This window comes from Acrocarpospora pleiomorpha, assembly GCF_009687885.1.
GTDB lineage: Bacteria > Actinomycetota > Actinomycetes > Streptosporangiales > Streptosporangiaceae > Acrocarpospora > Acrocarpospora pleiomorpha.
On record NZ_BLAF01000013.1, the window covers coordinates 318,924 to 364,021 of the forward strand.

The window sequence follows — 45,098 nt, forward strand, 5'->3', positions numbered from 1 at the left end:
TTCTGGGGGCGATTGGGGCGGTTGTCGCGGTGGGAGTGGCGTTTGTCGGTGATTCAGGTGCCGGGCTGGCCTGGGCGCGCTGATCTGAGAGGGGCTGCGGCGCTGGAGGGTGTGCCGTACCTGTGGGGGAGCCGCTGGGAGCAGGGCCTGCGGGTGGGCGGGGCGTGCCGCCGGTTGGGCCTGAGCCGACCACCACGTCGACGCGCCAGCTGCCGCCGAGGACGTCACCGAGGGCGGCGGCGACCACTTCGTCGCGTTTGCCCTTAAGGAAGCCTTGGACGTCGCCGGGCTTTTCGAAGCCTACGGTGACCAGGTTGCCTTCGGCGCCCAGCAGGCGGCCTTGGGCGTTGAGGATCATCCAGGCAACCCGCTGCCGGGTTTTGACGGCCTCCAGGACGTGCGGCCATGCCTGCATGACGGTGCCCATCCCGGAAGATTCCGCGGGTGCGGGCGCGGACGCGGGCTCGGCGGCGGGGGGTTGCGGGCTGCTGGGCATACCCGGACGAGCCGCCACAGGCCAGTCGTCGTCGGATTGGGTACGGCCGCCCGTCGAGCCGGTTGACGAACCGTTGCGAGGTTCGGGAACAGAGGCAGCCGAGGGGGTTTCGGGGGCGGATGCCGGACCAGATTCATGGCCGGGGCGGGAAGCAGCGGCGGAGGTCGTACCAGATTCATAGCCAGGAGAGCCGGAGGCAGAGGCCGTACCTGGTTCATGGCTGGTGCGGGAACTGGCGGCGGCGGTCGCACCTGACCCGGCATGGGTCGTGGCGGGGGGCAGGCCGGATCCAGCGGGGGCCGTGGCGGATCCATGGGCGGGAGCCGTACCGGATGGGGGGCGGGGGCCTTCGCGTTCGAGGCGTTCGAGGCGGGCCAGGAGGGCGGCTTCGCCCTGGGCGGCGGCGGGGAGGAGGAGGCGGGCGCACATGAGTTCCAGCAAGAGCCGGGGCGAGGCCGCGCCGCGCATTTCGGTCAGACCGGCGTTGAATACCTCGGCGGCGCGGGTGAGTTCGGCGGGACCCATGGAGACGGCCTGCCCCTGCAGGCGCTCCAGCTCGTCGGCGGGCCGATCGAGAAGACCGTTACCCGCGGCTTCCGGCACATTCGCCAGAATGACCAGATCGCGGAAACGCTCCAGCAGATCCATCGCGAACCGCCGCGGATCGTGACCGCCCTCGATGACGCGGTTCACGGCCTGGAAGACGAGCGCGCCGTCACGACGCGCGAACGCGTCGACGATCTCGTCCAGGAGATCACCGTCGGTGTAACCGAGCAGCGAGACCGCGCGCTGGTAGGTGATGCCGGCGTCGTCGGTGCCCGCGAGCAACTGATCCAGAATGGAGAGCGAGTCACGAGCGGAACCAGCCCCGGCACGGACGACCAGCGGGAGCGCGGCCGCCTCGTACGGCACCGACTCCGACTCCAGGATCTCCTCCATGAGCTGCCGGATCGTCGCGGGCGGCATCAGCCGGAACGGGTAATGGTGGGTCCGGGACTTGATCGTCCCGATGACCTTCTCCGGCTCGGTGGTCGCGAAGACGAACTTGAGATGCGGCGGCGGCTCCTCGACGAGCTTGAGCAGCGCGTTGAACCCCTCCCGGGTCACCATGTGCGCCTCGTCGATGATGTAAATCTTGAACCGCGCGGAAACCGGCGCGAAGAACGCGCGTTCCCGCAGATCGCGGGCATCGTCCACACCACCGTGCGACGCCGCGTCGATCTCGATCACATCAAGATGGCCGGGCCCCGTCGGCGCCAGCGCCACACACGACTCGCACACCCCGCACGGATCGGGGGTCGGCCCTTCCGCACAGTTCAGACTCCGCGCGAGGATCCGGGCACTGGAGGTCTTCCCGCAGCCACGCGGCCCGCTGAACAGATACGCATGATTGATCCGCCCACTCCGCAACGCCTGGCGCAGCGGCTCGGTGACGTGTTCCTGCCCCTTGACCTCTGCGAACGTCCCTGGCCGGTACTTGCGGTAGAGCGCGAGACTCATACGGTCTCCTCGGGGAGAGCGTCGCCGATGGTCGGCTCCGGGATCGCGAGGATCCCAAAACCAGAAGACCCCCCGCACACCCGCCAGAGCCCGCTTATCCTTGCTGCCTTCCGGCCCTGGGGAGGTTCACAGGATGACGCCGCGCGAGGGGTCCTGACACAGTCTAGCCCTGCCCGGCAGTGCGTGAGGCCACCTCGGAATGGGCGCGACATCCCTTGGGTCATGTAAGCTTCTCGACGGAGGATTCGCCTAGTTGGCCTAGGGCGCACGCTTGGAAAGCGTGTTGGGGGCAACCCCTCACGAGTTCGAATCTCGTATCCTCCGCGCTTGGTTGAGCAGCAAAACACGCAGGGGCCGGTCGATCCAACCGGCCCTTTCGTGCGTCCGGGTCTCAGTTTGGGCGACTCTCACGCGCCGAGACCCGACCGGTGACGAACTGGCCGCCCAATTCGAGGCCTTAGGCGACTCTCATGCGCGGAGACCCGTGGCCGTCATCGCCGGTCGGCGGATAACTGCTGATCACCTTGGTCGCCTGTGGCCGCCTCTCATGGACAAGTACCCCGGATGGCTGATCCGTTTCCGCGCAGTCAACGTGCCGGCCACCTGGTGATGTCGCGGGCGTTCCCCAGCCGCGAAGAGTTCACCATCCCTTTGACGATCTTTCTCTTCACTTGACACGAGTCAAAGGTGATCATCAGGGGTGTCACTGCCCTCGCTTTCCCTCATGGAGGCTTCGTGCACACCCCGCATCGCCCCCGACCCTGGTGGCCGGCACGGCTCACCCTCGTGCTCGCCGCCATCGTCTCCCTGACCGGTGTGGCCGGCATCACCCCCGCCGAAGCGTCGGTCTACAACTCCTGCACCATCTCCCGCTGCTCCGACGCGCGTTCGGCCAACGCGACCTGGAGATCCAAGGGCTACCCCACCACCAGCGGCTGGTACTCCTGGCCGGACGGCAGGTACAACTACACTGGCGGACGCCACTACAACCGCGAGGGCCAGCTCCCCAGCGGCGCCACCTACTACGAGTACGACGTCTACTCCCGGGCACGGGGCGCCTCGCGTGACGCCTACCGGATCGTCGTCAACCGCAGCACCGGCGTGACCTGGTTCTCGCCGAACCACTACACCGACTTCTACCGGCTCTAGGAACTCCCATGACCGCCGCACGTCCGCTGCCGCAATGGCTGACAGTCTCCACTGGCCCGGCGCCGGCGGTCATCGACGGACGCGCCTGCCGGACCCGCGCCGCCTTCTTCGAGGAGGCGGCACGGGTCCTGCGTTTCCCCGACTACTTCGGCCGCAATTGGGACGCATTCGCCGACTCCCTCAGCGACGCGACCCGCGCCGGAACCCTCACCCTTGTCGTGGAACACGCCGAGGACCTCCTCAGCGCCGAGCCTCCCGAACAGTTCGCCACGCTGCTGAGCATCCTGGCCGAGGCCGCCCATACCGGACTGACCATAACGCTGTACGCCGACCCGGACCACGAAGCCCCGCTCCGCCAGCGGGCAACCGAAGCCCTCACCTGATCAGGGGAGCGGCACCGAGGCGCCCATCCTCCTGACCTCGCCCTGGATCTTCATGCTGGGCGTGGTCCTCCCCGCCGTGTGGTCGCGACACCCCGGACGTCCGATCGTGGAGCAGCTCCTGACACCGACCCGCGCATAATCGCCCCTCACAGCACATCCGAGAAGATCAGCCCACAAGGTGATCTTCTCGGATGTGCCCCGCGTGAACCACCTGAGCATGGGGATGATTACGAAGAGTAATCGGCCGGGCGCTCAGGAGGACTGCGCGGATGGATTTCAAAGACGACGCCGAACTGGACCCGTCCCAGGTCGAGGACGCCAGGGCGTCGGGGCCGCAGCCGGGCGGCGGCGGGTCGATGCCCGGTTGTGGCGCGATGCCCGGCTGCGCGCTGCCGATCGGCGGCAAGGGCGGATGTCTGCTCGTCATCATCGGCCTCGGCGCCATCCTCCTGCTCGGCCAGCCCCTGCTGAACGGCTTCTCGGGGGAGTACGGCAACCAGCACCCGCCCAGTCCCCGCCAGCCCCAACCCAGCGGAAACCTAGCCGACCGCTGCAAATTCGGCGCAGACGCCGACCAATCCGAAGATTGCCGAATAGTCGGAATCGTCAACAGCATCCAGACCTACTGGAAACAAGCTTTCGCCGGCCGCGGTCGCACGTACACCCCCGCCCGCACCCACCTCTTCGGCGGCACCCGCACAACGGTATCCACAGCCTGTGGAAAAGCCGACTCCTCCGTCGGCCCCTTCTACTGCCCAGCCGATCGAAAGGTGTATCTAGACCTAAGCTTCTTCAACGAGCTCGAAACCCGCTTTGGCGCACAAGGCGGACCTTTCGCCCAGGCTTACGTCATCGCCCACGAGTACGGTCACCACGTACAGAACCTGCTCGGCACCATGCGACGCGTCGGCAACGACCGGCAGGGCGCCAACAGCGGCGCGGTCCGGCTGGAACTGCAAGCCGACTGCTACGCCGGCGTGTGGGCGCACAACGCGCTGCGCACCGGCTTCTACACCGAACCCTTCAGCAAGCGAGACATCGACGAGGCGCTCAGCGCCGCCTCGGCGGTCGGCGACGACAGCATCCAGCGGCGCACCCAGGGCTACGTCACCCCCGAGGGCTTCACCCACGGGACCTCGGCGCAGCGCGAGAAGTGGTTCAGCGTCGGTTACGACTCCGGCGACCCCGGACGATGCGACACGTTCGCGGGAAGGATCTGAGGGCAGCTGTGACGGTCGGAGACAACCGACCGCGGGAGCGTCCCAGATGGACTTCGACGATCAGGCACAACTGGACACATCCCAGGTGGAGAACCGGGGCCGCGGCGGGCTCGCCATCGGCGGTGGCGCCGCCGGAATCATCGTCCTCATCGTGGCCCTGGTCTTCGGGATCAACCCCGGCGACATCATGGGCGGCGGCCAGCCCGCCGGCCTCGAACCCACCTCTGACCTCAGCGAGAAATGCAGAACCGGCGCCGACGCCGACCAGGACGAGCAGTGCCGCGTCGTCGGCGTGGTCAACAGCATGCAGGAATACTGGTCAGGCGAGATCCAGGGCTACGAACCTGCCAAGACCGCCCTGTTCACCGGCGGCGTACAGACCGGCTGCGGCACCGCCGACTCATCGGTGGGCCCGTTCTACTGCCCTAACGACCGCAACGTCTATCTGGACCTGACCTTCTTCGACCAGCTGCGGTCCCAGTTCGGCGCCTCCGGCGGACCTTTCGCTCAAGCGTACGTAATAGCCCATGAGTACGGTCATCACGTACAAAACTTGCTCGGAACCATGGGCAAGGTGAGCCAGGACCAGGGCCCGGAAAGCGACTCCGTCCGCCTAGAGCTCCAAGCCGACTGCTTCGCCGGAGTATGGGCGAAGAACGCGGTAAGCACCGGCTTCTACGCCAAAGAGTTCACCAAGACCGACATCAAGGAAGCACTCGACGCCGCGGCCGCCGTCGGCGACGACAGCATCCAGGAGCGCACCCAGGGCCGCGTCACCCCCGACGCCTTCACTCACGGCACCTCCGAGCAGCGCGTCAAGTGGTTCACCTCCGGCTACGACTCCGGCGACCCCGCCCGCTGCGACACCTTCTCCGGCACTCCCTGACCAGCAGGCAAAGCAGCCCCTTTTCTCCTAAACTACGTAGCGTGATCTTTAAGTTGGTCGGCGATGGCCGCCCCTACCCCGAACACGGCCTCGGCCATCGCGAATGGGCCCAAATACCACCCAGACAGGTCAGACTCGACACACTAGTCACCACGAAAGCGGTCCTAGACCTCCACTCTCTCCTGGCCAAAGACTCCACCTTCTACGGCGACCTGTTCCCCCACGTCGTCCAATGGCAGGGCGAGTTCTACCTGGAAGACGGCCTCCACCGCGCCCTACGCGCCGCCCTCCACCAACGCTCCGTCCTCCACGCCCGAGTCCTAGAACTAGAAAACTAACCCCCCGTCGGCCAGCCGGAACAAACCCACGTTGTTCCTCTGGCCGATCCCAACTCAGCCCTCGGGCCCACAGGCCCTTAAGCCAACGCCTCAGGCCGGATCACCTCGTCGCGAAGGATTCGAGCGAGATCCTTGGTATCCGCGTTGTGGCTGGTCTGGCGACGTATCTCCAACCGGATGCTCTCCAGCATGGAGTCGGACAGAATCACCTGAGCCAAGGACTTCGGCGAAGTTGCGGCCCGTGCCTTCCAAAGGCTGTCGATGAGCCGGCGTTTGAATGCGTCCTTGCTCAGGTAGAACAGTCCATCTGTTTTAACGGCAAGAGAGTCCTCGCCCAGCAGATCGACTTCAAGAGCCAGATCGACGAGGACTGGCAATCCTCCGGTGAGATGGTAGACCTGCCAGACCTGACCGTTGGTGAGGATCAGCCACTCGACGCCCTCATTCACGGCATACATCTGCACCTGCCGAAGGTGCTTGATACCGAGCCGTTGCGTACAGCGCTTCACTTCAATGAAGGCGACCAGTTGCTTGTCGATGCGAATCCCGTAGTCCGCAAAATCACCCTTGACCTGGTATTCCATGGTCAGCTCTTCGTACTTGTCGTAGCCGAGACCGTCGCACAGAAGATCAGTGATGAGAAGCCGGGTTTCGGCCTCGTTCGCGTCGCGGGCGACGAGGTCGGCGAGGGGCTTGGAGTAGCGACGAATGGCCGCTCGAACCCGGTCGCGGGCATCGGTCTCCCATTTCGGCACCGTACGCGAGGAGGGACTGACCTTCTTCGCAAGGGCCGCCTTGGGGGTGGCCGCCTTCACGGGAACGGGCGCACCTTCGGTCACATTTGATGCCGCGGTCTGCTCACTCACTATGTCCCGCCCTGATGCGCTAGTGGCTAGTGTGACAAGGCACGGTAGATGGAACGGTCCGTAAATCGCAGGCGAATGCGTCGAGTGTCCACATGTGGACAGCAAGCAAGCGGGCGATTCGACGACCGAACGATTTCTTGGCCAAGAAATCCTTCGAGCTGCGCTGTGTTACCCGTCGGTGGCTTCTTCGAGTGGGAGACGTATCGATACGGGTGCGGTTAGCCACCACGATCGCTTTGCCAGAGTCACGACGCCTGAGGCGATGATTGGGTGCCGATCTTCGTGGGCGCGGATGGCGAGTCGGTAGTCATCCCCGGCGAGTCTCATCTTTACCCGGCGTCGGGTCCGGCCGAGATATCCGTCGACCACCACGACGCCTTCGTCCTGGCCTTCAGCCCGTTCCAGACGGATTACCTGGCCAAGGACGTCATCCTGCTCCACGACCGGGCGGCCACGAAGCGACTCCTGAACTCGTTCCAGGCGGGCTGGACTGGGACGAGGAAAGATCACGCGGCTCAGCGTGGCTTCCGGTGGGGGTTGGCTTGGTGACCAGCGGAAGGACATATCCAGGGCGCGGATACCCGGCTGCTGACTCATCTTCTCCAGCGAGTCGATCAATTCCGCGCTTGCACCACGTTGAACCGCGTCGTCAAGTTCGGCCTCCGAACCGTCCGCGAGCAAGTCGCGGGCGGCGGCCAGCCCCGTCGCCAGCGTCGTCATCACCCGACGTGTGTACGTACCGATGACCGCCTGATCGTCGGCGTCACGTTCAGGAAGTTCCTCTGACCTGATATCGGCATGACGGGCAAGGATGGTGAGGACGAAGCTGCCCCGCAGGGTGTGCCCCATCCGGACCTCCTCGGCGAGGAATTCCTTCACCGCATCAGGACGTCGCCCCGGATTCGAGGCACGCGGCCTGATCGCGCTGCAGGCGGCCGCCGTGAGCATCTGGCTCACACCGTTCAGCAGTTCCTGCGCCTCACTTAGCGGTATCGATCCGTCCAGGGTCTGCTGATCCGTGCGAAGCAGCAGAATGTCACTACGAGCGCTCGCGATCTCCAGGGCGAGATCTTCCTGGTTGCCGATGCCATAGACGTCCGCGATCGTGGCCAGGGCATCCGCCAGGCGCGCGGAGAAGTCACGGTACGAGCGATCGTACGGAAGCATCAGACTGGCGTCCGCCAGCACGTTCTCCCAGATCGAGAACAGACCATCCCGCACGTCGGTCTGAGCCCATCCGCTCACCTCAAGAAAGGCCTCGATCGCCGCGGGCGACAGATCTTCGGTGAGGATCAGTGGCCGGGCAACGTGGTCACTCGTGGCGTTCATGGCTGTCCTCCATCGCCCACACGCTGAAGTATCCCCAGGAGCTGCTCGACATTGAAGACGTTCGCCCTGGGAAGGACCACGGTCTTCGACGCGGTTTCGATGGGTTCATGCCCTTCGAGGCACACCCAATATGCAGTCTTACGGAGCAGCATGCCCTCCTCCTGCGTCTCCAGCCATCGATCAAGCCGGTGGGGCACCAGGAGAACGACAAGGATCTTCCGGTTGTAGGTCCGCAGATCACGCAGGGCGTCATAGTGACTGCGATCTAGAGACCAGTGCACGCCATCGTCCCTCAGGACATCCTGCTCGGTGCACTTCATCTGCACATCCACCGTGGACGAGCTGAACCGACGATGATTGGCGACCTGACGGATCGTGTAGTCGACGCGCTCGTCATCTACCCTGAGGTCCGAGATCTTGCACCGGCTGGCCGCTGTGATCGCATGCGTGAAGGCGAGGCTGAACTGCTCCTTGCACTGACTGGCGTGCAACGAGCCGTAGGGAGCACCAGCGGAGGTCCACAGCTCACCCCACTGATCTTGCTGCGAAAGCACCCGTGTCCCCTCCAACGTCCGGAGAGCTGCCAGGTCTAACACACCGGACCGACAAAACGAGGCGACCGCGAAACACAAGAGAGCCGCTGACCTGCGGACGCAGATCAACGGCTCATTTCGGGTGGCGGTGGTGGTGGGATTTGAACCCACGGTAGGTTGCCCTACACGCGCTTTCGAGGCGCGCTCCATCGGCCACTAGGAGACACCACCGCGCAGCAGCTTACCGGACAAAGGTGGGTGGGTGCGCCTGCATTCAGGGGCGGCGGGCTGCGAAGAAGGTGCGCAGCAGGGCGGTGGATTCGTCGGCGAGGACGCCCATGAGGACTTCGGGGCGGTGGTTGAGGCGGCGGTCGCGTAGGACGTCCCAGAGGGAGCCGGCGGCGCCGGACTTCTCGTCGGGGGCGGCGTAGATGACGCGGGCGAGTCTGGCCTGGACAGCGGCGCCGGCGCACATCGTGCACGGTTCGAGGGTGACGACCAGGGTGCAGCCGGTGAGGCGCCAGTCGGCGCGCGCGGCGGCGCGGATGGCGAGGATCTCGGCGTGGGCGGTCGGGTCGTGGGTGGATTCCCGGGCGTTCCCGGCTTCGGCCAGGATCTCGCCGGCGGGGGAGAGCACGACCGCGCCGACGGGGACTTCACCGCGCTCCCCCGCCTGTACGGCTTGCGCCAACGCCACCCGCATGGCGTCCTCGTACGTCACCGCAACCGGTCGAGCTCGTCCCCGAAGGACAGCCGCTCCGCGACGACGGAGAGCGTGTCGGCCGGAAGCATGCCCTCCTCCATGCTGAGCTCCAGCAACTCCTCCGCGCTCAACCCGAAATCGGCGAGCAGCTCGAAGTCCCCGGCGGGCCGTACCCCCAGATCGGGTGTCTCCTTGTCCACCGCCACCCCGGCCAGCTCGGCGAACAGCTCGCCCAGCGAGTCGGCCAAACCGGCCTGCGCGTCGGAGAGGAACACGCGGGGATCGGCCTCCCCGTCGTACCGGACGATGGCGAACCATTCATCCTCGACCTCGACGCAGAGCACGGCCAGCTCGTCGCCGGTCAGCCCGAGGGCTTCCTGGACGGCGTCGCCGACGTCGTCGGCGATCTCCGCTTCGGTGAGGTCGACTTCGGCCCCGGTCCAACCGGAGCCGTTGCGAAGGAAGGCGGCGGCGAAGAGATTCGGTCTCGGTGGCATGTCCAGCTCCCGACGTCAGCCGGTGGCGGCGTCGACGGCACGTTCGAAGGGGTCGCGGAATCCGAGGCGCGCGGCGATGCTGAAGAGCACCTCGTCGGGGTAGAGGTCGTCGTCGCCGGAGAGGGCGCCGAGTTCCATCTCGTCTAGGCCGAGGTCGGCGAAGACCGACAGGTCGCCGCAGGGCAGGACGCTGTCGAGTTCCTCCTCCTCGGGCACGGGCACATCGAGGTAGTCGAGCACCTGGCGGGCCAGCGGCCATTCCCAGGCGGCGGTGATGTCGGAGAGAAAGACACTGACGCGTTCGCCGAAGACCCGTAACGCCACGAAGAAGTCATCCCCCACCGCGACCAAGCCAATCGTGCCGCCGTCGCTGGGCTGCTGGCGGAGGGCTTGGATGAGGCCGCGGAGGTCGGAGGTCAGCGCCACCGGCAGCATCTCGGCTTCCCAGTGATCGTCCTCGCGGTAGACCACAATGGCGAAGTCAAGCGCGTCTTCGTCTGTCATCGGTGCTCCACCGGCGCGGTCTTCACGTTGGCCATGGTCCCAGAAGTGCACCGATGCCGTCCGGTGCTCACGCCAAATTGTGATCAAAACAGCCGGGCTGCTTCCGGCGGAGCTAGCGGTTGGCGGTAAATTTTGCTGTCATGGAGACCCTCGTCGTTGATCATCCGCTTGTCGCCCACAAGCTGACCACGCTGCGCGACGTACGGACCGACTCGCCGACATTCCGCCGACTGGCCGACGAACTGGTCACCCTCCTCGCGTACGAGGCGACCCGCGACGTCCGGGTCTCCGCGGTGACGGTGGAGACGCCGCTGACCCCGGCCCAGGGCGTACGGCTGTCGCGGCCGGCGCCCATCGTGGTTCCGATCCTGCGGGCCGGCCTGGGGATGCTGGACGGGATGATGCGCCTGCTGCCGACGGCCGAGGTCGGTTTCCTCGGCATGATCCGCAACGAGGAGACGCTCGAAGCGTCCACGTACGCGACACGGTTGCCCGAGGACCTCTCCGGCCGGCAGTGCTACGTGCTGGATCCGATGCTGGCCACCGGCGGAACCCTCGCCGCCGCCATCCAGTTCCTGTTCGACCGCGGCGCGGAGGACGTGACCGCGCTCTGCCTGCTGGCGGCCCCCGAGGGCCTGGCGCACCTGGACGGGATGTTCCAGGGGTCCAGCCGCCCGATCCGGGTGGTCACGGCGGGCCTGGACGAATGCCTCAACGACCAGGGTTACATCCTCCCCGGCCTCGGCGACGCGGGCGACCGCCTATACGGGGTCGTCTGACCCCATTCGTCCTCTTTTAGGCACTCCGATCTCGGGCTTTCCTTCGCCATAGTTACAGTGCGTGCTGACACGGGTACGTAGAGTAATGACGACGTCTCTTTTGCGTCACTCGACGGGCGCGTGCCAGGGAGAGCCATGAGTCAGCTTCCGGACAATAGTGATCGTTACGAGCAGGTCGAGGCCGCGCTCCTAGATGAGTTCGCGGGGGTACACCCCGCCACGACCGTCACGCGCTGTATTCAGGCCGCCCACCATGGCGCTGTGGAAGTGACGGGTCACGCCTATCCCGGGCTGGTGGAGCGGATCGCCCGGAAACATCTACAGGTCCTCGCCGCCGCGCAGCGCGGTTAAGCAGGGGTCATATCGACGCCGGATGTTCCGATTTTTTCCGCTTTACCGAACAAGGTGCCTGGGTAATCTATACCTCATGGGAGTGGTGACGGCAGTGCAGGTCAAGAAGATCCTTAAGTGGGGAGCTGTGGCCCTGGTGGCGTTCTACCTGTTGTCGAGGCCGCATGACGCAGCCGACACCGTGACGGGCGCCGTGACCGGCGTCATGAACGCGGCGGACTCGGTGGCCCAATTCTTCGCGCGTCTCACATGAGGCTCGTGACCCACGGGGATTCGGCCCCGTCATCGGTCAACCGCTACCTCCTCCCCCACGAGCACCAGGTGATCATGGTCCGGCGTCACCCGGCCGTGCTGCTCCGCCCGGTGGCCGAGATCTTCGGTGGCCTCATCCTGGCCGGGCTGCTGAGCAAGTGGCTGGGGGAGAACAACGGGGGCAACGCCCTGGTCGTGATCTGGTGGGCCTGGCTGCTGCTACTGATCCGGTTTGTCTGGAAAGTGGCGGAGTGGTCGGTGGACTACTTCGTGGTCACCTCGGCGCGCATGCTCCTCACCACCGGGCTGATCACGCGCAAGGTCGCGATGATGCCGCTCGGCAAGGTGACCGACATGAGCTTCCAGCGCGACCTGCTCGGCCGCATGCTTGGGTACGGTGAGTTCGTCATGGAATCGGCCGGTCAGGATCAGGCCTTGCGGTCGGTCCCATACATCCCTTACCCGGAGACGTTGTACCTCGAAGTTTGCCAAATGATTTTCCCCAGCAAGGACGACTCGGACGACTGACGTCCACAATTGTCGCTTTCTCTGGTCGAATCCCGGGCGTGGACAACGGTTCGCCCCCGGGATTCCCCTTGGGATTCTTGACGGGAGGGTTACCCGATTAGGGGGCTTCGTGCCATCATGGCGGGACCATTGACCATTCCCATGCCCTGAGAGACCAGATGCCGAGTCAGGGAACCATAGGTGACCGCGTCCGAGGCCTGCGGTTGAGCAGGCGCATGTCCCAAGCCCAGCTTGCCGGGCCGGATCTGTCCGACAGTTACGTCTCGTTGATCGAGTCAGGTAAGCGAACGCCGACGCCGGTCGTCGCGCGCCTGCTGGCCGAGAGACTCGGTTGCACGACGGAATTCCTGCTGCACGGGATCGAACCGCGGCAGCGGATCGACACCGAGCTGAGCCTGCGCCACGCGGAGCTCGAGCTCTTCCACGGCGACCCGGCGATGGCGGCTGACCGCTTCAGCGACATCGTCAAGGCCGCGGGCGAGGAGAACGCGATGCTCGCGGCCCACGCCCGCTTCGGCCGGGCCCGGGCACTGGAATCACAGGGCAGGATCGGCCGCGCCGTCGAGGCGTTCGAGCGGCTGCGCCGGGAGGCCGCCGCGCATCCCGAGCGGCTCGCCGGACTGCCGCTGACGGTGGCGCTGTGCCGCTGCTACCAGCGCGCGGGCGACCTGCAGCGGGCCCGCGACCTGGGCGCGCAGGCGCTCTCCCAGGTGGATCAGCTGGGCGTGGACCAGGGCGAGCTCGCGGTCGACCTGGCCGCCGCGCTGGTCGAGACCGAGACCGGGCTGACCTTCGTGGACCGGGTGATCGCCTCCAACGGGGTGACTCCGGTCGCCGACCGCAGCAACGAGATCCTCGCGCTCTGGCAGGCCAGCGTGACCGCCGCCGAAGGTGAGGACTCCGCGCTGGCCGTGCAGCTGGCCGAGGACGCCATCGCCGCCGGACGGCCCGCCCGGATGGCCATCCGGATGGCCAGGATCGCGATGCGCTGGGCCAGGATCACCGTGACCAACCGCGCGGACCACGACCTGGACCGCGCCAACGAGCTGGCCACCGCCGCCGGTTCGGTCTTCGCCACCTTCCCCGCGGAAATGATCGAGCACGCCCGCAGCCTGATCATCCTTTCTCATGTACGGCTTCGCGCCGGAAACCCCGACGAAGCCGGAGATCTGGCCAACCGGGCGCTCGACGGCCTGGTGGGCGTTCGGGGCACGACTCCCGCGGCGGCCTATCTGGTGCTGGCGGAAGTGGCCCTGTCGCGGTCCCAGGACGCCGGCGGCGAGCTGCGCCGGGCGCAGGAGTTGCTCAGCGTGGCCGGGCCGCAGCCCGACCGTGAGACCGCCAGGACCTGGCGCGAGCTCGGCGACCTCTGGGGCCAGGCCGGTGCGCGGGAGAACCAGGCCAGGGCGTATCGTAGGGCGCTCGAAGCCGTGGGCATCCACGCGAACGTGCCGGGCACCGCGGTGCCTGCGGTGCTCACCCGATAGCTCCTCCCAGGGCACCCGGATTTGTGCTGGATGCCCTGGAATAATTAGGGTCGACCAGTCATTGACTCATGGGATGACTTGTGGGTTTAAGGCCGGTTTCCCCGGAGGAGGCGGACTGTGAGTCTGCGTACGGCGCAGCGTGCGTCTCTCGTGGACCAGGTGATCGACCAGCTCAAGGAGCAGATCATCTCTGGTTCATGGCAGCTGCATGGCAAGATCCCCACTGAGACCGTGCTCGCCGAGCAGCTGGGCGTGGGGCGCAACACCGTTCGCGAGGCCGTCCGCGCGCTCACCCACGCGGGCTTGCTCGACTGCCGCCAGGGCGACGGCACCTACGTCCGCGCCACCAGCGAACTGTCCGGCGCAATGGCTCGCCGCCTGCGCACCGCCGAACAGCTCGAAATCCTTGAGGTACGGCGTGCGCTCGAAGTGGAGGCCGCCCGACTGGCCGCCACCCGCAGGACCGACGCCGACATCGTGGTCATGGAGACCGCCCTGGCCCGCCGCGAGCAGGCCTGGGCCGGAGGCGACCCCACCATCTTCGTGGAAGCCGACCTGGCCTTCCACGTCGCCGTGGTGCAGGCCACCCACAACCGCGTCCTCATCGACCTCTACGCCGACTTCTCCGCCGCCCTGCGCGCCAGCATCGCGGCCGCGGGCGGCACCCTGGAACAGAACTACATCCCCCACGACGGCATCGTCCGCGCCATCGCCGCCGGCGACGCGGCCGCCGCCGAACACGCCGGCCACGCCTGCATGGAACACATCCTCATCGCCCTCACCGACGCCCAAGAACTCAGCTAACCCCGACCCGCCAGGCCACGCGCCGTTATCCGGCGCCGTTCACCCCGTCGGTAGTCCTCGCCATACCGGCGCCAAAGGGCCTGGCGGCATTCCTCCAACCGGCGAGCGCAGACGGCATTCCGCCGACCACTGCCGAGAACGCCACCCCCACGGCCGAAGGCGCTGAGAGTGCGTCAGATGTTCATGGTTACGGTAAGCGTAGGGACATGACCAGGTAGCGGAAGGATGGGTCGTCGCCGTCTTCGGTGATGAGGGCGGGGCGAGTGGGTGAGTCCATGTTGAGGCGGACGTTCTCGGTTTCGATGCCCGCGAGGCCGTCGAGCAGGAACTGGGGCTGGAAGGCGATGACAATGTCGTCGCCGTCCAGTTCGGCCTCGACCACCTCGGCTCCGCGGCCGATGTCGCCGCCGCCTGCCTGGATGAGGACCTCGCCGCCGGAGAACGTCAGCCGGACCGAGGCCGTGTTCCGCTCGGCGACCAGGGTGACGCGTTTGATCGCCTCGATGAAGCTCGCGACCGGGATGGTGGCGCAGATCGGCCATTCGCTGGCCAGGCGCGCCCGGTAGTCGATGAACTGGTCGTCCAGCAGTCGCACGGTGGTCGCCTTGCCCTGGCTCTCGAAGCCCGCGACATTGTTGCCCAACCCCACGGACACCTCACCGCCGCGCAGTGACTTCGCCACGTCGACGAGCACCTTGGCGGGCACGACGACGGCATGCGCCGCGCCATCGAGCTCCGGCGACCACAGAAAGTCCCGAGCCGCGATCCGGTAACGATCCGTGGCTGCCATCGAGACGTTGATCCCCTCGATGTCCATCCGCACTCCGGTCAACATGGGCAGGGTGTCATCCCGGCTGGCCGCCACCGCCACCTGCGCCACCGCCGTCGCGAACACACCCCCGCCCACCGCGCCGATCTTCGGCGGCAACACCGGCAACGTCGGAAAATCCTCCACCGGCAACGTCAGCAGCCCGAACTCGGCGCTCCCGCAGGTCAGCACCGCCTCCGACCCCGACGTCACGATCTCCACCGGCTTCCCCGGCAGACTCCGCGTGATCTCCGCCAGCACCCGCCCGGGAATCAGCACCCGCCCCGGCTCGGCGACCTCCGCCTCCACCTCGGCCCGCGCCGACACGTCATAATCAAACGCCGAAACCCGCAGCCCTTCGCCTGCCTCAAGCAACAACCCCGACAACACCGGCAAGGCCGGCCGCCCCGGAATCACCCGAGCCGCCCACGCCACCGCCTCACCCAGCACATCCCGGCTGACCTGAACCTTCACCGCAACCTCCCTCGATCCCCAAGTTCCGCTGCCAAGCTACCCACCACCACCGACAGAATCCGCCCCCTCCCAGTCTGTCACCACCCCTAGATCACCACAGGGGCCCAACTGCCCCTCACGTCCTCCCAACACACGAGCGCAGCTCCGGATCCACGACATCCGGATGGTCGGCCGCAGGACCGATCAGCTCCTCGCCGAGTTCCGCACACACGGGCGCAGCTCCGGATCCACGACATCCGGATGGTCGGCCGCTGGACCGATCGGCTCCTCGCCGAGTTCCGCTCGGTCGAGGTAGATCACGGAGGCCGTTGCCGTCAACCTGCGCATCCCCGCCCGCGTGCGTTGATGCGGAACCTGAGCTGCCACCGCGCCGCCCCGTGGAGATCTCGCCCAAGTCGTTTCGAGTGCCCGCGCGTATGGATGCTCTTCGCCCAACACGCACTCCCGGAATGACCTGGTGATCGACCGCGACACCCGCACCGTCCGCCTGGACGGCGGCCCCGGTCGAACTGACCACAACGGAACAGGCTGCCACCCGAGTCTCCAGCGACATTCCTCGCAAAAGCCGATCCCCAGACCAACGTGATTCGTGGCCAGGGCTGCTGGGTTAGCATCCAACCGGCGAATCAGCACTCGTGACAGCCACCGGAGGCGAGATCATGACCGGACCTGGCTCGGCCCACGACGTCGGATTCGGGCCGTACACCGTGTTGGATCTACACGAGCTTCCGGAAGACGGCAAGGGGTTCGAGCTTGAGGACGGGTGGCTGATCGAGGTGGCGGCTGGTTCCCGGCACACCTGGGCGGCTCGGAACCTGTCCCGAATCATCGAAGCGGCCGCGACACGATTCGGGGCCGCGGTGACCGTATGCGACGGCGGCGAGTGGGAGATCAACACCCCGGCCGGAATCCGCAAACCAGATATCTTCGTCATCCCCCGTGAAGTCGCCCGGGCAGTGATCATCGATGAATCCCCGAAAGTCATCCCCGGCAGGGAAGTGCTGCTGGCCGTCGAGGTCGTCTCCCCCGGAGGCAGCAGCGAGCGCAACGACCGGGTGCGCAAGGTCGGCGAGTATGCCGCCGTCGGAATCTCGCAGTACTGGATAGTGGACCATCATCCGAGCCCTCGCGTGCAGGTACTGAAACTCGGCGAGCACGGCTATACCGCTACAACCGCGGTGATCGCGGGGATGACGCTGACGAGCGAGATCGAAGCGGACAAATCCTTCGAGGTTTCCTTCGACCCCGCCGCGCTCCTCGAATTCTGAGCTCGACGGTCGCGACCAAGCGTTCGGACCAAGCGTTCGAAAGGCGACCTGGCCCCTTCGACCCGGCACGCTCGTCGAATTCTGAGCTCGATAGTCGTGACAAGCGTTCGAAAGGCGACTTGGTTCCCTCGCCCCGGCACGCTCCTTGAATTCTGAACTGACAGTCGCGACCAGGCCATCGACGGCGACCTGGCTCCTTCCCGCGCTCCTCGAGTTCTACTTGTCGTTCAGGTAGGCGAGGACGGCCAGGACGCGGCGGTTGTCGTCGTCGCTGGGGGCGAGGTTGAGTTTGAGGAAGATGTTGGCGGTGTGTTTGCCTACCGCGCTTTCGCTGAGGAACAGGCGCTGGCCGATGGCGGCGTTGGATCTGCCTTCGGCCATGAGTTCGAGGACTTCGCGTTCGCGGGGGGTGAGGCGGGCGACCGGTTCGTTTCTGGAGTTGCTGGCCAGGAGTTTGGCGATGACCTCGGGGTCCATGGCGGTGCCGCCCGCGGCTACCCGGCGGATGGCGTCGATGAACTGTTCGGCGTTGAAGACGCGGTCCTTGAGCAGGTAGCCGATTCCGCCGGTGCCGTCGGCCAGGAGTTCCCGGGCGTAGAGCTGTTCGACGTGCTGGGACAGGACGAGGACGGGGAGGCCGGGGATCTGGCGGCGGGCGGCCAGGGCGGCTTGCAGGCCTTCGTCGGTGAACGTGGGCGGGAGGCGTACGTCCACGACCGCGACGTCGGGGCGGTGGGTGATCAGGGCGGTGAGGAGGTCGGGGCCGGATTCGACGGCCGCGACCACCTCGAAGTCGTGGGCTCTCAGGAGGAGGACCAGGCCCTCACGGAGAAGGTGCAGGTCTTCGGCGAGAACGACCCTCATGATCAGCAGCCTATGCCCTTTTCTCTGGTTACCGAGGCCGACAGCACGATTCCGCCGGCCAGCATGGTGGCGCCCAGGGTGATCATCGCGAAGACGGTCGGCCACTGCAACGGCTCGGGCATGTAGAGGGCGAGGAACCAGGACATCGGCGGGGAGTCGAAGGCCACGAAGAATCCGGTCACGATGCCCTGCGGGATCAGGGGGATCCAGCACAGGGTCCAGCAGAGGGCCATCACCACGCCGCGCCAGCCCGCGGACCGGGTCTCGGGCTCCTGAGCGGACAGGGCGAACGGGAGTTCCAGGGTGGCGACCGTTGGCCCGCCGGGCGGGCTGCTCAGCGCGAGAACACCGTCGAAGGTGGTCAGGCGGCGCTCGATTCCGGACAGACCGCCGCCGGGATGGACTTCGGCGCCGCCAGGTCCGTCGTCGGCGACAGTGATCCGCAACGCCCGGTCGCGCCGGCTGATGTCGATGGCGACCTTGGTCGCGTACCGGGAGGCGTTGGTGAGGAGCTCGGCCACCGCGAAGTACACGGCCGACTCGACGGGTGATTCGGGCCGTTCGTCCAGGTCGACGGAGACCTCGACCTTCAGCGGGCTGTCCAGCGCGAGCGCCCGGATCGCGTCGCCGAGGCCGCGTTCCGCCAGCACTGGCGGGTGGATGCCGCGGACCAGCTGCCGCAGTTCGGCGAGCGCCGTCGCGGAGGACTCGCGGGCCTTGGCCAGCAGCGCTTTCGCGGCTTCCGGGTCGCTTGTCATGAGTTGCTCGGCCGCGCCGATCGTCATGCCCACGGCGACCATCCGGGCCTGCGCGCCGTCGTGCAGGTCGCGCTCGATCCTGCGCAGTTCGGCGGCCTGGAAGTCGACCGCCTCGACGCGTACCTGGTTGAGGTGGCGGACCTGGCCGATCAGCTGGGTGGCGGCGGTCGGGCCGAGCATGGCCATCGCGTAGAACCCGTAGATGCGCAGCGCCCAGGGCGCGATCACGACCGCGATTACCGGGAGCGCCAGGCCCCAGAGGTTGCCCTGCCACGTCTGGTAGACGCCGTACCCGATCAGCACGGTGGGGCCGGCGGCCAGGACGGCGCGGGTCCAGGGGTCGATCAGGAGCCAGACGAGTTCGCGCCAGGTCGCGGGGTCGCGCAGGTACCAGTTCAGGCGGGCGTTGAAGGCGGGCATGGTGGGTTTGCGGTAGAGGGTGCGTCCGTCCCGGTACCAGCCGTCGCGTTGCCGTACCGGCGGGGGTGGCGGGGGGTTGTAGGGTTCGTTGATTTTGATCCCCGTCCAGCGCAGGACCAGGCGGCGGTCCAGGCGGGCGACCGCGCGGATCAGGCGGATCGAGGGGGGAAACAGGAACACCATCCCAAGCATGAACGACAGGGCGGTGCCGACCAGGGCGATCAGGGCCGCCGGTATCTGGACGAGCACCACGGCGAACAGTGCCAGCCCGTGTCCGAACACCTTGATGTGTTTCATGACCCCAAGTTTGGACGAATGACTCTCGGCAGGGCAGTGGGCGAAGGCGTACGAGCGGGGTGGAGGTAGGTCCACCGCCACTGGGTCGCCAAGCGCATTCTGCGACGGGCGCGGGATTTCTACCTTTCGAGGTATGGAAATCATCACGGTCGAGAACCTGCACAAGCGCTACGGCGACAAGGTAGCGATCACCGATGTCTCCTTCGCCGTCGAAGAAGGGGAGATCTTCGGAATTGTCGGGCGCAACGGCGCCGGCAAGACCACCACGGTCGAATGTGTGGCCGGGTTGCGTACCCCGACGAGTGGCACGATCAACGTCGTCGCCGATCTCAAGCAGCAGGTGGGCGTGCAGCTCCAGGACTGCTCGCTGCCGGACAAACTGCGCGTCGGCGAGGCCCTCAGCCTGTACGCCTCCTTCTACGCCAACCCCGCCTCCCCCGCGGACCTGCTGGCCGAAGTCGGCCTCGACCCGCGCGTGCCGTTCGCCAAGCTCTCCGGCGGCCAGCGGCAGCGGCTGTCGATCGCGCTGGCCCTGATCGGCAACCCGCGGATCGCCATCCTGGACGAGCTCACCACCGGCCTGGACCCGATGGCCCGCCGCGAGACCTGGGACCTGATCGAGCGGATCAAGGAGCGCGGCGTCACCGTGCTGCTGGTCACGCACTTCATGGAAGAGGTCGAGCGGCTCTGCGACCGGGTCGCGGTGATCTCCGAGGGCAGGGCCCTCGCGGTCGACACCCCGGCCGGTCTGATCGCCCGCGCCGACGGCTCGGATCGGGTGATCTTCCGGACCACCGGGTCGGTGGAGCCGCTGAAGTCGCTGCCCGAGGTGGCCTCGGTCGTCATCGAGGGCGACCGGGTCACGGTCACCGGCAACGCGAACGTGCTGCACGCCGTCGTCGCCGCGCTCCCCGCCGGGCGGATCGCCGACCTGCGGACCGAGCGCACCACGCTGGACGACGCCTTCCTCATCCTGACCGGCCACTCGGCCGTCTGACTCTTTTTCGATCTGACTCTTTTTCGATCTGACCCTTTTCGAAGGAGCCCCCCATGCCCGCCATCGCCCTCGTCCCCCGCCGGCTCGCGATCACTGAGATCAAGCTCTACCTGCGCGAACCACTGGCCGCCTTCTTCGCCGTCGTCCTTCCCCTGGCGCTGCTGCTGATCCTGGGCGCGGCCATCCCGGCCTTCCGCGAGCCCGCCGCCGACATGGGCGGCGCCCGGCCGGTCGACACCCACCTGCCGGGGATGATGATCCTGCTCTCCATCCTGACGGTGGCGTTCAGCACGATGCCGTCCGCGTTGGTGATCTACCGGGAGCGTGGCGTGCTGCGGCGGATGTCCACCACGCCGGTGCGGCCGATCTCGGTGCTGACCGTGCAGCTGGTGATCAACGCCGTGGTGTCGATCCTGGCCACCGCGCTCATGTTGATCTTCGGACATCTGATCCTGGAGATTCCGTACCCGAGTATGTTCCTGGCCTTCGCCGGGGTGTTCGTGCTGGGTTCGGTGACGTTGTTCGGGATCGGGCTGGCGCTGGCGGCGGTGGCGCCGAACTCGCGGGTGGTGCAGAGTGTCGGCGCGGGCATCATGTTCCCGCTGCTCTTTCTGGGCGGTATGTGGCTGCCCCGGCCGTTGATGCCGGAATGGCTGCGCGTGGTCAGCGACTACAGCCCGACCGGCGCGTTCGGGCAGGCGCTCACCGACGTGCTGGGAAACCACGCGCCGAGCCCGCTGCACCTCGGGGTGATGGCCTGCTGGGCCGCCGTCGGCATCGTCGCCGCCACCCGGTGGTTCCGCTGGGAGTAGATCCGGTACGGCCTCCGCCTCCTGGCGGGGGCCGTTTACGTTTGAGGTAATCGCCCGCATTCTGTCGGGGCGCGTAGTTTCGGGGTTGTGACGGTGACTGAGGGGCCAGTGGGCGAGTTGCTCCGGCGGTGGCGGGAGCATCGGCGGCTCAGCCAGGTGGAGCTGTCGATCCAGGCGGAGATTTCGACCCGGCATATCAGCTTTCTGGAGACAGGGCGGGCCAATCCCAGCCGGGGCATGGTGTTGCGGCTCGCGGACCATCTTGATCTGCCACTGCGGGAGCGGAATCGGTTGTTGCTGGCGGCCGGGTTCGCGCCGGTGTACGCGGAGTCGGGGCTGGGGTCGCCGCGGATGGCGGCGGTGTATGACGCGATCCGGAGGATTCTTGACGGTCACGACCCCTATCCGGCGGTAGTCGTGGATCGCAGATGGAATCTGGTGGACGGGAACCGGGGCATCACCCACCTGACCTCCGGAATAGATCCGGATTTGTTGGGAAACGTGTTGCGGGCGTCGTTGCATCCCGAGGGCCTCGCGCCGCGGATCGTCAATCTGGGCGAGTGGCGGGCGCACCTGCTCGGCCGGCTGCGGCGGCAGATCGCCGTCACGGCGGATCCTGAAATTTCCGATTTGTACGGCGAGCTGCGCGCGTACCCATGCGACCAGCCGGAGCCGGAGGTCGAACTACCCGGGCCCGGCGACATCCTCATCCCGCTGCGGATCCGGTACGGCGACCGCGAATTGTCGTTTCTAAGCACGATTGCGACATTTGGCACGCCGTTGGACGTGACCGTTGCCGAGTTGGCTATCGAATCGTTCTTTCCCGCTGATGATCAGACGCGTCGGGAGATGTCACAATTCGCGGATTAGATCAATGTTCCACAGCAGGAGGCAGGCGTGCCGGAGACGGTGCTGACGAACACGTTCCACGTCGACACCACCCCCGAGGCGGTGTTCGAACATCTGACCACCCCCGAGAACTATGTGGGCCTGTCCCCCATCGTGATCGCGGTCCGCGACGTGGACCGCTCGTCACCCGGGGTGATCCGCTACACGGCCGTGGAACGTTTCAGGTTCCTCGGCTTCATCACCCACGACAACCCGATCAAGGTCGAACTGTTCACGGAAGGGCTGTCGTTGTACGGGGAAGTACGCAGCCCGGGAAACATCCGAATGGGCTACCGGTTCGACCTCAGCCCAGACGGGAAACGCACCCGAATCGAGGACCGCCTCGACCTACGGGCTCCCTGGTTCCTCCTGCGGTACGCGGCCGGCGAGGCACGCAAGGTGCAACTGGCCCGAGGCCGCATCCTGGCCGAACGCCTGGCCCCCGCGGAATCCGCAAGCTGAGACCCGGTGGCCGTGAGACGCTGGCAGTCCGGTCTTTGAGGAGTGCTCATGATTGTTCTGGCTCACGTCAGCGACGTACACATCGACGGAGGCGACCGCAACACCGAGCGGACCGCGCACGTCATGTCGTACGTGGAGGGACTGGACGTCTCAGCGGTCATCGTCACCGGCGACATCGCGGACAACGGCGCCGAGGACGAATACACGATCGCCCGTGCGGCACTCAAAACCCGCCACCCGTCGATCATCTGCCCTGGCAACCACGACAGCCGGGGTCCCTTCCGCAAGGTCATGCTCGACTCGAACGACGTGAACGAGCCCATCAACCAGGTCTTGCGGATTCCTGGAGCCACGATCATCCTGTGTGACTCCAGCATTCCCGGTCGCCCCGAAGGACGCCTGGACGACACGACGCTCGCCTGGCTGGACGACACGCTCGCCGCCGAAACCGGTCCCGTCTTCGTCGGCATGCATCACCCGGCGGCGGCCCTCGGGATTCCCTATGTGGACGACATCGGCCTGCGCGAGCCAGAACGCTACGCCGCCATCCTCGAACGCCACCCGCACGTGGTAGCCACCCTCGTCGGCCACGCCCACACCGGTGCCGCCACAACCTTCGCCAACCGCCCCCATCTGGTCGCACCCGGCGTCGTCAGCACCGCTCTTCCCCCCTTCGAGTGCACAACCCAACCCCCGGTGAGCTTGGACCTCCCCCCTGCTCTCGCCCTGCACATCTACGACAACGGCCACCTGACCACCCACTACCGAGCACTCCCGCTGCCCTGACCACCACCCCCGTTGTCGCGTAACGAAAAACTTCTTACGGATCGCGGACGCACAGACCCACCACGGCCGGAGGGGCTTACCGTCGCGGGGGTGAAAGTGGTGCTGACCGGCTCGGCCGGTTTTATCGGAAGTCATGTGGCCGAGACCCTGGTCGAGGCCGGGCATGAGGTGACCGGGCTCGACGTCCGGACCGGGGTCGACGTGCGGGACCAGGAGGGTCTGGGCCGGCTGCTGGCGGGCGCGGACGCGGTCGTGCACCAAGCGGCCAAGGTCGGCCTAGGAGTGAACGTCGCGGATTTGCCCGACTACGCCTCAATCAACGTCTTTGGCACAGCGGTCCTCCTGGCCGCGATGGCGGAGCACGAAGTCGAACGTCTGATCCTGGCCTCCTCGATGGTGGTCTACGGCGAGGGCGCCTACGACTGCGCCGAGCACGGCGGGGTACGGCCAGGCCCGCGCTTGACGACCGACCTGGAGCAGGGACGCTTCGAGCCGCGCTGCCCCCGGTGCGGATCGGAACTGACGCGGGCGACGATCGACGAAAGCGCTCCCCTGGATCCGCGCAACGCCTACGCCACCACCAAGCTCGCCCAGGAGCACCTGGCCGCCAACTGGGCGCGAGAGAGCGGCGGTTCGGCCGTCGCGCTGCGTTACCACAACGTGTACGGTCCTCGGATGCCCCGGGACACGCCGTACTCGGGGGTTGCGGCGATCTTCAGGTCCGCCCTGGAGGCGGGCCGACCGCCCCGGGTGTTCGAGGACGGCGGGCAGATGCGTGACTTCGTGGCGGTTCGCGACGTCGCCCGGGCGAACCTGGCCGCGCTCGGCGGTGGCAGACCCGGCTGCCTGACCGCGTACAACATCGCCAGCGGTGCGCCGCACTCGGTGGGCGACATGGCGGCGGCGCTGGCGGCGGGTCATGGTGGTCCCGAGCCGGTCACGACCGGTGAGTACCGGCTGGGCGACGTGCGGCACATCGTCGCCTCACCGGCGTTGGCCCGCCGGGAGCTCGGCTTCGTGGCAGAGGTCTCCTTCGCCGACGGCATGAAGGAGTTCGCCTCCGCGCCACTGGGCTGACGGGGCCTGTATGGGGTTGAGCTGGGCGGATTCCCGTCGCAGCGTCACGACTCTGTAAGAGTTGGCGGCGATCTCCCCGCTAGCGTTGATCGCATGATGATCGACGTGGTGCTGCCGTGCCTGGACGAGGAGGCCGCGCTGCCGTGGGTCCTGGGGCGCATGCTCCCGGGCTATCGGCCGATCGTGGTCGACAACGGTTCCATCGATGACTCGGTCGCGGTGGCGTCGGCCCATGGCGCTCAGGTGGTGCACGAGCCGCGCCGCGGATTCGGCGCCGCGTGCCACGCCGGGCTGCTGGCGTGCACCGCGGAGGTCGTGTGCTTCATGGACGCCGACGCCTCGCTGGACCCCCGCCAGCTCCCCGAACTGGTCGAGCCGATCCTGGCCGGAGCGCGCGACCTGATGCTGGGCCGCAGGAGAGTGACGCCAGGTGCCTCCTGGCCGTTGCACGCCCGCGCGGCGAACGCCGTACTGGCGCGCGGCCTGAGCAGGCGCACGAGTGCGCGGTTGCGCGATCTCGGGCCGATGCGCGCGTGCCGGCGCCAGGATCTCCTGGACCTGAAGCTGAGCGATCGCCGGTTCGGCTATCCGCTGGAGATGGTGTTGCGCGCGGCGCGGGCGGGCTGGCGGATCGCCGAAGTCGACGTGGACTACCTGCGGCGCTCCGGGCGCTCCAAGGTCACCGGCACCGTAGCCGGCACGCTGCGGGCGATCGCCGACATGCGCCGCGTCCTGGCCGAGTGCGAGCGGGAGTCCGCCCGATGATGCCCGCTCAGATCATCGTCATCGCCAAAGAGCCCGTGGCGGGGCGGGTGAAGACCAGGCTGAGCCCGCCGTTCACGCCCGGCCAGGCGGCTCAGCTCGCCGCCGCCGCGCTGGAGGACACCCTGCGCACCGTCGCGGCGCTGCCGGTCGCGCATCGGGTGCTCGCCTTGGCCGGTCTGCCCGGATACTGGCTGCCGGACGGCTTCACCGTCATCCCCCAGCGCGGCGACGGCCTCGACGAACGACTCGCCGCCGCGTTTCGCGACGCGTACCGGCTGCACCCCATGCCCCTCGTGCTGGTGGGTATGGACACTCCGCAGCTCTCCCCCGACCTGCTGGAGGCCGCCGTCTCCGCGCTGGCGCACCGCGACGCCGTGTACGGCCCCGCGTGCGATGGCGGTTTCTGGCTGCTCGGATTACGCCGTCCCGACCCCGGACTGCTCCTGGGCGTGCCGATGTCGCGGCCCACCACCGGGCGCGCCCAGCTCGGACGGCTGACGGGGGCAGGCCTGAGCGTGGCGACGCTGCCGGAACTGACCGACGTCGACACCGCCGACGACGCCTTCCAGGTCGCGGCCCAAGCACCGGGATCCCGCTTCGCCGGCGTGCTGGCGGCGTTGGCGCAGGGGGCGCTGCTGTAATGATCGGCGAGCTGTACTCCGCGTCGCTGGCCGGCGCCGCGACCCAGATCGAGCACATCGACGGGACCGTGGAACCGCTGGAGGCCGCCCGCTGGTTCGAACCCATCGACGGGGACGAGGCGCTGCTGTCCCGTTGTGTCAGCCCGACGCTGGATGTCGGCTCCGGTCCTGGACGGCTCACCGCCACGCTGGCCCGGCGGGGCGTCACCGCGTTGGGCATCGACATCACTCCGCACGCCGTCCGGCTGACCCGCCGGGCCGGGGGTTTCGCCCTCTGCCGCGACGTTTTCGACCAGGTGCCCGGCAGCGGGCGATGGGCCACCCTGCTGCTGGCCGACGGCAACATCGGCATCGGCGCTCACCCGGCGGCGCTGCTGCGCCGGGCCCGCGAGCTCGTCCGTCCCGGCGGCGCCGTCCTGGTCGAACTGGATGCCCCGGAGACGACCAGCCAGGTCGAGCGGGTACGGCTCCGCCACGCCGACGCGGTCGGGGACTGGTTCGGCTGGGCCCGGGTCTCGGTCAGCGACATCGCCCGCCTGGCCGAGGCCGGCGGCTTCCCCACTGCCGACCGCTGGCAGGAGGCAGGCCGATGGTTCGCGGCGCTGCGCTGACCCGGACCGCCGCCCTGATCATGGCTCTGGTGGCCGTGCTCGCCGGGACCGTTCGCTTCGCCAGCGTGGACCTGTTCGGCTGGTATGTGGCGGCTTGGGCATTGTTCGCCGCCGCGGCCTGGTCGCTGCGCGGCGTGCCCGCCCGCCAGGCGACGGCCCTGGTCCTGGCCGGCGGTATCGCGGTGGTCGCCACCGGCCTGCTGGCCCCGCCGCGCACCAGCACCGACTCCTACCGCTATGCCTGGGACGGCAGGGTCCAGGCCGCGGGCGTCTCCCCCTACGATCACACCCCGGCCGATCCCGCGCTCGCCGCCCTACGGGACCCGTGGCTGTTCCCCACCGGCGACGCCTGCCGGGAACCCGGCCACGCCCCGCTCCCCACCGGTGGATGCACGCGGCTGAACCGGCCGACCGCGCACACCATCTACCCGCCTGTCGCGGAGGCCTACTTCCTGCTCGTCCACGCGCTCTCACCGCCCGGCGCACGGCACAAACCACTCCAGGTCGGCGGCGCGCTGCTCTCGATCTGTGTCACGATCGCACTCCTGCGCCGCCGCCCCGGTCACGCCGCCTACTGGGCGTGGTGTCCGGCGGTGCCGCTGGAAGCGGTCAACAACGCGCACGCCGACGTGCTCGGCGTCCTGCTCACCGTGCTCGCGTTCCTGGTGGTCCGGCGCCGCCGCGCGCTGGGCGGCGCGCTGCTCGGTTCGGGCATAGCGGTCAAACTCCTGCCCGCGGTCACCCTGCCCGGCGCCCTCTCCGGGGTGCTGTCCAGGGATCGGCCGTCCAGGGATCGGCTGTCCAGGGATCAGTGGTTCCGCGACACGCTCACGGTGGTGGCGCCCGCGGCGGCGGTCGCCGCCCTGGCCTACCTGCCCTACGTGCTGGCCTCGCATGCGTCCGTTTTCGGCTACCTCACCGGTTACGTGCGTGAGGAAGGCTACGACGACGCGTCCGCGCGGGACCGCTACGCGCTGGTGCGGCTCGTGGTCCCCGACGGCTGGGCGCTGCCGGTGGTCGCGGCCCTCCTGCTCGTGGTCACCCTCCTGGTGCTGCGACACGGCGACCCCGACCGGCCCTGGCGAGGCGCGCTGCTGGTGACCGGAGCCGCGTTCCTGCTGCTCACCCCCGGCTACTCGTGGTACGCGCTGCTCCTGGTCGCCTTGGTGGCGCTCGACGGCCGATGGGAGTGGCTCGGGATCCCGCTCGCGGGAGCGGCCAAGTACCTCACGGCCGGGTCCGCGATAGGCGGTGCCACCGGCACGATCGCCTACGGTCTCGCCGCGCTGGCGGTGATCGGCGGGTACGCCTGGCGGACCGGCGTCGGGTCGCCCCGCCTGCTCGACCGGACCGCTGAACGCTGAGTCGTGATCGCCGCCCATCCCCGCGCGATCAACCGATCGCGCGGGGAGTTGCGGGTTATCGGTGGATGACGCCTGGGTCGGGTTCGAGGGTGATGAAGTCGAGGTTGACGTTGCCGTTGTCGCTGGGGCCGTACACGAAGGTCAGTGGGGTGGTCGTGGTGAGGCGGAGGTTGGCCTGGTGGTCGGACCAGGTGTCCCAGTTCGGCAGGGTGGGGAGCCGGAGTTGGAGGGACTGCGTTCCGCTGGAGAGGGTCATGGTCTGGGTGGCGCCCATGGCGTTGGCGTAGCGGAGGCGGATGGCGTACAGGCCATCGACGGTGACCGGGGCGTTGAAGCGGACGCCGCTGTCCTTGGTTTTCAGGCAGGCCACGAAGCCGGTGCCGGTGTAACCGGTGTGGTCGGTACGCCGGCACGCGCCGCTGACGAGCTGTGCGGACTCCGCTTCGATCTTGCGAGGGCCGGTGGCGAGGAGTCCGCCGATGGACAGCAGGTCGGCCGCGACGTCCGGGGCGATCGGCTCGGCGTTGACCAGGGCGGTGAACCGGTTGAGGGCTTCCCGCATTCCCGCCAGGTCGTTCGCGACCGCCGCGGTGATCGCGGCTTTGACTTCGATGGCGAGTGCGCCGGACAGGGCAGGGCTGAGGGCGCCCGTGTCTGTTGCCAGCCGTACCTTCAGGGCGAGGGAGAAGAGTGCCTCCGGTGTGCCGAGCCGGGTGGTGAGCTGGTCGTCGATGGCGGTGCGGGCCTGCGCGGTCACCTCGGCGAGGGGGAGACCGTAGAGGGCGAGGCGCACGTCCTGGAGGGCCAGGAGACGGCCGGTCGGGTCGCCCTGGCGGAGCAGGCTCTCGGCCGTGGTGAGCATGGGCTGGAGGAACGCCATCGCGGACGAGGTCACCTCGCCGGACTTCCGCAGGTCCCGGACGAGGCCGAGCAGCGAACGCGGCTGTGCGACGCGGACCGGTTCGCCGCGCTCGCCGGTGGGCGCGCCGACCGCGACCCGGAAGTCCTGGTCGGGCACCTCGGCGGCGGACAGTGTCCATTCGACGGTACGGGCTCCGCCGCCCGCGACGCGGACGCGCTGGACACCACCGGCGGCGCGGCCGTCGAGGAACACCTGGGTCGGGAACTCCGCCACGGTGCTGCCGGTGTTGGTGAGCTGGGCCTTCACGGTGAGCTGCTGGGTGGCCGGGTCCAGGATGGCCTCGGGGGTGCCGTAACCGGCGCGGGGCGTGGCGTACCAGGGGAGGTCGCCGAGGTCTTCGGCGGTCGCGGGCCTGATCCTGACCGCCTGGCCACCGGCGGCGACCAGCGACATCGACAGCCGGGTGGACGATCTGACCAGGGTCTTGCGGATCTCGACGGGCAGCGGGTCGCCCTTCCAGGTGGTCTCCTGGGCGTCGGCGTAGATCTCCGCCGCGAAGGTGCCGTTGGGGAGGAACGACAGCGGAACCTGGAGGGTCCGGTCGTTCTCGTCGGTGATCGCGCCGAGGTACCAGGTGTCGCCGCTGCGCCGGGCGGTCGTGGTGTAGTCGCCGATGACGCTGTCCAGGACGCGGGTCTCGTCCCAAGTGGCGGGCATGTTCTTGAGGAAGGCGAAGCCGGGGTGGGCGGCGTAGTTCTCGGGGGTGTCCGCGAGCATCTGCAGCGGGCTGAAGAACGTCGGGTATAACGCGAGTTGCGCGGCCGAGGTGGTCTGGACGCGGGTGTTGAGCCGGGCCGGGTCCCACGTGACGTTCAGGACGCCGGGCGTGTAGTCGGCGGGTCCTCCCATGAACCGGGTGAAGGGGAGGATCGTGGCCTGCGCGGGCGGGTTGCCGTTGGCGCCCATGTAGTTCTGCTGCTCCATGCCCGCGACGCCCTCGCCCGACATCATGTTCGGGTAGGTGCGCGCCAGGCCGGTGGGCTTGATCGCCTCATGGGCGTTGACCGTGATGCGGTGCCGGGCCGCCGCGTCGATCACCCGCTGGTAGTGGCGTACGGCCTCCTGGTCGTAGTGGCTGCGGTTGATGCCGCCGAGCAGGAACTTCGTGGCGTAGCCGGTCTTGATCGCGTGGATGCCGAGTTCTTCGTACCTGGAGAAGATCTTCTCCAGGTTCTGGTCGTAGTAGTCGATGTCGCCCCGGGTCTCGTTGTGCGCGATGTACCCGATGCCGTTGTCGGCGGCGTAACGGAGGACTTCGGGGAGGTCGAAGTCGGCCTGCGGGGTCAGGAAGTCCTGGCCCGCCCAGCTGCCGCCAGCGTTGGTGTTCCAGCCCTCGGCCAGGACGAACTTCGCGCCCGCCTCCTTGGCCAGGTCGATGTACTGCTTGAGCCGCGCGGTGGTCGCGCCGTGCTTGGGCCCGGCGGTCCAGGTGGTCTGCCTGCGCTGGAGTTCCCACCAGACGCCCACGTACGTCGCGGGCTTGATCCAGGACGTGTCATCGCAGATCGCGCACGGGTCGTTGAGGTTCTCGATCAGATGGGATTCGCCCAGGTCGCCGGGGCGTTCGCCCACGGTCAGGGTGCGCCAGGGCGTGGCGAACGCGCCGTTCAGCTTGGCCTTGGCGCCGTCGGGGAGGGCGATCAGGTCGCTGGAGAACCGGCCGGGCTGCCCTGGCACCGACTTCAGCGTCATGCTGGGGTAGTCGGTCAGGTCGGCCTCGTGCACCACCACGTAGGAGTCGGCGGCGGGGGAGGCGGTGATGGGGGTCTGGGTGGTGGCGACGCCGGACAGGGGCAGGTCGCGGTAGTGCTGCTCGTCGGCGGACCAGGTCTTGCCCGCGGCGATCGACCAGCTCCGCGCGGCAGGGTCGAGGGCGAACTCGGTCTGCTCGGCGGTGACGGTGTAGGCGTCCAGGCCAGGCTGGTCGGGGAAGCGGTAGCGGAAGCCGACCCCGTCGTCGAAGACCCGGAACACCAGGTCGAGCTTGAAGCCTGTGCCGGCCTGGACCGCGTGGACGGTGAGCTCGCTCGCGTGGTTCCTGACCTTGCTCGACGTCCCCCAGACCGGCTTCCACGTCTCGTCGATCGTGCGCCGTTCGACGGACTCGACGGCCATGCCCTGCGTGAGGCTGGGTCGGCCCGCGAGATCCATTCCGAGTCCGGACGCGCCGACGAGTGTCTTGTCATGCTTGGTCACGCTGTAGGTGAGACGCCCGCCGACGGTGGTGACGGCGACCCGCAGATCACCGTCCGGCGACTCGACGACCTGGGCGCTCTCCCCGGCGATCTGGGTGAGGGGTGCGGGTTCCTCGGCCAGCGCCGGCACCGCCGCGATCCCGCCGGAGACCACGATGGCCGCCGTCATCGAGAGCAGTCCCGCCCGTCTTCTCCGCCCGGCGTTCTTATGTTGCATGAGTGCCTCTTCTAACGGGGTGGTGATTGCGACGGAGAAGACTCCGCAACTCTCCCGTGACGGTAGATGGCAGAAAAGACTCTGGTCAACACCCTTAATATTTATTAATTAGTGCACTAAGCGCTCAAATTAGCTAGGCTTGGCTGGTGTCCGCCACGCCGAACCAGCGGATCGAGCGCAGCAGGCGCGCGATCCTCGACGCGTTGAACGAGTCCTTCCCCGCGACCCGGCAGGAGCTGAGCCGCCGGACCGGCCTCGCGCCGAGCACGGTGGCGGGGATCGTCCGGGACCTGCTGGCCACGGGGCTGGTGCACGAGCACGAGACCGGCGACCACGCGGGACGCGGCAGGCCGTCGTCACGGTTGTCGCCGCGCCGCCCTCCGGGGTATCTCGTCGGGATCGACTTCGGGCACAGGCACATCTCGGCGGCACTCGCCTCGACCGCGCAGGAGATCGTCGCCGAGGGCACGGTGCCGCTCGACGTGGACGCCTCGGCGAGCAACGCGCTCGACCAAGCGGCGATCCTGGTCGCCGACCTGCTGGACCGGGCGGGCGTCCCGGCCGATTCGGTACGGCGGACCGCGGCGGGGATCCCGGGGCCGATCAACCAGACGACCGGCAAGATCCAGTCGGCCACGATCCTCGCCGGCTGGGCCGGAGTCCAGCCTCGGCAGGAGCTGATCGCCCGGCTCGGCGGGGAGGTGGTGATCGCGAACGACGCGGAGCTCGCCGCGCTGGCCGAGCACACGCACGGGGCCGGGCAGAACGTGTCCGACCTGGTCTACGTCAAGGCGTCCCACGGCATCGGAGCCGGGCTGATCCTCGCCGGCAGGCGATACACCGGGGCGTACGGGGCATCGGGGGAGATCGGGCACACGCTGGTCCAGGAGGGCGGGGCACAGTGCCGTTGCGGGCAGCGCGGCTGCCTCGAATCGGTGGTGTCGATCAGCGAGGTGTGGCGGCAGCTCATCGCGGCGGGTCTGCCGCCCTCCGAACGACCCGACAACCTGTTCCTGGACGCCCTGGTCGGCAACCCGGTCGTGGCCCGGATCGTCGCCGACGCGGGACGCCAGCTCGGACGGGTCCTGTCCGACCTGTGCAACGCCCTGGACCCCGCGATGCTCATCATCGGCGGCGAGCTCGCGACCGCGGGGGACCCTCTCCTGGAAGGAATCCGCGAATCCCTGCGCCGCTTCGCCCAACCCGCGATCAGCGACCGCGTCCAGATCCGCTCCTCCGCCCTGGGCCCCCGCGCCGGCCTGGTCGGAGCCCTGACCCTCGCCGCGACGGCACCCGCCCCATGAAGGACGGGCCCTTCGACACTGACGGCGGCGTGCTGCCCAAGCGGTGACGGCCCGCCCTTGTGCGGGCTTGATGCCCACCGGAACAACACCACCGTGCCGACCCCGATGTTCTTCCGCTGGCCTCATGTGCGAGGGTCAGTGCTGGGCCATGTCGACGAAGCGGCTGTAGTGGCCCTGGAATGCGACGGTGACGGTGGCTGTGGGGCCGTTTCGGTGTTTGGCGACGATGAGGTCGGCTTCGCCGGCGCGGGGGGATTCGCGCTCGTAGGCGTCCTCGCGGTGGAGGAGAATGACCATGTCCGCGTCCTGCTCGATGCTGTTGTGGACAGAAATGCCGTTGGCGACGAAGTTGTGGGTGCCGAGCACCGTCGCGTCGTACACCATCTGCTCGCCGAGCGCCTCGACGGAGGCGATCTCATCCCAGAAGACATCGTTGGTCGCCGTGATCTCCAGATCCTCACGATCGAGAATCGCGACCATCTGACCAAGCGTGCTCGCCTCCGAACCTGACGCGGCTCCATCCGGCTGGACCAGAACATCACGCAACTGGTCCCACATCCCCTGAGGAAGACGAACGGGATCAGTAGCCCTCGTCCTCAGCCGAAGCTCCCGCGCACACATCTCAGCCGCAGCACCCGACATCCCCACGTCTTCAAGAAACCGCAACTGGTTCTCGGGCCCGTAGATCGTCAGCCGATGAGTCCCACCCACCGCCACGATCCGGGTCATCACATTGAACCGCAGCAACAACCTCGCAAGATCATCCACTAACCCCCGGCTCCCAGTAAAACTGATCCGCGCTTCACCAGGCGCATACCGGCCAGCCACATGCCCCCCGAGCGCATCTTCACCGTTCACCTGCCGGGCAAATACTCCCCCTTCGTGTACACGTCCGTAATCCACAGCTATCGGTCGCCCAGCCTGCGCATCCAGCGCATTCGCGTGTTCAGCGGAACCTTCACCCTCGGACACGAGTCCGGCGTGCGCATCCACAGCCTTCGCATGTCCAGCGTGCGCGTTCAGCCCACTCGCGTGTCCTGAATCCGCTGCCCCTCCATACACGTATGCGAGCGTTTCGCCCACGGGGCCAGACCCGGCTTCCACATCTACCGGTCTTGCGCCTATTGCGGCGGAGGCTTCTCCCCCACGCATAGGCCCAGCGCTCCCCTCCCAGCGGATCTCGCCCTTGCTCGCCCACAGTTGCCTCAGAAGTAGGGCGAGCTGAGTCTTGCGGAGGCCGAATACGGCGTCAGGTAGGGAAGTCGCGTTGAGGAGGCGTGGGAGATCTGTCCCCTGAGAAGGGACATGGTCCGTGGTATTCAGCGGGGGAGGGACGTGGCGTGGGACGGCTACTCGGGTGCCGGGGGAAAGGTCGCCTACGGCGTGCCAGCCGTCGTAGGTGAGGAAGGGGTGGTTGGCGGTGGCTTCGAGTTCGCGGCCGGAGCGGAGGCGGACGCGGTAGACGGGTTTGATGCCGCTGGGGAAGACGTGGGTCAGGGTGCGGGGGACGAGCTTGAGGCGGTCGTCGAGGGACCAGACGGGGATGTCGCGGGTGTCGGAGTCGAGGAGGTCGCGGAGGGTGGCTTCGGCGCCGGTGTCGGCGCGGAGGATTCGGGTGTTCGCGGTGAGGCAGCCGGACTCGCGGAGGTCGGAGACGGCGGGGCGTTTGTCGGTTCGCTGTTCTGGGCCTCGGTTGAGCTGGGAGATGGCGATCACGGGGACCTCCAGCTCCTTGGCGAGCAGCTTGAGCGCTCGGGACAGCTCGGAGACCTCCTGCTGGCGGCTCTCGGTCTTCTTGGGGGAACTCATCAGCTGGAGATAGTCCACGATGACGAACTTCAGGTCGTGGCGCTGCTTGAGGCGGCGGCACTTGGCCCGGATCTCCATCATCGACATGTTGGGCGAATCGTCGATGAACAGGGGCGCCTCGGCGACCTCGCCCATGCGCCGCGCCATCCGAGTCCAGTCGTCGTCGTTCATCAGGCCGGACCGCATGGTGTGCAGGGCAACCCGCGCCTCGGCCGAGAGCAGACGCATCGTGATCTCGTTACGCGACATTTCCAGCGAGAAGATCACCGTGGTCAGGCCATGCTTGATCGCCGCAGAACGCGCGAAATCCAGCCCGAGAGTCGAGTTGTGCGTCGGAATCCACGTCTTGCCCGCAAGGTACATATGGTCGGCATTGTCGATCTCCACGCATCGGACCGGCCGGCTTTCCACACGCCGCACATCGGTGATGTACCGCAGGCGCGTCGTCGGGTGATCGCGAGTCGTCTGCCGGGCAACCTTGCGAGGAAGCCGAAACACCTTGTCAGCGGGCGTAAATGTGATCACGTAAGCGGTGGAGGTCCCCAAGGACCGACCCGAGACAGGCTTCTCAGTCCAGGTGGCCTTATATCCGAGGCTAAGGATCAGTTCCCAAGCGCCCTCAGCGAGCCGCTCGCTGGTGACTGCGAACTGGATGGTCCCACCGGCATTGACGTAGCCATCCGTGTCGAGCAGCCCAGCGAGCAGCGCCCGGCGCTGGTCTTCAGAGGCACGCAGGTAGTCCTGAGGGATGTGCTTGTCGTTCAGAACACCCATGCTCCGCAGAATCGCCTGAGCGGTCCCGTGATGATTCCTGCACTCCTGGCACTGCCTCAGACCTGCAGAAGGGCTCCCGCAATCAGGACATGTCGGCTCGGGTACGGGATCGGAGAGGAATCTCGCCTTCCCTCCGCAGGTTCGCCCGCACGAACGAACCTGGGATGTCCGCGGGACAAATGACATACCGCAGACGACGCAAGCGCGGGCTGGGATCGGATCTTCCTGCGGCAGCCGGATCGAGTAGAGCAGCCTTCCAGCCTGCTTCGTTACTATCAGGCCTTCTGCCTCGATCTCCGCGATGATCTCGGGATCAGCGCTCGTGAGCAGGGCCCCCGCACTGTGCCCGTCACCGAGCCATGCGCCAAGCGCATATGGAGGGAAGGGAAGCTCCCTGTCCGGGAAGGCTGCGGTCTTGGCCACGGAGACCGCGTGGTTCAAACGCCGATCGGCCGTCTCGCACCGCAGGGTCGCGGCGATCTGCTCGGTTGTCTTCACTGACGCGAACGTCCGCTGGTTGCGATGGTGGGCGTGACCGGTGGCGGCCTGCTGGGCCGACCGGCGGGACGCGCGGGTCTCGGTCAGCCACTGGTGAGCGGCGTCGGCGACGATCACCGTGCCGTCGCTGAACTCGATCTCATAGCAGGGGCGGCCGTACATCACGTCCGTGGCCGCGATGACGCGGGCCGGCTTGCCGTCGGCGCCGATCAACCAGTCGCCGACGTCGACCTCGCCCATCGTGGTCCAGCCGTCAGGTGTGGGCAGTGGCGTGTCGAGCGCGAGCGCCTTGCCGATGGCGGGACGAGCGGCGACGACGATCATCTGTCCTGGATGGAGGCCGTTGGTCAGCGCGTCCAGGTCCTGGAAGCCGGTCGGCACTCCAACCATCTGGCCGTGGCGACTTCCGATGGCCTCGATCTCGTCCAGAGCGGCCGGCATGATCTCCGAAAGCGGCAGATAGTCCTCCGACGTCCGCCTTTCGGTGACCTTGTAGATCTCGGCCTGGGCCCGATCGACGAGATCGTCGACTTCCTCGTTCTGGCCGCCGTAACCGTAGGAGACGATTCGGGTCCCCGCCTCGATCAATCGCCGGAGCACCGCCTGCTCACGAACGATCTTGGCGTAATACCCGGCGTTGGCCGCCGTCGGCACCACGACGGTGAGGGTGTGCAGATATGCCCCACCCCCGACCTTCGCCACCTCACCCCGCCGCTGCAGTTCGTCGAAGACCGTGACCGCGTCGGCCGGATCCCCCCGCCCGTAAAGATCAGTGATGATCTCGTAAACGATCTGATGGGCAGGCCGGTAGAAGTCGTCGGACCGCAGCACCTCGACCACATCGGCGATCGCGTCCTTGGAGATGAGCATGCCGCCCAGGACCGACTGCTCGGCCTCGATGTTGTTCGGCGGAGTCCGCTCGAACGAAGGCTCAGACGGCCCACCCGAAAAATCGACAACGCTCATCGCAACCCGACACCCAACGACGGCGAAACTCCCGGCTGCGGCCGCTCACGCCGCCAACCAGCCATCCCCAGACCAACGGCCGCGCCGGTGTCCAGCCTCGTCACGGTCCCCGACTCGCTCGCTGCCGAGCGAGAGCCACCCCTCGCGGCGGGATCTCGTGACGTGCCATCGTGATGTCCGGCTATTCGATCGGTCATGCGTCCCCCTCCACTCCGGCCGCACCACCCCCAGTTGTAGAGGACCGGGACGACAGTTTCCCGGGTTGTGGGGGCAACCGGCAACGAAGCCTGTCGACAGACCTGTGGATAAGGTGTGCACTTCTGCCGCCAGGGTGTGGGAAGCCTGGGGACGAGCCTGGGGATAACCTGTCCACAGGCTGTGGATAATCACTCTGACCTGCGGAAACAATATCCACCGGCTGTGGAGAAAAGAAAGTCGGGGCACCGATGAGAATCGGTCCGAAATGTCCTGTATATCCCCAGTATGGATGATCTTGCGGTAATCAGCATAATGGCTCTATGCCACTTACCCATGGCGAAGGCCGTACCACCGACCGGGAGATCCTCCGGCTTGCCGTGCCCGCCTTCGCGGCGCTGGTCGCCGAGCCGCTGTTCCTGCTGACCGACTACGCGATCGTGGGACGGCTGGGGACGAGCGCGCTGGGGGCGCTCAGCGTTGCGGGGACGATCTTGGCCACGATCGTGAACCTGTGCGTCTTCCTGGCGTACGGCACCACGGCCGCGGTCGCCAGGCAGGTGGGGGCGGGCAACCATCGGCAGGCCGTACAGCGCGGGATGGACGGGGTGTGGCTGGCGGCGGCGATCGGGGTGGGCGTGGTGGTCGTCTGCTGGCCGCTGGCGCCGGGGCTGGTGGGGCTGATCGACGCGCCGCCGGAGGTGACCGCCGACGCGATCACGTACCTGCGGATCAGCCTGGTCGGGACGCCGGCGATGCTGATCGTGCTCGCGGGGACCGGGGTGTTACGCGGGCTGCAGGACACAGTCACGCCGCTCACGGTCTCGGTCGGCGGGTTCGCGCTCAACGCCGCGTTGAATGCCTGGTTCGTGCTCGGGCTCGGGTGGGGGCTCGCGGGGTCGGCCTGGGGCACGGTGGCCGCCCAGTCGCTGGCCGCGGGGGCGTACCTGATCGTGGTGGTGCGGGGCGCGCGGCGGGTACGGGCTTCGCTGCGGCCGGATTTGGCGGGCATCAAGACGTCGGGAACGGCCGGGATCGCGCTGCTGATTCGTACCGTCTGCCTGAGGATCGTGCTGGTCACGGCAACCGTGATCGCGGCCAGGCTGGGTGTCGCCGAGGTCGCCGCGCACGGGATCACCACCCAGCTGTGGACGCTGCTCGCCTTCGCGCTCGACGCGATCGCCATCGCGGGTCAGGCGCTCACCGGGAAGCTGCTCGGCGCCGGCGATGTGCTGGGAGCGCGGCGGGTGACCGGGCGCATGGTGATGTGGGGCGTCGTCAGCGGCGTGGTGCTGGGCCTGGCCGTGATCGGCTGTCGCCCCTTCATTCCGGGGATCTTCGCCGCGGAACCGGCGGTGGCCGCGCAGATCGACGCGGTGTTGTGGACGGTCGCGCTGTTCCAGCCGATCGCGGGCGTGGTCTTCGTGCTCGACGGGGTGCTCATCGGTGCGGGTGATCAGCGTTATCTGGCCTGGGCCGCCGCGGTCACCACCCTCACGTACCTGCCGTTCGCCTTGCTGGCGGGCAGCCTGGTCGGGCTGTGGCTGGCCATCGGGGTCTGGATGCTGGCCCGGCTGGCCACGCTGGGCCTGCGCGCACGGGGCGACGCCTGGCTGGTGAGCGGTGCCTGACCATCGGGCCGAAATCGCACAAACAGCCGACCGTAGATGTGAATAAGTGGAATCCGGCTCGGCGATTCATGAGCATTTAAGGTTCAACCATAGCCGGTCAGTATGGCAGACCAAGCCTCCAGACCAGGGCAAACACTTCAACTTCATAACATGTCCAATAAATGACGGGAGGGTAGTCATTTGGGCCCTTGTCGGCGGTAGTCGGATGAGGCACTGTTGCCTACGGTCTTGCCTCTGACGATTGGCCTGTCGTGACGTCTGTACGCCAGCCCACATCGACCTCCGTACTCCGTCGCATGCCCGCGACGGAGGCCACCGTGCTGCGTACGGCAGGCCTGCGGGAGATCTACACCCGCAATGACCTGATCGTGCTTGGTTTGGGCGTCATGATCGGTGCGGGCATATTCAGCATCGCCGGCAGACAGGCCGCCAGTATGGCCGGTCCCGGCGTCATCCTCTCTTTCATGATCGCCGGAATTACCAGCCTGCTGGCCGCGATCTGCTACGCCGAACTCTGTTCCACGATGCCGGTCTCCGGCAGCGCGTACACCTACACCTACGTCATTTTCGGTGAGGTCTGGGCCTGGATCATCGGCTGGTCGCTGATCCTGGAGATGGAGCTCGCGGCCGCCGTGGTGGCCCGCGTCTGGTCGCTGTACTTCGCCCAGATGCTCACCGAGCTCGGCGTCACCGTGCCCGCGCTGCTGAGCCGCCCCGAAGGTTTCGACCTGTTCACCCTGCTCATCCTGACCACGCTCACCGGAATCGTGGCGTTCAATGCGAAAGTCGGCCTGCGCGCCCTGTGGGTCATGGTCTCCGCCAAGCTCGTGGGCATCTCGGCGGTCATCATCATCGGCTCGCTGCACTTCAACGCCGGCAACATCGCCCAGATCCCGGTCGACCCCGCGCCGCTGGTGACCGACGCGGACACGCTCCACTCGACGGTCTTCGGCCTGCTCATCGGCGAGACCCACGCGTTCGGCTGGTTCGGGATCCTGGCGGCCACCCCGGCCATCGCCTTCGCCTACCTCGGATTCGACATCGTCACCACGGCGGCCGAGGAGACCAAGGACGCGACCCGGACCGTTCCGCAGGGCATGATCCGGGCCCTGGCCACGGCGACCGTGATCTACATCGCGGTGGCGGTGGTCATGATCGGAATGGTGACGTACTCCAAGATCACCCAGGGCGCGCCACTCGCGGACGCGTTCCGGCTGGTCGGCGAGACCTTCATGGTGCACGTGATCAACATCACCGCCGTGCTCGGGCTCACCACCGTGGTGTTCGTGCTGCTGGTCGGACAAACCCGGGTGGTGTTCGCGATGGCCCGCGACGGCCTGCTGCCCACCCAGCTGGCGCGGCTCAGCGGCTCGCACCGCACCCCCGCGACCGCGACCCTGGTCATCGGCGCGATCGCGATCCTGCTGGCCGAATTCGGCCCGGTCCTCACCCTCGAACAGCTCGTCGTGATCGGTACGCTGTTCGCGTTCATGATCGTGTCAGCCGGTGTGATCAGTATGCGGCGGAGCATGCCCGACCTCCCCCGCGGCTTCAAAGTGCCGGGGTCCCCGCTGGTCCCGGCTCTGTCCATCGTGGCGACGCTGTGGCTGATGCTGAACCTGCAGGTCATCACCTGGCTGTATTTCGTGCTCTGGATGGCCGTCGGCGTGCTCGTCTACCAGTTGTACGGCCGAAGGCACAGCGCCCTGGCCCCCACCATCGGCCGCCATCGGCGCCCGCAACCGCCCAAACACCAGACCCGGACATGACAATGGCCCCTCGTTTAGGCGAGGGGCCATCGTTCGCGCCGGTTCCGGAGATCAGATGGCGAGGACCTCGATGTCGAGGGTCGCGGAGACCTCGGGGTGCAGCTTGACGCTGACCTTGTGCGAGCCGGTGCTCTTGATCGGGTTGCCGATCTCGATGCGGCGACGGTCCAGCAGCGGGCCGCCGGCCGACTTGACGGCGTCGGCGATGTCACCGGTGGTGACCGAGCCGAACAGCCGGCCCGAGTCGCCCGCCTTGGTCTTCAGCTTCACCTTGAGCGCGCCGAGCTGGCCGGCGACCTCCTTGGCGGTGCCGAGGTCACGGATCTCGCGGGCGTCGCGGGCCTTCTTGATGGAGGCGATCTGCGACTCGGCGCCTCGCGTCCAGCGGATCGCGAAGCTGCGCGGGATCAGGTAGTTACGGCCGTAGCCGTCCTTGACCTCGACGATGTCACCCGGAGCGCCGAGACCGGAGACCTCAGTGGTGAGAATGAGCTTCATGGCTGAGTCCCCTTTCCTTAGCGCGCGGTGCTCGTGTATGGCAGCAGGGCCATCTCACGGGCGTTCTTGATAGCGGTCGCCACGTCGCGCTGGTGCTGGGTGCAGTTGCCCGTCACCCGGCGGGCACGGATCTTGCCGCGGTCGGAGATGAACTTCCGCAGCAGCGCCGTGTCCTTGTAGTCGACGTAGGAGATCTTGTCGTGGCAGAACAGGCAAACCTTCTTCTTGGGCTTGCGCAGTGCCGGCTTGGCCATCGTGGTGCTCCTTTCAGAGCCCCGCTCAACGCGGGAATGGTCGCTCGGTTATGGATGTGTGGATGAAAGGCTAGAAGGGCGGTTCGTCGCTGAAGTCGCCGCCGCCGAAGCCACCGCCGCCGCCCTGCTGACCGCCGTAGCCGCCACCACCGCCGCCTTGGTAACCTCCGCCGCCGCCCTGGCCGCCACCGAAACCGCCGCCACTCGGCGGGGCCGGGGACGCGGACGCCCACGGGTCGTTGGCCGGGCCGCCGCCGAAACCGCCGCCACCGCCACCGCCCTGCCGCGCGGTCTTGTTCACCTTCGCGGTGGCGTTGCGCAGCGAGGGGCCGACCTCGTCGACCTCGACCTCGTAGACCGTGCGCTTCTCGCCTTCCTTGGTCTCATACGACCGTTGGCGCAGCCGTCCCTGCACGATGACCCGCATGCCACGCTGCAGGCTCTCGGCGACGTTCTCCGCCGCCTGCCGCCACACGTTGCAGGTCAGGAACAGACCTTCGCCGTCTTTCCACTCATTGGTCGTCTTATCGAGGAACCGCGGAGTGGATGCGATGCGGAACCGGGCCACGGCCTGCCCCGTCGGGGTGAAGCGCAGCTCCGGGTCGTCGACAAGGTTGCCGACGATCGTGATTGTTGTGTCGCCTGCTGCCATCGGTCGCTTTCGCCTTCCTATCCCGGTTCTTCAGGGGGCTCAGAGTACGACCTGCCTCCGACAAAATCGGGGCTTCCCGTAACTCCCTGTCTACTCCCCTTCAGCCCTCCGGGACCAATGTTCGTCAGTGAAGCTCGGGACGGAGAACCTTGGTGCGAAGGATGCCCTCGTTCAGGTTGAGCTGACGGTCCAGCTCCTTGATCGTGGCAGGCTCGGCGGTGAGGTCGACGACGGCGTAGATGCCCTCGGACTTCTTCTCGATGTCGTAGGACAGCCGGCGGCGGCCCCAGACGTCTACCTTCTCCACGGTGCCGCCATCGTTGCGCACGACCGTCAGGAACTGGTCGAGCGAGGGCTGCACGGTGCGCTCATCGAGGGACGGGTCAAGGATGACCATCATCTCGTAACGACGCATGCGGAATCCAACCTCCTCTGGACTCTTGCGGTCACGACGCCTTGCCGTGACAGGAGGACGCTGCGGTTCGCGCGGGTGATCACACGCGCTTACCAGATGCAGCCGAATAAGGCTACCAGGGCCGGGATTGTGCGCTGGCCGAGCCGGGAATCCTTAGCGGGGAGAGGGGGTGGCACGTATGCCACACATGCTTGGCCCGATCGAGAGCGAGCCCTTCCGTTTCACCCTCAACACCGACGGCAGACCCCACACCCGGGAAAACATCCTCGCGGTCGGAACCTTGCTCGTAGGAATCGTGGCATTCGTCCTGGGTTTCATCGTCAGCGCCCACGCCGTCGCCACCGCACTCGGCATCATCGGCTTCGCCGGCGGCTTGTTCTCCCAGTATGTCTCCGTCACCACGCCCCAACGCAGCCTCATCATCATGGGCGTCGTCGGATCCTTCGTCGGCGCCGTCCTGGGCATCGCCCACGGCGGCTTCTCCTAACTCCGGCGGAGCACGTACGGCAGCTGAGCGACGAGCACGGCTGCTGATTCTTGTAGGCGACATGCTCGTACGTCCCGCGTGGCCCGGGGAGTTTGCGGGTGCTCGGCGTCGGAGTTGGCGCCCCGCCGCAGGAGTGCGAGTTGGTTGAGGACGAAACGGGTGTCGGCGATGCGCTGCTGGTAGATCAGGGTGCCGTGGCCCTCGGGAGCTGGGGTCGCCACCCGGCCGCCGGGGAACTATCCGACACCCGTGCGCCGTAGGCACTTGGTGGAGTGTCCGATACCCGTGCCCTTACGCCCCTATTGGGGGTGGTCCTGTAACCGCGATGGGCGGGTGCTCGCGGAGGTCTGCGGTGCCCGCCCATCGGTGGTGTGGTCGCTATGTAGTAGTGCTTGGGTTGGTCGGCTTCATCTTCCGAGGTTGAGATTTACTCCTAGGAGGACGAGGAACCACAGGAAGATGGAGAGCAGGGCCTCTGCGATGTCGCGCAGGAGCCTGGGGGTGAGGTAGTCGTAGATCCAAGCGACATATATGCCGACCAGTATGTAGATCAGCACGATGGCTCTCCCGATCCGTTGGTTCATGTGATCTCCTTCTGTCGCGACACGCGGGTGGCAGGGCGTGTCAGCCGCCCCAGCGTCTGCCCGACGAAGAAACCTTGAAACGCTCTTGAAGGAGGCATATAGTTCGGCCGCCCTTTGTCCGGGCGGTCGGGATGGGGAAAGCAGGGAGACTGTCGGAGGGCTCGGATACGCTCGGTTTTATGGTGCGTATCGGAGCTCACGTCGATCAGGATGATCCGCTGGCCCACGCCGCCGCGCGGGACGCCGATGTGGTGCAGTTCTTCCTCGGTGATCCGCAGGGGTGGAAAGGCCCGGTGATGCCGGCCAGCGCGGATGCGATCCGGGATTCCGAGGTGGATGTCTACATCCATGCGCCGTATCTGATCAACGTGGCTACGGCCAACAACCGGATCAGGATTCCCAGCCGGAAGCTGCTGGAGGGGCAGTTGAAGGCCGCGGCGTCACTGGGGGCCAAGGGGCTCATCGTGCATGGCGGGCATCTCAACAAGGACGACGATCCCCAGATCGGGTTCGACAACTGGCGCAAGGTGTTCGAGCGGATGGACTGCCCGATTCCGGTGCTGATCGAGAACACCGCCGGTGGTGGAAACGCCATGACCCGGCGGCTGGACACCATCGCCCGCCTCTGGGACGCGGCGACCGCGGGCGCCCAAGACCCGTCCAAGATCGGTTTCTGCCTGGACACCTGTCACGCCCACGCCGGCGGCGAGGACCTCGTCGGCCTCGTCGACCGCGTGCTGGCCATCACCGGCCGAATCGACCTGATCCACTGCAACGATTCCCGCGACAGCTTCGACTCAGGCGCCGACCGCCACACCAACCTGGGCACCGGCCAAATAGACCCCGACCAGATTCTCACCATCTGCCGCACCGCCAACGCCCCCATCGTGGTCGAAACCCCCTCCGAAGGCCAAGCCGACGACATCGCCTTCCTCCGCAAACACCTCTAACCCCAACCCAACGCACGCTCCCACCCAGCCGTACATGGCTTGTCCCTAACCTCCCAACCCTTCCTTCCCCTTTGCGCGGGGGTCCTCCGCCCAGCCCTGCCAACGCGGTGGCTCCTGTCTGCCCCTCCCACCTGCCGAGGCTCCACCCGATCTGAGCGTCGGCATGGCTCTCCCACCCACCCCTCTGTTTCTCCTCGGGCTCCGCCCGTCCCCGCCAACGCCATGGCACCCGTACGAAAGCCTTGGCACGGGGGTTATCCCACCCGCCCCCGGAGCGTCCTCATTACCGGGGCTGGCGAGAGCGTCCAGCCTCTGCACGCCAAACGTGTCCACAGGACCGTGGATGCCGTGCTTGCAGCCCGAACTCGCGGCGATTCGATGGCGATCGGCTCGTGATCTTGTGGGTCCTTGTGATCTTCTGTGGGTCACTGCCTGTGCGCCCATGTGATGGTCTGGCCGCGCTCGTGGGGTGCGATTGCCCGGTGGCTGCCTGCAGGCGCGCGTCGTCGGCCCAGGGCGTAGCCGGGCGCGGAGCCGGGTGAGCGGCCAGAACCGGATGCGACGCCCCGGGCAATGCGGGAGTCGGATGTGACGCCCCGGGCGGGGCTGGAGTGGGGTGCGATGCCTTGGGCGGGGCCGGGGTTGAGCGCGACGCTACTGGAGGCCAAGTCGGGGTTGGATAGACGCCTCGGGCGGGACCGGAGTCAGATGCGATGCCCCGGGCGATGCTGGCGTCGGATGCGGCACCCCGGGCAGGTCGGGGTTGGGCGCGGCGCTGGTGGGGGTCATGCCGGGGGTGGGTGCGACACCCTGGGCGAGGCCGGAGCCGGATGCGGCGCTGGTGGAGGCCATGCCGGAGTCGGGTGCGACCGCCTGGGCGGAACCGGTTGGGTGCGGCTCCCCGGGTGGGGCCGTGGTCGGGTGCGATGGCGGTGGGGGCCATGCCGGGGTTGGGTGTGACGCCTCGGGCGGGGCCGGGGTTGGAGTCCGGGTTGTGGGTGTTTGCTGCCCGGACTGCCCGGACTGCCCGGACTGCCCGGACTGCTGGGGTTGCCAGGGGCGTCCGGGTTGTCCGGGTTGT

At 67.5% G+C, this 45,098-nt stretch carries 45 protein-coding genes, 2 tRNA genes, 1 other RNA gene and 1 pseudogene; 28 read left to right on the forward strand and 21 right to left on the reverse strand.

Annotated features, from left to right (window positions below):
• Window positions 1-1,996: DNA polymerase III subunit gamma and tau (locus tag Aple_RS13780; RefSeq protein ID WP_155345008.1), on the reverse strand; the 1,996-nt coding region annotated here is incomplete at its 3' end.
• 60 nt (window positions 1,997-2,056) lie between these two features.
• Window positions 2,057-2,152: signal recognition particle sRNA small type (ffs, locus tag Aple_RS13785), an RNA gene on the reverse strand.
• 82 nt (window positions 2,153-2,234) lie between these two features.
• On the opposite strand from ffs, the gene Aple_RS13790 reads away from it, so the two are divergent.
• From Aple_RS13790 to Aple_RS13815, 6 genes are all read left to right on the forward strand, one after another.
• Window positions 2,235-2,320, forward strand: a tRNA-Ser gene (locus tag Aple_RS13790).
• A 411-nt stretch (window positions 2,321-2,731) separates the two neighbouring features.
• Window positions 2,732-3,145 carry a ribonuclease domain-containing protein gene (locus Aple_RS13795; RefSeq protein WP_155344940.1) on the forward strand — a complete coding sequence of 138 codons (414 nt, stop codon included), beginning with the start codon at window positions 2,732-2,734 and terminating at the stop codon, window positions 3,143-3,145.
• Window positions 3,146-3,153: 8 nt separating this feature from the next.
• Entirely contained in the window at window positions 3,154-3,528 is a 375-nt protein-coding gene (locus Aple_RS13800; protein ID WP_155344941.1) for a barstar family protein, read from the forward strand.
• 269 nt (window positions 3,529-3,797) lie between these two features.
• A complete protein-coding gene (gene ypfJ, locus Aple_RS13805) occupies window positions 3,798-4,748 on the forward strand; it encodes a KPN_02809 family neutral zinc metallopeptidase (RefSeq protein WP_155344942.1) in 951 nt (316 codons plus the stop codon).
• Window positions 4,749-4,794: 46 nt separating this feature from the next.
• On the forward strand, window positions 4,795-5,634 hold the full coding sequence (ypfJ, locus tag Aple_RS13810) for a KPN_02809 family neutral zinc metallopeptidase (protein WP_155344943.1): 840 nt from the start codon (window positions 4,795-4,797) through the stop codon (window positions 5,632-5,634).
• 41 nt (window positions 5,635-5,675) lie between these two features.
• On the forward strand, window positions 5,676-5,972 hold the full coding sequence (locus Aple_RS13815; protein WP_155344944.1) for a type II toxin-antitoxin system VapB family antitoxin: 297 nt from the start codon (window positions 5,676-5,678) through the stop codon (window positions 5,970-5,972).
• A gap of 77 nt (window positions 5,973-6,049) precedes the next feature.
• Here the strand turns inward: Aple_RS13815 and Aple_RS13820 are convergent, their stop codons facing one another.
• The 7 genes from Aple_RS13820 to Aple_RS13850 form a co-directional block, all read right to left on the reverse strand.
• On the reverse strand, window positions 6,050-6,838 hold the full coding sequence (locus Aple_RS13820; protein WP_170321452.1) for a type I restriction enzyme HsdR N-terminal domain-containing protein: 789 nt from the start codon (window positions 6,836-6,838) through the stop codon (window positions 6,050-6,052).
• 168 nt (window positions 6,839-7,006) lie between these two features.
• On the reverse strand, window positions 7,007-8,167 hold the full coding sequence (locus tag Aple_RS13825) for a hypothetical protein (RefSeq protein WP_155344946.1): 1,161 nt from the start codon (window positions 8,165-8,167) through the stop codon (window positions 7,007-7,009).
• The gene (locus Aple_RS13830) at window positions 8,164-8,721 is read right to left on the reverse strand and encodes a DUF4365 domain-containing protein (protein ID WP_170321453.1); all 558 of its coding nucleotides are present in this window, start codon (window positions 8,719-8,721) and stop codon (window positions 8,164-8,166) included. Before Aple_RS13830 ends, Aple_RS13825 begins: the two co-directional genes overlap by 4 nt.
• Before the next feature lie 122 nt (window positions 8,722-8,843).
• A tRNA-Ser gene (locus Aple_RS13835) sits at window positions 8,844-8,931 on the reverse strand.
• 43 nt (window positions 8,932-8,974) lie between these two features.
• Window positions 8,975-9,403, reverse strand: coding sequence for a tRNA adenosine(34) deaminase TadA (gene tadA / locus Aple_RS13840; protein WP_155345009.1), 429 nt, complete (start codon window positions 9,401-9,403; stop codon window positions 8,975-8,977).
• 14 nt (window positions 9,404-9,417) lie between these two features.
• Window positions 9,418-9,900 carry a tRNA adenosine deaminase-associated protein gene (locus Aple_RS13845; protein ID WP_155344948.1) on the reverse strand — a complete coding sequence of 161 codons (483 nt, stop codon included), beginning with the start codon at window positions 9,898-9,900 and terminating at the stop codon, window positions 9,418-9,420.
• Window positions 9,901-9,915: 15 nt separating this feature from the next.
• Window positions 9,916-10,404: a tRNA adenosine deaminase-associated protein gene (locus Aple_RS13850; protein ID WP_155344949.1), complete on the reverse strand. Its 489-nt coding sequence runs from the start codon at window positions 10,402-10,404 to the stop codon at window positions 9,916-9,918.
• 140 nt (window positions 10,405-10,544) lie between these two features.
• Here Aple_RS13850 and upp point away from each other — a divergent pair, with 140 nt between their 5' ends.
• The 6 genes from upp (at window position 10,545) to Aple_RS13880 (ending at window position 14,605) form a co-directional block, all read left to right on the forward strand.
• Complete coding sequence (gene upp / locus Aple_RS13855) at window positions 10,545-11,183, forward strand: uracil phosphoribosyltransferase (RefSeq protein ID WP_155344950.1); 639 nt, start codon at window positions 10,545-10,547, stop codon at window positions 11,181-11,183.
• Between the two features lie 135 nt (window positions 11,184-11,318).
• Window positions 11,319-11,534 carry a three-helix bundle dimerization domain-containing protein gene (locus Aple_RS13860; protein WP_155344951.1) on the forward strand — a complete coding sequence of 72 codons (216 nt, stop codon included), beginning with the start codon at window positions 11,319-11,321 and terminating at the stop codon, window positions 11,532-11,534.
• 76 nt (window positions 11,535-11,610) lie between these two features.
• On the forward strand, window positions 11,611-11,787 hold the full coding sequence (locus tag Aple_RS13865; RefSeq protein ID WP_155344952.1) for a hypothetical protein: 177 nt from the start codon (window positions 11,611-11,613) through the stop codon (window positions 11,785-11,787).
• Window positions 11,784-12,314, forward strand: coding sequence for a PH domain-containing protein (locus tag Aple_RS13870; protein WP_155339877.1), 531 nt, complete (start codon window positions 11,784-11,786; stop codon window positions 12,312-12,314). Before Aple_RS13865 ends, Aple_RS13870 begins: the two co-directional genes overlap by 4 nt.
• Before the next feature lie 158 nt (window positions 12,315-12,472).
• Window positions 12,473-13,801 (forward strand): helix-turn-helix domain-containing protein, encoded by a 1,329-nt coding sequence (locus tag Aple_RS13875; RefSeq protein WP_155344953.1) that lies wholly within the window; start codon window positions 12,473-12,475, stop codon window positions 13,799-13,801.
• 117 nt (window positions 13,802-13,918) lie between these two features.
• Window positions 13,919-14,605, forward strand: a complete 687-nt coding sequence (locus Aple_RS13880; RefSeq protein WP_155344954.1) for a FadR/GntR family transcriptional regulator — start codon at window positions 13,919-13,921, stop codon at window positions 14,603-14,605.
• Between the two features lie 187 nt (window positions 14,606-14,792).
• Here the strand turns inward: Aple_RS13880 and dnaN are convergent, their stop codons facing one another.
• Window positions 14,793-15,887 carry a DNA polymerase III subunit beta gene (dnaN, locus tag Aple_RS13885; RefSeq protein ID WP_155344955.1) on the reverse strand — a complete coding sequence of 365 codons (1,095 nt, stop codon included), beginning with the start codon at window positions 15,885-15,887 and terminating at the stop codon, window positions 14,793-14,795.
• A gap of 659 nt (window positions 15,888-16,546) precedes the next feature.
• On the opposite strand from dnaN, the gene Aple_RS13895 reads away from it, so the two are divergent.
• Window positions 16,547-17,155, forward strand: coding sequence for a Uma2 family endonuclease (locus Aple_RS13895; RefSeq protein ID WP_155344957.1), 609 nt, complete (start codon window positions 16,547-16,549; stop codon window positions 17,153-17,155).
• Between the two features lie 216 nt (window positions 17,156-17,371).
• Here the strand turns inward: Aple_RS13895 and Aple_RS13900 are convergent, their stop codons facing one another.
• Together Aple_RS13900 and Aple_RS13905 are read right to left on the reverse strand one after the other, a co-directional pair.
• A complete protein-coding gene (locus Aple_RS13900; RefSeq protein WP_155344958.1) occupies window positions 17,372-18,019 on the reverse strand; it encodes a LuxR C-terminal-related transcriptional regulator in 648 nt (215 codons plus the stop codon).
• Between the two features lie 2 nt (window positions 18,020-18,021).
• On the reverse strand, window positions 18,022-19,494 hold the full coding sequence (locus Aple_RS13905; RefSeq protein WP_155344959.1) for a sensor histidine kinase: 1,473 nt from the start codon (window positions 19,492-19,494) through the stop codon (window positions 18,022-18,024).
• Window positions 19,495-19,627: 133 nt separating this feature from the next.
• Here Aple_RS13905 and Aple_RS13910 point away from each other — a divergent pair, with 133 nt between their 5' ends.
• The 10 genes from Aple_RS13910 to Aple_RS13955 all read left to right on the forward strand — a co-directional run bounded on the left by Aple_RS13910 (window position 19,628) and on the right by Aple_RS13955 (window position 27,897).
• Window positions 19,628-20,491, forward strand: coding sequence for an ABC transporter ATP-binding protein (locus Aple_RS13910; RefSeq protein ID WP_155344960.1), 864 nt, complete (start codon window positions 19,628-19,630; stop codon window positions 20,489-20,491).
• Between the two features lie 53 nt (window positions 20,492-20,544).
• Window positions 20,545-21,303: an ABC transporter permease gene (locus Aple_RS13915; RefSeq protein ID WP_155344961.1), complete on the forward strand. Its 759-nt coding sequence runs from the start codon at window positions 20,545-20,547 to the stop codon at window positions 21,301-21,303.
• 93 nt (window positions 21,304-21,396) lie between these two features.
• Entirely contained in the window at window positions 21,397-22,173 is a 777-nt protein-coding gene (locus tag Aple_RS13920) for a helix-turn-helix domain-containing protein (RefSeq protein ID WP_308805504.1), read from the forward strand.
• A 27-nt stretch (window positions 22,174-22,200) separates the two neighbouring features.
• Window positions 22,201-22,653: an SRPBCC family protein gene (locus tag Aple_RS13925; protein ID WP_155344963.1), complete on the forward strand. Its 453-nt coding sequence runs from the start codon at window positions 22,201-22,203 to the stop codon at window positions 22,651-22,653.
• A gap of 48 nt (window positions 22,654-22,701) precedes the next feature.
• A complete protein-coding gene (locus Aple_RS13930) occupies window positions 22,702-23,439 on the forward strand; it encodes a metallophosphoesterase (protein WP_155344964.1) in 738 nt (245 codons plus the stop codon).
• 90 nt (window positions 23,440-23,529) lie between these two features.
• On the forward strand, window positions 23,530-24,516 hold the full coding sequence (locus Aple_RS13935) for an NAD-dependent epimerase/dehydratase family protein (RefSeq protein ID WP_155344965.1): 987 nt from the start codon (window positions 23,530-23,532) through the stop codon (window positions 24,514-24,516).
• A gap of 93 nt (window positions 24,517-24,609) precedes the next feature.
• Complete coding sequence (locus tag Aple_RS13940; RefSeq protein WP_155344966.1) at window positions 24,610-25,281, forward strand: glycosyltransferase family 2 protein; 672 nt, start codon at window positions 24,610-24,612, stop codon at window positions 25,279-25,281.
• On the forward strand, window positions 25,278-25,922 hold the full coding sequence (locus Aple_RS13945; protein WP_155344967.1) for a TIGR04282 family arsenosugar biosynthesis glycosyltransferase: 645 nt from the start codon (window positions 25,278-25,280) through the stop codon (window positions 25,920-25,922). The genes Aple_RS13940 and Aple_RS13945 overlap by 4 nt, the downstream gene beginning before the upstream one ends.
• Window positions 25,922-26,533, forward strand: a complete 612-nt coding sequence (locus tag Aple_RS13950; RefSeq protein ID WP_155344968.1) for a class I SAM-dependent methyltransferase — start codon at window positions 25,922-25,924, stop codon at window positions 26,531-26,533. Before Aple_RS13945 ends, Aple_RS13950 begins: the two co-directional genes overlap by 1 nt.
• Window positions 26,512-27,897: a glycosyltransferase 87 family protein gene (locus Aple_RS13955; protein ID WP_155344969.1), complete on the forward strand. Its 1,386-nt coding sequence runs from the start codon at window positions 26,512-26,514 to the stop codon at window positions 27,895-27,897. The genes Aple_RS13950 and Aple_RS13955 overlap by 22 nt, the downstream gene beginning before the upstream one ends.
• A 55-nt stretch (window positions 27,898-27,952) precedes the next feature.
• Here the strand turns inward: Aple_RS13955 and Aple_RS13960 are convergent, their stop codons facing one another.
• Window positions 27,953-31,231, reverse strand: coding sequence for a glycoside hydrolase family 97 N-terminal domain-containing protein (locus Aple_RS13960; protein WP_155344970.1), 3,279 nt, complete (start codon window positions 31,229-31,231; stop codon window positions 27,953-27,955).
• Window positions 31,232-31,377: 146 nt separating this feature from the next.
• Between Aple_RS13960 and Aple_RS13965 the strand changes: the two genes are divergently transcribed.
• Window positions 31,378-32,535, forward strand: coding sequence for an ROK family transcriptional regulator (locus Aple_RS13965; RefSeq protein ID WP_155344971.1), 1,158 nt, complete (start codon window positions 31,378-31,380; stop codon window positions 32,533-32,535).
• Window positions 32,536-32,670: 135 nt separating this feature from the next.
• Here the strand turns inward: Aple_RS13965 and dnaB are convergent, their stop codons facing one another.
• Entirely contained in the window at window positions 32,671-36,582 is a 3,912-nt protein-coding gene (gene dnaB / locus Aple_RS13970) for a replicative DNA helicase (protein WP_155344972.1), read from the reverse strand.
• 518 nt (window positions 36,583-37,100) lie between these two features.
• Here dnaB and Aple_RS13975 point away from each other — a divergent pair.
• Both Aple_RS13975 and Aple_RS13980 read left to right on the forward strand, forming a co-directional pair.
• Window positions 37,101-38,408, forward strand: coding sequence for an MATE family efflux transporter (locus Aple_RS13975; protein ID WP_155344973.1), 1,308 nt, complete (start codon window positions 37,101-37,103; stop codon window positions 38,406-38,408).
• 296 nt (window positions 38,409-38,704) lie between these two features.
• Entirely contained in the window at window positions 38,705-40,177 is a 1,473-nt protein-coding gene (locus Aple_RS13980) for an amino acid permease (protein ID WP_155344974.1), read from the forward strand.
• A 51-nt stretch (window positions 40,178-40,228) separates the two neighbouring features.
• On the opposite strand, the gene rplI is transcribed toward Aple_RS13980, so the two are convergent.
• The 4 genes from rplI to rpsF all read right to left on the reverse strand — a co-directional run bounded on the left by rplI (window position 40,229) and on the right by rpsF (window position 41,996).
• The gene (gene rplI, locus Aple_RS13985) at window positions 40,229-40,675 is read right to left on the reverse strand and encodes a 50S ribosomal protein L9 (RefSeq protein ID WP_155344975.1); all 447 of its coding nucleotides are present in this window, start codon (window positions 40,673-40,675) and stop codon (window positions 40,229-40,231) included.
• A gap of 17 nt (window positions 40,676-40,692) precedes the next feature.
• Window positions 40,693-40,929 (reverse strand): 30S ribosomal protein S18, encoded by a 237-nt coding sequence (gene rpsR / locus Aple_RS13990; protein ID WP_061256131.1) that lies wholly within the window; start codon window positions 40,927-40,929, stop codon window positions 40,693-40,695.
• A 70-nt stretch (window positions 40,930-40,999) separates the two neighbouring features.
• Window positions 41,000-41,581: a single-stranded DNA-binding protein gene (locus tag Aple_RS13995; RefSeq protein ID WP_155344976.1), complete on the reverse strand. Its 582-nt coding sequence runs from the start codon at window positions 41,579-41,581 to the stop codon at window positions 41,000-41,002.
• Window positions 41,582-41,705: 124 nt separating this feature from the next.
• Complete coding sequence (gene rpsF / locus Aple_RS14000; RefSeq protein ID WP_155344977.1) at window positions 41,706-41,996, reverse strand: 30S ribosomal protein S6; 291 nt, start codon at window positions 41,994-41,996, stop codon at window positions 41,706-41,708.
• Between the two features lie 178 nt (window positions 41,997-42,174).
• Here rpsF and Aple_RS14005 point away from each other — a divergent pair, with 178 nt between their 5' ends.
• Window positions 42,175-42,483 carry a hypothetical protein gene (locus Aple_RS14005; protein WP_246264439.1) on the forward strand — a complete coding sequence of 103 codons (309 nt, stop codon included), beginning with the start codon at window positions 42,175-42,177 and terminating at the stop codon, window positions 42,481-42,483.
• On the opposite strand, the gene Aple_RS14010 is transcribed toward Aple_RS14005, so the two are convergent.
• Together Aple_RS14010 and Aple_RS51990 are read right to left on the reverse strand one after the other, a co-directional pair.
• Window positions 42,480-42,704 (reverse strand): hypothetical protein, encoded by a 225-nt coding sequence (locus Aple_RS14010; RefSeq protein WP_155344978.1) that lies wholly within the window; start codon window positions 42,702-42,704, stop codon window positions 42,480-42,482. The two genes, Aple_RS14005 and Aple_RS14010, sit on opposite strands and share 4 nt — an antisense overlap.
• 186 nt (window positions 42,705-42,890) lie before the next feature.
• The gene (locus Aple_RS51990; RefSeq protein ID WP_170321454.1) at window positions 42,891-43,067 is read right to left on the reverse strand and encodes a hypothetical protein; all 177 of its coding nucleotides are present in this window, start codon (window positions 43,065-43,067) and stop codon (window positions 42,891-42,893) included.
• A gap of 179 nt (window positions 43,068-43,246) precedes the next feature.
• Here Aple_RS51990 and Aple_RS14015 point away from each other — a divergent pair, with 179 nt between their 5' ends.
• Window positions 43,247-44,017: a deoxyribonuclease IV gene (locus tag Aple_RS14015; RefSeq protein WP_218038312.1), complete on the forward strand. Its 771-nt coding sequence runs from the start codon at window positions 43,247-43,249 to the stop codon at window positions 44,015-44,017.
• Window positions 44,018-44,671: 654 nt separating this feature from the next.
• Here Aple_RS14015 and Aple_RS53240 read toward each other — a convergent pair.
• Window positions 44,672-45,098: pseudogene (locus Aple_RS53240) on the reverse strand (hypothetical protein); the annotation flags it as partial.

Coding starts and splice junctions, on each gene's coding strand:
- Aple_RS13800 (WP_155344941.1), top strand. CDS start 3,154: ATGACCGCCGCACGTCCGCTGCCGCAATGGCTGACAGTCTCCACTGGC.
- ypfJ (WP_155344942.1), top strand. CDS start 3,798: ATGGATTTCAAAGACGACGCCGAACTGGACCCGTCCCAGGTCGAGGAC.
- ypfJ (WP_155344943.1), top strand. CDS start 4,795: ATGGACTTCGACGATCAGGCACAACTGGACACATCCCAGGTGGAGAAC.
- Aple_RS13825 (WP_155344946.1), bottom strand. CDS start 8,167: ATGAACGCCACGAGTGACCACGTTGCCCGGCCACTGATCCTCACCGAA.
- tadA (WP_155345009.1), bottom strand. CDS start 9,403: ATGCGGGTGGCGTTGGCGCAAGCCGTACAGGCGGGGGAGCGCGGTGAA.
- Aple_RS13845 (WP_155344948.1), bottom strand. CDS start 9,900: ATGCCACCGAGACCGAATCTCTTCGCCGCCGCCTTCCTTCGCAACGGC.
- Aple_RS13850 (WP_155344949.1), bottom strand. CDS start 10,404: ATGACAGACGAAGACGCGCTTGACTTCGCCATTGTGGTCTACCGCGAG.
- upp (WP_155344950.1), top strand. CDS start 10,545: ATGGAGACCCTCGTCGTTGATCATCCGCTTGTCGCCCACAAGCTGACC.
- Aple_RS13860 (WP_155344951.1), top strand. CDS start 11,319: ATGAGTCAGCTTCCGGACAATAGTGATCGTTACGAGCAGGTCGAGGCC.
- Aple_RS13865 (WP_155344952.1), top strand. CDS start 11,611: ATGGGAGTGGTGACGGCAGTGCAGGTCAAGAAGATCCTTAAGTGGGGA.
- Aple_RS13870 (WP_155339877.1), top strand. CDS start 11,784: ATGAGGCTCGTGACCCACGGGGATTCGGCCCCGTCATCGGTCAACCGC.
- Aple_RS13875 (WP_155344953.1), top strand. CDS start 12,473: ATGCCGAGTCAGGGAACCATAGGTGACCGCGTCCGAGGCCTGCGGTTG.
- Aple_RS13895 (WP_155344957.1), top strand. CDS start 16,547: ATGACCGGACCTGGCTCGGCCCACGACGTCGGATTCGGGCCGTACACC.
- Aple_RS13900 (WP_155344958.1), bottom strand. CDS start 18,019: ATGAGGGTCGTTCTCGCCGAAGACCTGCACCTTCTCCGTGAGGGCCTG.
- Aple_RS13905 (WP_155344959.1), bottom strand. CDS start 19,494: ATGAAACACATCAAGGTGTTCGGACACGGGCTGGCACTGTTCGCCGTG.
- Aple_RS13910 (WP_155344960.1), top strand. CDS start 19,628: ATGGAAATCATCACGGTCGAGAACCTGCACAAGCGCTACGGCGACAAG.
- Aple_RS13915 (WP_155344961.1), top strand. CDS start 20,545: ATGCCCGCCATCGCCCTCGTCCCCCGCCGGCTCGCGATCACTGAGATC.
- Aple_RS13930 (WP_155344964.1), top strand. CDS start 22,702: ATGATTGTTCTGGCTCACGTCAGCGACGTACACATCGACGGAGGCGAC.
- Aple_RS13940 (WP_155344966.1), top strand. CDS start 24,610: ATGATGATCGACGTGGTGCTGCCGTGCCTGGACGAGGAGGCCGCGCTG.
- Aple_RS13945 (WP_155344967.1), top strand. CDS start 25,278: ATGATGCCCGCTCAGATCATCGTCATCGCCAAAGAGCCCGTGGCGGGG.
- Aple_RS13950 (WP_155344968.1), top strand. CDS start 25,922: ATGATCGGCGAGCTGTACTCCGCGTCGCTGGCCGGCGCCGCGACCCAG.
- Aple_RS13955 (WP_155344969.1), top strand. CDS start 26,512: ATGGTTCGCGGCGCTGCGCTGACCCGGACCGCCGCCCTGATCATGGCT.
- Aple_RS13960 (WP_155344970.1), bottom strand. CDS start 31,231: ATGCAACATAAGAACGCCGGGCGGAGAAGACGGGCGGGACTGCTCTCG.
- dnaB (WP_155344972.1), bottom strand. CDS start 36,582: ATGAGCGTTGTCGATTTTTCGGGTGGGCCGTCTGAGCCTTCGTTCGAG.
- Aple_RS13975 (WP_155344973.1), top strand. CDS start 37,101: ATGCCACTTACCCATGGCGAAGGCCGTACCACCGACCGGGAGATCCTC.
- Aple_RS13980 (WP_155344974.1), top strand. CDS start 38,705: ATGCCCGCGACGGAGGCCACCGTGCTGCGTACGGCAGGCCTGCGGGAG.
- rplI (WP_155344975.1), bottom strand. CDS start 40,675: ATGAAGCTCATTCTCACCACTGAGGTCTCCGGTCTCGGCGCTCCGGGT.
- rpsR (WP_061256131.1), bottom strand. CDS start 40,929: ATGGCCAAGCCGGCACTGCGCAAGCCCAAGAAGAAGGTTTGCCTGTTC.
- Aple_RS13995 (WP_155344976.1), bottom strand. CDS start 41,581: ATGGCAGCAGGCGACACAACAATCACGATCGTCGGCAACCTTGTCGAC.
- rpsF (WP_155344977.1), bottom strand. CDS start 41,996: ATGCGTCGTTACGAGATGATGGTCATCCTTGACCCGTCCCTCGATGAG.
- Aple_RS14005 (WP_246264439.1), top strand. CDS start 42,175: ATGCCACACATGCTTGGCCCGATCGAGAGCGAGCCCTTCCGTTTCACC.
- Aple_RS51990 (WP_170321454.1), bottom strand. CDS start 43,067: ATGAACCAACGGATCGGGAGAGCCATCGTGCTGATCTACATACTGGTC.
- Aple_RS14015 (WP_218038312.1), top strand. CDS start 43,247: ATGGTGCGTATCGGAGCTCACGTCGATCAGGATGATCCGCTGGCCCAC.